Origin of the sequence: Nocardia sp. NPDC058705 (assembly GCF_042749305.1) — a bacterium.
In the GTDB taxonomy this organism is placed as follows: domain Bacteria; phylum Actinomycetota; class Actinomycetes; order Mycobacteriales; family Mycobacteriaceae; genus Nocardia.
Genome location: NZ_JBHYRN010000024.1, coordinates 1 through 55,814 on the forward strand (window position 1 = coordinate 1; position 55,814 = coordinate 55,814).

Annotated in this window: 53 protein-coding genes, 1 tRNA gene and 3 pseudogenes (1 of these 57 running past the window's edge); 27 read left to right on the forward strand and 30 right to left on the reverse strand. The window is 67.0% G+C overall.

Annotated features, from left to right (window positions below; genetic code table 11):
- Positions 1 to 232: 232 nt before the first annotated feature.
- Positions 233 to 694 carry a gamma-glutamylcyclotransferase gene (locus ACFW6D_RS23895; RefSeq protein WP_379331552.1) on the reverse strand — a complete coding sequence of 154 codons (462 nt, stop codon included), beginning with the start codon at positions 692 to 694 and terminating at the stop codon, positions 233 to 235.
- A 223-nt stretch (positions 695 to 917) separates the two neighbouring features.
- Here ACFW6D_RS23895 and ACFW6D_RS23900 point away from each other — a divergent pair, with 223 nt between their 5' ends.
- From ACFW6D_RS23900 to ACFW6D_RS23915, 4 genes are all read left to right on the forward strand, one after another.
- A complete protein-coding gene (locus ACFW6D_RS23900; RefSeq protein ID WP_379331554.1) occupies positions 918 to 2,318 on the forward strand; it encodes an NAD(P)H-quinone dehydrogenase in 1,401 nt (466 codons plus the stop codon).
- 288 nt (positions 2,319 to 2,606) lie between these two features.
- Positions 2,607 to 3,620, forward strand: coding sequence for a hypothetical protein (locus ACFW6D_RS23905; protein ID WP_379331556.1), 1,014 nt, complete (start codon positions 2,607 to 2,609; stop codon positions 3,618 to 3,620).
- Positions 3,621 to 3,690: 70 nt separating this feature from the next.
- Positions 3,691 to 5,088, forward strand: coding sequence for a hypothetical protein (locus ACFW6D_RS23910; protein WP_379331558.1), 1,398 nt, complete (start codon positions 3,691 to 3,693; stop codon positions 5,086 to 5,088).
- 91 nt (positions 5,089 to 5,179) lie between these two features.
- A complete protein-coding gene (locus ACFW6D_RS23915; RefSeq protein WP_379331560.1) occupies positions 5,180 to 6,355 on the forward strand; it encodes a PLP-dependent aminotransferase family protein in 1,176 nt (391 codons plus the stop codon).
- Here ACFW6D_RS23915 and ACFW6D_RS23920 read toward each other — a convergent pair.
- From ACFW6D_RS23920 to ACFW6D_RS23940, 5 genes and pseudogenes are all read right to left on the reverse strand, one after another.
- Positions 6,345 to 7,073, reverse strand: coding sequence for a tetratricopeptide repeat protein (locus ACFW6D_RS23920; protein ID WP_379331562.1), 729 nt, complete (start codon positions 7,071 to 7,073; stop codon positions 6,345 to 6,347). The two genes, ACFW6D_RS23915 and ACFW6D_RS23920, sit on opposite strands and share 11 nt — an antisense overlap.
- A 582-nt stretch (positions 7,074 to 7,655) precedes the next feature.
- A pseudogene (locus ACFW6D_RS23925) lies at positions 7,656 to 8,030 on the reverse strand (hypothetical protein); the annotation flags it as partial.
- Positions 7,943 to 8,401 (reverse strand): hypothetical protein, encoded by a 459-nt coding sequence (locus ACFW6D_RS23930; protein ID WP_379331564.1) that lies wholly within the window; start codon positions 8,399 to 8,401, stop codon positions 7,943 to 7,945. The pseudogene ACFW6D_RS23925 and the gene ACFW6D_RS23930, both read right to left, overlap by 88 nt.
- An 82-nt stretch (positions 8,402 to 8,483) precedes the next feature.
- The gene (locus tag ACFW6D_RS23935) at positions 8,484 to 8,957 is read right to left on the reverse strand and encodes an NUDIX domain-containing protein (protein ID WP_379331566.1); all 474 of its coding nucleotides are present in this window, start codon (positions 8,955 to 8,957) and stop codon (positions 8,484 to 8,486) included.
- Positions 8,941 to 9,702: an XRE family transcriptional regulator gene (locus tag ACFW6D_RS23940; protein WP_379331568.1), complete on the reverse strand. Its 762-nt coding sequence runs from the start codon at positions 9,700 to 9,702 to the stop codon at positions 8,941 to 8,943. The genes ACFW6D_RS23935 and ACFW6D_RS23940 overlap by 17 nt, the downstream gene beginning before the upstream one ends.
- Positions 9,703 to 9,899: 197 nt before the next feature.
- Here ACFW6D_RS23940 and ACFW6D_RS23945 point away from each other — a divergent pair, with 197 nt between their 5' ends.
- Positions 9,900 to 10,157 carry a hypothetical protein gene (locus ACFW6D_RS23945; protein WP_379331570.1) on the forward strand — a complete coding sequence of 86 codons (258 nt, stop codon included), beginning with the start codon at positions 9,900 to 9,902 and terminating at the stop codon, positions 10,155 to 10,157.
- Positions 10,154 to 10,756: a hypothetical protein gene (locus ACFW6D_RS23950; protein ID WP_379331572.1), complete on the forward strand. Its 603-nt coding sequence runs from the start codon at positions 10,154 to 10,156 to the stop codon at positions 10,754 to 10,756. Before ACFW6D_RS23945 ends, ACFW6D_RS23950 begins: the two co-directional genes overlap by 4 nt.
- 13 nt (positions 10,757 to 10,769) lie before the next feature.
- On the opposite strand, the gene glpK is transcribed toward ACFW6D_RS23950, so the two are convergent.
- Positions 10,770 to 12,266: a glycerol kinase GlpK gene (glpK, locus tag ACFW6D_RS23955; RefSeq protein ID WP_379331574.1), complete on the reverse strand. Its 1,497-nt coding sequence runs from the start codon at positions 12,264 to 12,266 to the stop codon at positions 10,770 to 10,772.
- A 311-nt stretch (positions 12,267 to 12,577) separates the two neighbouring features.
- Here glpK and glpD point away from each other — a divergent pair, with 311 nt between their 5' ends.
- Positions 12,578 to 14,368, forward strand: coding sequence for a glycerol-3-phosphate dehydrogenase (glpD, locus tag ACFW6D_RS23960; RefSeq protein ID WP_379331576.1), 1,791 nt, complete (start codon positions 12,578 to 12,580; stop codon positions 14,366 to 14,368).
- A 3-nt stretch (positions 14,369 to 14,371) separates the two neighbouring features.
- Here glpD and ACFW6D_RS23965 read toward each other — a convergent pair whose 3' ends face one another.
- From ACFW6D_RS23965 to ACFW6D_RS23975, 3 genes and pseudogenes are all read right to left on the reverse strand, one after another.
- Complete coding sequence (locus tag ACFW6D_RS23965; protein ID WP_379331578.1) at positions 14,372 to 14,752, reverse strand: VOC family protein; 381 nt, start codon at positions 14,750 to 14,752, stop codon at positions 14,372 to 14,374.
- Positions 14,753 to 14,870: 118 nt separating this feature from the next.
- Positions 14,871 to 15,644, reverse strand: coding sequence for a DNA-formamidopyrimidine glycosylase family protein (locus tag ACFW6D_RS23970; RefSeq protein WP_379331580.1), 774 nt, complete (start codon positions 15,642 to 15,644; stop codon positions 14,871 to 14,873).
- 4 nt (positions 15,645 to 15,648) lie between these two features.
- A pseudogene (locus tag ACFW6D_RS23975) lies at positions 15,649 to 20,934 on the reverse strand (DEAD/DEAH box helicase); the annotation flags it as partial.
- A gap of 145 nt (positions 20,935 to 21,079) precedes the next feature.
- On the opposite strand from ACFW6D_RS23975, the gene ACFW6D_RS23980 reads away from it, so the two are divergent.
- Positions 21,080 to 21,622 (forward strand): histidine phosphatase family protein, encoded by a 543-nt coding sequence (locus ACFW6D_RS23980; RefSeq protein ID WP_379331582.1) that lies wholly within the window; start codon positions 21,080 to 21,082, stop codon positions 21,620 to 21,622.
- A gap of 59 nt (positions 21,623 to 21,681) precedes the next feature.
- Here the strand turns inward: ACFW6D_RS23980 and ACFW6D_RS23985 are convergent.
- Both ACFW6D_RS23985 and ACFW6D_RS23990 read right to left on the reverse strand, forming a co-directional pair.
- Positions 21,682 to 21,755: transfer RNA gene (locus tag ACFW6D_RS23985), tRNA-Met, on the reverse strand.
- A gap of 52 nt (positions 21,756 to 21,807) precedes the next feature.
- Positions 21,808 to 23,325 carry an aldehyde dehydrogenase family protein gene (locus ACFW6D_RS23990; RefSeq protein ID WP_379331584.1) on the reverse strand — a complete coding sequence of 506 codons (1,518 nt, stop codon included), beginning with the start codon at positions 23,323 to 23,325 and terminating at the stop codon, positions 21,808 to 21,810.
- A 118-nt stretch (positions 23,326 to 23,443) separates the two neighbouring features.
- On the opposite strand from ACFW6D_RS23990, the gene ACFW6D_RS23995 reads away from it, so the two are divergent.
- From ACFW6D_RS23995 to ACFW6D_RS24005, 3 genes are all read left to right on the forward strand, one after another.
- The gene (locus ACFW6D_RS23995; RefSeq protein ID WP_056818059.1) at positions 23,444 to 23,896 is read left to right on the forward strand and encodes an Lrp/AsnC family transcriptional regulator; all 453 of its coding nucleotides are present in this window, start codon (positions 23,444 to 23,446) and stop codon (positions 23,894 to 23,896) included.
- 66 nt (positions 23,897 to 23,962) lie between these two features.
- Positions 23,963 to 25,303, forward strand: a complete 1,341-nt coding sequence (gene lat, locus ACFW6D_RS24000; protein ID WP_379331586.1) for an L-lysine 6-transaminase — start codon at positions 23,963 to 23,965, stop codon at positions 25,301 to 25,303.
- A gap of 263 nt (positions 25,304 to 25,566) precedes the next feature.
- The gene (locus ACFW6D_RS24005) at positions 25,567 to 26,679 is read left to right on the forward strand and encodes a hypothetical protein (protein WP_379331588.1); all 1,113 of its coding nucleotides are present in this window, start codon (positions 25,567 to 25,569) and stop codon (positions 26,677 to 26,679) included.
- 22 nt (positions 26,680 to 26,701) lie between these two features.
- On the opposite strand, the gene ACFW6D_RS24010 is transcribed toward ACFW6D_RS24005, so the two are convergent.
- From ACFW6D_RS24010 to ACFW6D_RS24030, 5 genes are all read right to left on the reverse strand, one after another.
- On the reverse strand, positions 26,702 to 27,046 hold the full coding sequence (locus ACFW6D_RS24010) for a hypothetical protein (RefSeq protein WP_379331590.1): 345 nt from the start codon (positions 27,044 to 27,046) through the stop codon (positions 26,702 to 26,704).
- 49 nt (positions 27,047 to 27,095) lie between these two features.
- Complete coding sequence (locus tag ACFW6D_RS24015) at positions 27,096 to 28,058, reverse strand: SMP-30/gluconolactonase/LRE family protein (protein ID WP_379331592.1); 963 nt, start codon at positions 28,056 to 28,058, stop codon at positions 27,096 to 27,098.
- Between the two features lie 111 nt (positions 28,059 to 28,169).
- Positions 28,170 to 29,141, reverse strand: coding sequence for a patatin family protein (locus ACFW6D_RS24020; RefSeq protein WP_379331594.1), 972 nt, complete (start codon positions 29,139 to 29,141; stop codon positions 28,170 to 28,172).
- Between the two features lie 275 nt (positions 29,142 to 29,416).
- On the reverse strand, positions 29,417 to 31,216 hold the full coding sequence (locus ACFW6D_RS24025) for an acetyl/propionyl/methylcrotonyl-CoA carboxylase subunit alpha (protein WP_379331596.1): 1,800 nt from the start codon (positions 31,214 to 31,216) through the stop codon (positions 29,417 to 29,419).
- 189 nt (positions 31,217 to 31,405) lie between these two features.
- Positions 31,406 to 32,284, reverse strand: coding sequence for a sulfurtransferase (locus tag ACFW6D_RS24030; RefSeq protein WP_379331719.1), 879 nt, complete (start codon positions 32,282 to 32,284; stop codon positions 31,406 to 31,408).
- A 148-nt stretch (positions 32,285 to 32,432) separates the two neighbouring features.
- Between ACFW6D_RS24030 and ACFW6D_RS24035 the strand changes: the two genes are divergently transcribed.
- On the forward strand, positions 32,433 to 33,197 hold the full coding sequence (locus ACFW6D_RS24035) for a helix-turn-helix transcriptional regulator (protein ID WP_379331598.1): 765 nt from the start codon (positions 32,433 to 32,435) through the stop codon (positions 33,195 to 33,197).
- On the opposite strand, the gene ACFW6D_RS24040 is transcribed toward ACFW6D_RS24035, so the two are convergent.
- From ACFW6D_RS24040 to ACFW6D_RS24050, 3 genes are all read right to left on the reverse strand, one after another.
- Positions 33,123 to 33,764 (reverse strand): Maf family protein, encoded by a 642-nt coding sequence (locus tag ACFW6D_RS24040; RefSeq protein WP_379331600.1) that lies wholly within the window; start codon positions 33,762 to 33,764, stop codon positions 33,123 to 33,125. The two genes, ACFW6D_RS24035 and ACFW6D_RS24040, sit on opposite strands and share 75 nt — an antisense overlap.
- Positions 33,761 to 34,090: an acyl-CoA carboxylase epsilon subunit gene (locus tag ACFW6D_RS24045; protein ID WP_379331602.1), complete on the reverse strand. Its 330-nt coding sequence runs from the start codon at positions 34,088 to 34,090 to the stop codon at positions 33,761 to 33,763. Before ACFW6D_RS24045 ends, ACFW6D_RS24040 begins: the two co-directional genes overlap by 4 nt.
- Before the next feature lie 129 nt (positions 34,091 to 34,219).
- The gene (locus ACFW6D_RS24050; RefSeq protein ID WP_379331604.1) at positions 34,220 to 35,860 is read right to left on the reverse strand and encodes an acyl-CoA carboxylase subunit beta; all 1,641 of its coding nucleotides are present in this window, start codon (positions 35,858 to 35,860) and stop codon (positions 34,220 to 34,222) included.
- Positions 35,861 to 35,983: 123 nt separating this feature from the next.
- Between ACFW6D_RS24050 and ACFW6D_RS24055 the strand changes: the two genes are divergently transcribed.
- A complete protein-coding gene (locus tag ACFW6D_RS24055) occupies positions 35,984 to 36,772 on the forward strand; it encodes a biotin--[acetyl-CoA-carboxylase] ligase (RefSeq protein ID WP_379331606.1) in 789 nt (262 codons plus the stop codon).
- A 35-nt stretch (positions 36,773 to 36,807) separates the two neighbouring features.
- Here ACFW6D_RS24055 and ACFW6D_RS24060 read toward each other — a convergent pair whose 3' ends face one another.
- Positions 36,808 to 37,776, reverse strand: a complete 969-nt coding sequence (locus ACFW6D_RS24060) for an acyl-ACP desaturase (protein WP_379331608.1) — start codon at positions 37,774 to 37,776, stop codon at positions 36,808 to 36,810.
- A gap of 128 nt (positions 37,777 to 37,904) precedes the next feature.
- Between ACFW6D_RS24060 and ACFW6D_RS24065 the strand changes: the two genes are divergently transcribed.
- From ACFW6D_RS24065 to ACFW6D_RS24075, 3 genes are all read left to right on the forward strand, one after another.
- Entirely contained in the window at positions 37,905 to 38,438 is a 534-nt protein-coding gene (locus tag ACFW6D_RS24065) for a PH domain-containing protein (protein ID WP_379331610.1), read from the forward strand.
- A 159-nt stretch (positions 38,439 to 38,597) separates the two neighbouring features.
- A complete protein-coding gene (locus ACFW6D_RS24070) occupies positions 38,598 to 39,296 on the forward strand; it encodes a response regulator transcription factor (RefSeq protein WP_056818039.1) in 699 nt (232 codons plus the stop codon).
- Positions 39,297 to 39,299: 3 nt separating this feature from the next.
- On the forward strand, positions 39,300 to 40,607 hold the full coding sequence (locus tag ACFW6D_RS24075) for a sensor histidine kinase (protein ID WP_379331612.1): 1,308 nt from the start codon (positions 39,300 to 39,302) through the stop codon (positions 40,605 to 40,607).
- 9 nt (positions 40,608 to 40,616) lie between these two features.
- Here ACFW6D_RS24075 and ACFW6D_RS24080 read toward each other — a convergent pair whose 3' ends face one another.
- Positions 40,617 to 41,153, reverse strand: coding sequence for a GtrA family protein (locus tag ACFW6D_RS24080; RefSeq protein WP_379331614.1), 537 nt, complete (start codon positions 41,151 to 41,153; stop codon positions 40,617 to 40,619).
- A gap of 39 nt (positions 41,154 to 41,192) precedes the next feature.
- On the opposite strand from ACFW6D_RS24080, the gene ACFW6D_RS24085 reads away from it, so the two are divergent.
- The 3 genes from ACFW6D_RS24085 to ACFW6D_RS24095 all read left to right on the forward strand — a co-directional run bounded on the left by ACFW6D_RS24085 (position 41,193) and on the right by ACFW6D_RS24095 (position 43,995).
- A complete protein-coding gene (locus tag ACFW6D_RS24085) occupies positions 41,193 to 42,416 on the forward strand; it encodes a 5-(carboxyamino)imidazole ribonucleotide synthase (protein ID WP_379331616.1) in 1,224 nt (407 codons plus the stop codon).
- A 103-nt stretch (positions 42,417 to 42,519) separates the two neighbouring features.
- A complete protein-coding gene (gene purE / locus ACFW6D_RS24090) occupies positions 42,520 to 43,026 on the forward strand; it encodes a 5-(carboxyamino)imidazole ribonucleotide mutase (RefSeq protein WP_379331618.1) in 507 nt (168 codons plus the stop codon).
- Between the two features lie 99 nt (positions 43,027 to 43,125).
- Positions 43,126 to 43,995 (forward strand): hypothetical protein, encoded by an 870-nt coding sequence (locus ACFW6D_RS24095; RefSeq protein WP_379331620.1) that lies wholly within the window; start codon positions 43,126 to 43,128, stop codon positions 43,993 to 43,995.
- 109 nt (positions 43,996 to 44,104) lie between these two features.
- Here ACFW6D_RS24095 and ACFW6D_RS24100 read toward each other — a convergent pair whose 3' ends face one another.
- A complete protein-coding gene (locus tag ACFW6D_RS24100; RefSeq protein ID WP_379331622.1) occupies positions 44,105 to 45,037 on the reverse strand; it encodes an alpha/beta fold hydrolase in 933 nt (310 codons plus the stop codon).
- Positions 45,038 to 45,122: 85 nt separating this feature from the next.
- On the opposite strand from ACFW6D_RS24100, the gene ACFW6D_RS24105 reads away from it, so the two are divergent.
- The 3 genes from ACFW6D_RS24105 to ACFW6D_RS24115 all read left to right on the forward strand — a co-directional run bounded on the left by ACFW6D_RS24105 (position 45,123) and on the right by ACFW6D_RS24115 (position 47,715).
- Positions 45,123 to 45,698 carry a TetR/AcrR family transcriptional regulator gene (locus ACFW6D_RS24105; RefSeq protein WP_379331624.1) on the forward strand — a complete coding sequence of 192 codons (576 nt, stop codon included), beginning with the start codon at positions 45,123 to 45,125 and terminating at the stop codon, positions 45,696 to 45,698.
- Between the two features lie 35 nt (positions 45,699 to 45,733).
- Positions 45,734 to 46,393, forward strand: coding sequence for a TetR family transcriptional regulator (locus ACFW6D_RS24110; RefSeq protein WP_379331626.1), 660 nt, complete (start codon positions 45,734 to 45,736; stop codon positions 46,391 to 46,393).
- Between the two features lie 164 nt (positions 46,394 to 46,557).
- Positions 46,558 to 47,715 carry an acyl-CoA dehydrogenase gene (locus ACFW6D_RS24115; RefSeq protein ID WP_379331628.1) on the forward strand — a complete coding sequence of 386 codons (1,158 nt, stop codon included), beginning with the start codon at positions 46,558 to 46,560 and terminating at the stop codon, positions 47,713 to 47,715.
- A 97-nt stretch (positions 47,716 to 47,812) separates the two neighbouring features.
- Here ACFW6D_RS24115 and ACFW6D_RS24120 read toward each other — a convergent pair.
- Positions 47,813 to 48,019, reverse strand: a pseudogene (locus tag ACFW6D_RS24120) (T6SS immunity protein Tdi1 domain-containing protein); the annotation flags it as partial.
- Positions 48,020 to 48,043: 24 nt separating this feature from the next.
- Positions 48,044 to 48,295, reverse strand: coding sequence for a hypothetical protein (locus ACFW6D_RS24125; RefSeq protein ID WP_379331630.1), 252 nt, complete (start codon positions 48,293 to 48,295; stop codon positions 48,044 to 48,046).
- A 56-nt stretch (positions 48,296 to 48,351) separates the two neighbouring features.
- Between ACFW6D_RS24125 and ACFW6D_RS24130 the strand changes: the two genes are divergently transcribed.
- Positions 48,352 to 48,678, forward strand: coding sequence for a hypothetical protein (locus tag ACFW6D_RS24130; protein ID WP_379331632.1), 327 nt, complete (start codon positions 48,352 to 48,354; stop codon positions 48,676 to 48,678).
- Positions 48,679 to 48,728: 50 nt separating this feature from the next.
- Complete coding sequence (locus ACFW6D_RS24135; RefSeq protein ID WP_379331634.1) at positions 48,729 to 49,412, forward strand: hypothetical protein; 684 nt, start codon at positions 48,729 to 48,731, stop codon at positions 49,410 to 49,412.
- 1 nt (position 49,413) lies between these two features.
- On the opposite strand, the gene ACFW6D_RS24140 is transcribed toward ACFW6D_RS24135, so the two are convergent.
- Together ACFW6D_RS24140 and ACFW6D_RS24145 are read right to left on the reverse strand one after the other, a co-directional pair.
- Complete coding sequence (locus ACFW6D_RS24140) at positions 49,414 to 49,698, reverse strand: GNAT family N-acetyltransferase (protein WP_379331636.1); 285 nt, start codon at positions 49,696 to 49,698, stop codon at positions 49,414 to 49,416.
- A 20-nt stretch (positions 49,699 to 49,718) separates the two neighbouring features.
- Complete coding sequence (locus tag ACFW6D_RS24145; RefSeq protein ID WP_379331638.1) at positions 49,719 to 51,092, reverse strand: FAD-binding oxidoreductase; 1,374 nt, start codon at positions 51,090 to 51,092, stop codon at positions 49,719 to 49,721.
- A gap of 351 nt (positions 51,093 to 51,443) precedes the next feature.
- On the opposite strand from ACFW6D_RS24145, the gene ACFW6D_RS24150 reads away from it, so the two are divergent.
- Both ACFW6D_RS24150 and ACFW6D_RS24155 read left to right on the forward strand, forming a co-directional pair.
- Entirely contained in the window at positions 51,444 to 51,755 is a 312-nt protein-coding gene (locus ACFW6D_RS24150; RefSeq protein ID WP_379331639.1) for a hypothetical protein, read from the forward strand.
- Positions 51,756 to 51,903: 148 nt separating this feature from the next.
- Entirely contained in the window at positions 51,904 to 52,398 is a 495-nt protein-coding gene (locus ACFW6D_RS24155; protein WP_379331641.1) for a GtrA family protein, read from the forward strand.
- Between the two features lie 35 nt (positions 52,399 to 52,433).
- Here ACFW6D_RS24155 and ACFW6D_RS24160 read toward each other — a convergent pair whose 3' ends face one another.
- From ACFW6D_RS24160 to ACFW6D_RS24170, 3 genes are read right to left on the reverse strand one after another with little or no spacing between them, the layout of a single operon-like run.
- Entirely contained in the window at positions 52,434 to 53,075 is a 642-nt protein-coding gene (locus tag ACFW6D_RS24160; protein WP_379331643.1) for a Type 1 glutamine amidotransferase-like domain-containing protein, read from the reverse strand.
- Complete coding sequence (locus ACFW6D_RS24165) at positions 53,075 to 53,914, reverse strand: maleylpyruvate isomerase family mycothiol-dependent enzyme (protein ID WP_379331645.1); 840 nt, start codon at positions 53,912 to 53,914, stop codon at positions 53,075 to 53,077. Before ACFW6D_RS24165 ends, ACFW6D_RS24160 begins: the two co-directional genes overlap by 1 nt.
- A complete protein-coding gene (locus tag ACFW6D_RS24170) occupies positions 53,911 to 54,363 on the reverse strand; it encodes an HIT family protein (RefSeq protein ID WP_379331647.1) in 453 nt (150 codons plus the stop codon). The genes ACFW6D_RS24165 and ACFW6D_RS24170 overlap by 4 nt, the downstream gene beginning before the upstream one ends.
- A 407-nt stretch (positions 54,364 to 54,770) precedes the next feature.
- On the opposite strand from ACFW6D_RS24170, the gene ACFW6D_RS24175 reads away from it, so the two are divergent.
- Positions 54,771 to 55,814: the 5' portion of a Re/Si-specific NAD(P)(+) transhydrogenase subunit alpha gene (locus tag ACFW6D_RS24175; protein WP_379331649.1), read on the forward strand. The gene runs 75 nt beyond the window's last position; 1,044 of the gene's 1,119 nt are visible here — the first part of the coding sequence; the start codon lies at positions 54,771 to 54,773; its stop codon lies beyond the right edge, outside the window.

Here is a 55,814-nt window from a genome sequence, read left to right on the forward strand (position 1 = left end):
CCGTTGCTGGAGGCTTCGCCTCGGACGCAACGGCGGCTAACTCGCGGCCGGGCCGCTACGCCGCTGCGCGGCGGACCCTCCCTAGGGGTCGGGTGTGCGGGGCTGGGAGTGCGGTCATGGCGGAACCGGGGTGTGCGGCGCGCGGTGTGGTTGGGTGTGCGGGCATGGCGGAACTGGGGTGTGGGGCGCGCGGTGTGGTTGGGTGTGCGGGCATGGCGGAACAGGGGTTCGGCTATGCGCCGGGGCCTACGTTTTTGCTGTTGCGGGTGCGTAGGGCGTGGACGTAGTCCTCTGGGGCGCCTGCTTTTTCGGCTGCGTCGGCGATGACGCCGATGTAGCGGGCCGAGGGGAGGCCGCCTTCGTAGGCGTCCAGGACGTACAGCCAGGCGAGGCGGGACTCGCCTTGGGTGCCGGTGACTCGGATTCGGATCTTCTTGTGGATGCCGAAGTCGGAGCCCTCCCAGCGGTCGAGGAGGTCCTCGTCCTCGGGGGAGACGTCGTAGAGCACGACGAACACCCGGGAGCCGGGATCCTCTACGACGGTGGCGAGCGGCCCTTCCCAGCCGATGTCGTCACCGGCGAAGGTCAGGCGCCAACCCTCCAGCCACCCGGTCCCGGACATGGGCGAATGCGGGCAGCGTTCCAGCATCTGCGTCGAGTCCATGTTGGACCCGTAGGCGGCATAGATCGGCACCATGGAACTGTAGCCAATAACCCCGGCGGTTTTCCTGTCTCCCACCCAGATCGGCTGTCCGTCACACTCCCCGGCGCCAGATGACGTGGCACAGAACACGCGCACTGTTGTTCACCGAGCCGACCCGGCAACGTCACAGCGCACCTGAAATGATGGCCTCGACAAGCACGGACGCGCCCTCACAAGGGGCAGTTCGATCAGGCGAGCACAAGGAGCGTGACTGGTGGCACGGATTGCGATCATCGGCGGTGGACCGGCCGGATACGAGGCGGCACTGGTAGCCGCCCAGCACGGGGCCACGGTGACCCTGGTGGACGCGGACGGCATCGGCGGTGCCTGTGTGCTGTGGGATTGCGTGCCGTCGAAAACCTTCATCGCCTCGACGGGCCTGCGCACCGATCTGCGCCGCGCCCGCGACCTCGGCATCAACATCGATGCCGATCAGGCCAAGGTGCATCTGCCCGAGGTGAACGCGCGTGTCAAGGCGCTCGCGCTGGCGCAGTCCTCCGATATCCGCACCAAGCTGCAGGCCGCGGGCGTGCAACTCCTGCCGGGCTATGGCGAATTGGTCGGGCCCGCACCGGGTTTGGCGCATCGTGTGCGCGCGAACCTGGTCGACGGCAGTTCCGAGGAGTTCGAAGCCGAGGTCGTGCTGATCGCGACCGGCGCGAGCCCGCGCGTGCTCCCCGGCGCCGAGCCCGACGGTGAGCGCATCCTGAACTGGCGTCAGCTCTACGACCTCGAGGAGCTGCCCGAGACGCTGGTCGTGGTCGGATCCGGTGTCACCGGTGCCGAATTCGTGTCCGCCTACACCGAGATGGGCGTGCGGGTGAAGCTCGTCTCGAGCCGTGATCGCGTGCTGCCAGGCGAAGACGCCGACGCGGCCCTCGTGCTCGAGGAAGCGCTGGCCGAACGCGGCGTCGAACTGGTCAAGCACGCGCGCGCCGACGCCGTGGAGCGCACCGCCGACGGCATCGTGGTGAAGCTGTCCGACGGCCGCACCGTCACCGGAACGCATGCGCTGATGACCGTCGGTTCCACCCCGAACACCCAGAATCTCGGCCTCGACCGGGTCGGTATCGAACTCGATCGCGGCGGATACCTTCGCGTGGACCGGGTTTCGCGCACCTCGGTGCCCGGCATCTACGCCGCGGGCGACTGCACCGGCCTGTTGCCGCTGGCCTCGGTGGCCGCCATGCAGGGCCGGATCGCGATGTACCACGCGCTCGGTGAGGGCGTGAGCCCGATTCGGTTGAAGACGGTGGCCTCCGCGGTGTTCACCCGTCCGGAGATCGCGACGGTCGGGGTCAGCCAGAACGCCATCGACGACGGTGAGGTCCCCGCGCGCACAGTCATGTTGCCGCTCAACACCAATCCGCGCGCGAAGATGTCGGGGCTGCGGCGCGGCTTCGTCAAGATCTTCTGCCGTCCGGCGACCGGTGTGGTGATCGGCGGGGTGGTGGTCGCCCCGATCGCCTCGGAGCTGATCCTGCCGATCGCGCTGGCGGTGCAGAACAATCTGACGGTCACCGACCTCGCGCAGACCTTCTCGGTGTATCCCTCGCTCACCGGTTCGCTCACCGAAGCCGGGCGTTTGCTGATGCGCCACGACGATCTGGACTGAGTCGCGACACGCCAGATGTGAAACGAATCACAGGGCTTACGGGTTTCGAATTGTGTTGGTCGACAACGTCGCTCGTCGATTTCCGGCGACCGTCACGCCAGGTGTTTGCGCAGGCGGGACCAAGGGAACACGAAAGCTACTGCTGCGTTGCCTGTCCCGCGCTCATGTGGTTGACTCACCGCCGAGGCGTGATCGAATGCGATCACGTGGTGGAGCAGTGGGGGATTCCCTCCGGGAAAGGGATTACGAAAAGTGAAGCATCGTAAGCCGAGTCGGGCGCAGCGAGCGATGGCAAGCACGTCGTTGCCGTTGGCTGCCGCAGCAGCAGTCGCGACCCTCCTAGCGGCACCGGCAGGCGCGGTCCCCAGCGACCAGCCGACCACGCCCGCTACTCCGGCTCCTGCGCAGCCGGGTCAGCCTTCGGGTGAAGTGGAAACCCCGGAAACCCCGGAGAGCGTCAAGCCGGGCGAGACCAAGCCGACGCCGGCCCAGCCGGGTGTCACCAGCCCCGCGCCGGGTCAGCCGGAGCAGGCCACCCCCGCCAAGCCGACGCCGAGCCAGCCGGGCGTCACCAAGCCCCGTACCGCGCCGCTGCCGGTGCCGGGCCAGGCCCAGCCCGCGGTTGCGCCGGAGCGCGAGGGCGTCACGTCGGACCAGCCGGGCACCACCAAGCCCGAGACGGGCACGACGCCGAGCCAGCCCGGCACGACGCCGAGCCAGCCGGGCAGCACACCGGGCCAGCAGCAGACGCAGCCCAGCGTGCCGTCCGGTCAGGGCGCCGGTACCGATACCGAGGTCGAGTCCCCGGACACCCTCATCCAGGAGCCGAAGGAACCGGCCTGGCAGGCCCCTCGCCTGGAGAACGCGCCTGCCGCGCCCGTCGTCGAGATGGAAGGCCCGCACCAGGAAGTCGGCGCCACCATCGACGGTGCGGGCATCCTGGCCAACACCCATCACTACAACAACGCGTCGGGCTACGTCGGCACCGTCGGCTACCGGACGCCCGGTGGCGGTTTCGGTGACGCCGGTGTGTCGGTCGAGTACATCGGCGCGAACGAGGTCAAGGTCACCACCTTCACCGGTGGCGACGGCCGTGCCGACAACACCACGGTGACCGTGCTCGACACCACGCAGGCCAACCTGGCCAAGGCCGCGGTGGAGAACTGGATCAAGGCGCAGCCGGGTGGCACCGCCGCGCTCGAGCAGGCCGCGAAGGCTACACTGCCCGTGCCGGGGGAGCTGCTTCAGACGGTGAACGTCATGGGTGTGAACACCCAGTGGGGTGGCTCGCTCCAGTACTGACACGCAGTACGTCGTGTGGGGCGGTCGCCTTCGACCGCCCCACACGTGTGTCCTGGGGAAAGGATTGGACTTGGGCACCGAGGGCGACGACAACGAACGCGGCGAGCGACGACCTGCCGCGGGATTCGGTCCTCCCGTAAGCGATTTCGGGCCGCCGATCGACGACGCCGGTTTCGGTGGGCCCGTTCCCGCCACGCCGCCGCCCCCGCCGTCCGGGGTTCCCGAACGAGGTTGGCGACCGGCTGGTCCGCCTGCCCCCGCGCCGGGTCCGTTCGGTCCGCCTGCCGGTGCGCCCGGTCCTTTCGGTGCGCCCGTTGCCGGACAGCCGCCTGTTGCTCCGCCCCCTGGCGGTCCGTTCGGCGGATCGGTGCCGTCGGGTCCCGCTGTCGGGCCTTCGACTCCTCCTCTGGTGCCTGGTCAAGCGCCGCCTCGGCTGCCCGATGGGCGTCGTTCCGCACCCACCTCCGTTTTCGGCGACGCCGTGGCGACGCCGCCGCCCGTGGTGCCCGGTCCGCGTGACGCCGCCCCGTTCGGTGGCCCCACCCCCGGTGGTCCGCCTGCTGCCGACCCGACCGTGCGTTTCGGTGCCGAGCCGCCGCGCAGCGAGGGCTCGGTCTTCGGCGATTCCGTGCCGGTCACGTCGGGCCGCGAGCTCACCGAGGTGATCCGGCGCGGTCGTCCCGGTTCGAAAGACCCTGCGCCGCAGGCGAAGTCGCCCGATGTCAAGCCCGCGCCGGAGGTGGAACGTCCGCCCGAAGGTTCCCGCACTCCGCTTCGACCCGAGCCGCCGAGGTCCGTGGGGGAAAAGTGGTGGGACGTCTCCGACGACGACGAGATCCCGAAGCCGCCCGCCGAGCCCGGCCTGTCCTGGGCCGACGATCCGATCGCACGCCGCCTCGCGCCGAAGAATCCGGTCACCCCCGCGCCGGCGGAGAAGGAACCCGACAACAAACGCCTGCGCTGGATCATCGGCGGTGTGGCCGCGGCGGTCCTGCTCGTGGTGGCACTGGTCGTGACGATCGGCCTGGTCAAGCGTGGCGGCGGTGCCGACCCCGGCGTGACCGCCGCACCCGTCCCCTCGGTCGCCGTCGGCACCGAATGCCAGTCTGTCGCAGAACAGTCCGTCACCGTCGGCAAGGGCCCCGGCGACACCACCACCGGCGCCAGAGCCATCCTCGGCTTCCAGTACGCCTTCTATACCGAGCGATCCGGTGCGAAGGTGCGCACGTTCGTCGCGCCCGACGCCGACAGCAACATCTCGCCTGCCGAGGAGATCCAGCAGGCGATCGACGGCCAGATCCCCGCCGGCACCACCCACTGCGTGAAAATGCGCGAAACCACGGTGGGCCGCTATGACGTGGAACTGCGAGAAATGCACCCCGACGGCTCTGAGGTGGTCTACAAGCAGGAAATCATCACCACCAACACCGACGGAAAGTGGCAGGTCAAGTCGATCACCGCTCGGTAGTATCTCATTGTATGAGACCACAATTTCACATTCTGGCGGACGCTGTGCAATCGTAGGATGATTGCTTCCCTTGGCGTCCCCGGAGGTTCCCATGTCGCTGACCACCCCCGCACTGGCGGCCAAGCTCGCAGGCCTACAGAGCTCAGCGATCAGGGACCTGCTCAAACTCACCGCCCGCCCCGACATCATCAGCCTGGCAGGCGGCCTCCCCGACGCCACCCTGATGCCGCGCGACCGCATCGCCCGAGCCGCCGAAACCGCCCTGCGCGACCCCGCCGTCCTGCAGTACACGGAGTCGTCCGGCTGGCCCGCCCTGCGCGAGGTGATCGCCGCCCGCGAATCCGCCAAGATCGGCCGCCCCGTGCAGGTCGCGGAAGTCTTCATCACCCACGGCTCCCAACAAGCACTGTCGCTACTGGCCGAAGTCCTCCTCGACCCCGGCGCCCTCGTCATCGTCGAAGACCCCGCGTATGTCGGTGCCCTACAAGTCTTCCGAGCCGCAGGCGCCCGAATCATCGCCGTCCCCTTGGACTCCGACGGCATGCGCCTCGACATCCTCGAAGACCTCCTGGCCGCAGGCGAACGCCCCGCGCTTGTCCACACCGTCTCGAACTTCCACAACCCCGGCGGCGTCACCCTCGCCCCGGAACGCCGCGCCCACCTCGCGAAACTAGCTGAGGCCCACGGCTTCTGGATCATCGAAGACGACCCCTACGGCGAACTCTGGTTCGACCAGCCCTCCCCAGCACCGGTCGCCTCGTACTCACCCCAGGTGATCCGCCTCTCGAGCGTCTCCAAAATCCTGTCCCCTTCTCTCCGTGTCGGCTGGATGATCGCCCCCGAAAGGGTGTGCCGCGCAGTAGAACTCCTCAAACAAGGCGCGGACCTCTGCGGCTCAGCCCTCACCCAGCAGATCACCACCGACCTCCTGTCGGACGCTGATTGGCTCGCAGCCCACATCAATACGATCCGAACCACCTACGGCACCCGAGCCCGAGCCCTCGTCGCCGCTGTCCACACCACCTTCGGCGACCGAATCCACTGCACAGCCCCCACCGGCGGCATGTTCATCTGGGCCAACTTCACCGACAACACCAACACCACTACCCTCCTCCCCAAAGCCCTGGAATCCGGCGTCGCCTACGTCCCCGGCGTCGCCTTCGCGGTCTCCAACACATCGGATAACTCTTTGCGCCTGTGCTTCACCACTTCCGATGAATCAACTCTCGAAAAGGCCGTCCACAGGCTGGCGAAAGCTACTCGCTAACTGCGCGGAGCGCGATCTGAAGGTTCTCGGAGATGACCCGAGTGATCGGATGGTCGGGGCCGAGGACACGTTCGCATTCGGTGCGGGTGTCTTCGAGGAGGGGGATGGCTTTGTCGAGTTGTCCGGCGGATCGGTAGGCACTGGCGAGGTTGTTGCGGCTGGTGAGGGTGTTGGGGTGGTCGGGGCCGAGGACACGTTCGCAGTCAGCGACCGTGGTCGAAGACATGTCAATCAGTTCGCGGAGGTTGCGGCCGAGTGTGGTGAGGTCCCAGATTCCGCGGGACCGCCAGCTGAGGACCAATGCGGTCGTTTCGGAGTCAATTGTGGTGTTGCAGGCCTCCGTGCTCAGCGCTTCGAGGTGACCTACCGCAGCGCGAACCGTTCGCTGATGCTCGCTGGTGATTGTGTCGACAGACAGGTCGGGATGAACGATGTCGAACGCGACTCGGACGATATGCGCTCCACTTTGTGGATCGGCTGCGTACTGCTCACGGATGACTCGGCCGGTCAACCGGTGAACGGTGAGGACCTCTCCATCGATGGAGCAGTTGAGGAGACAAGCGCGCGTTGCTTCGTCGGTGGCAGCGTCCACGATGGCCGGTCCAGCGTCGAGTCGATGCAGTATCGAGCGCTCTACACCATCCCTGGACAGGACAGATACCACGCGCAGGATGGTCGCGAGGTGGCCGGTCGCATCCCCGGCGATCAAGGCATCCACCGCGAGCCCGATCGCTTCGAAAACCGCTGCCGGGTGGGGATTTGTCGACGAGCGTTCGAGCGATGCCGCCAGCGGTTCCGTTGACAGCCTGCCCAGGTACTTCTGGAAGTTTCGGCAGCTCGGTTGCTGAATGATGTAGGCGGCCGCAGCCAGTGCGAGGGGGTGGTCGCCGAGGTGGTCGGCAACCGCGTCCGCGCCGGCGGGATCGTCGAGCTCGGTTCGCTCGAGCAGGAATTCGACTGATTCGCTGCGTTGGTAGTGGTCGACGTCCACAGATCTGCCGAGCTGGGTGAAGCGGCGATCAGTGCTGGTGATGATCACGTCGACATTCGGCGGTGGCAGGAAGCGTTGGATCCGGTCAGGATCTGTCGCGTTGTCGAACACCATCAAGTGCTTGCCGGGGTGGGCAGCGAGGCGTTCGCGAACATTGCGCCATGTCACCTCGAAATCGCCTGCGGGGTCGAGAGCTCCCAGCCGCGCCGCGAGACGGTCGATGCCTACCGTGAAGCCGACGTCGGTGTCCGCATCGATCCATACCGCCACGCCAGCCTCGCCCTGTCGCACTCGATCGCGGAAGATCGCGGCGGCGAGTTGCGTCTTGCCGATCCCACGCATCCCCGTCAGCGAGCAGACGGTGACCTGACCGGACTCCCGCAGCGCTGCTTCGACCCGCTGAACGGTCTCGCGCTCGAAGTACCCGACTGGCGCTCGCGGAGCGTCACCGATCTCGATAAAAGCAGCCGGCGAGAGCTCGGTCTGCAGATAGTTGTGGTGGTTGACGATGGTGAGATCGCGACCAGCCGAGGAGCTCTCGACTGTTGTGGTTGAACTGATCCCTGGTCGCGCGACGCCGTGTCCGGCTGCCGCGCTCAGTGAGAAGGGTCGGCTCCGCCCACCTCGACATCCTCGATGTCGATGCGCCCCGTCACCTTGACACCCTTCAGCCGTGCACCAGATCCAGTGGACCGTAGCCCCTTGATCCGAATAGCCTCGGCCTCAACATTCTCGAGATCAACCCCGATCAGGCCACCGACGCCCGGCGCATGTGCCCGAGCCTCCTGGATCACCAACTCCGCAGCCGCCAGCAGATCCCCATCGGACTCCGCCCCTGCCGCCGCGAGTTCCCGCGCCAATGCCTCGCGGGCGATCCTCGAGTCAGGATGCTGCGCGACCGGAGCCACATCCACCGTGCCGTAGTTCCGGCGCAGGCGTGCTTGCAAACCCACATAGGCATCCGTGATCGCTTGCTCGCCAGCCTTCGTGATCCCGGTCAGCGCACCCGCCTGCGCCGCCGCCACGGCCGTCGCGATGATCTCCAGCTCGTTCATCCGCCCTCAATTCCCCATCGACTGAGACCGATAGTACTGAGCTGATCACCTTGCTGCGCAGAATCTTTCAAGCCCCGAGTGCTTAGCCGAGGTACGGTTCCGGCCGTTGTTCTGCGAAGTGCGCGAGCCGCAGGCGGACGGTGGGATGCATCGGTAGGTCCGCCAGCTCGTCCATGCCGAGAAACCGAACTTCGGTCGACTCACTGCTGACAGCGAGCTCTCCACCCAGCACCCGACCGAGATAGGTGACGGCGAATTCCTGCCGCACTTCGCCGTCGGAGTACTCGATGACATGTGCCGGGTCGGTATAGATCCCCAACAATCCGGTGATCTCGGTGTCGAGCCCGGTCTCCTCTTTTGTCTCGCGTACCGCGCACTCCTCGAGCGTTTCGCCGATCTCCATGACACCACCCGGAAGCGACCAATTCCCGGAATCGCCCCTGCGCTGCATCAGGATTCGTCCTCCGTCATCTACAACGAGCATGGACCCACCGGGCACCAGGCTGTTGGCCTTCGGCGCGCGAGGGTCGCGGTAGTAGTCACGCCGAGAGCTCACGGGACAGTCCTTGTGGGTAGGGGGTCGCCGAACCCCAGATCTGTTCGAACTGCTCGGCGAACGAGGTGAATATTCCGTGTGGGGAAAGCTTGCGCAGGTGAAGGGCCGGGTGCTGATAACCACGCGCCCGAATGAGATAGGGAGTCACGATCATCTGGTCGTCGAAGCGGAACACCGAGTTGTAGAGATGGTTGGTGTGTAGTCCGATGGCGCAACCGGGGGTATCGGTCAGCTCGCCCAACATGTTCAGCGCGTTGCGGATGCGGCCGGGAAGGGTTCCGTTCATCTGCTCCAGCGCATCGCGTTCGGCGACATGGAGACAGTCCGGATCGGCGAATGCCATTCGAATGCGAGTCCCGTTGCGGCACTTGGCCGCGAGAACATCGGCGGCATTCGGCAGCAGTTCCAGCACAAACGGGTAGGCATATCCGGCGATGTCGATCCGTTCCTCGGCGCGGAGGAGTAGCGAAGTCCACAGGTCATTGGGAATCTCGGCCCGGTGCGCATAGGCGGATTGGACTTCGGCGGTGGCAGACGCGCCGGGTGTGAGGTCCGGTCGTGTCTGCGGCCACAGCAGGTCCTCGGATTCGTTGAGAACCTGCGCGACCGCCGCGCGTGTCCGTCGATGCGGCACTCGACCCGACAGCCACCGGTTGACGGTCTTCGCGTCGACGTTGACAGCCTGGGCCAGCGCGGCCGAATCCAGCCGCGCGCGCAGCATCGCCGACTGCAAACGCTGGGTCATTCCTGAACCATACGGCGCCTTTTCGGGATGTGCAGGGCCTTTGAAATGTCTTTCAAAACGTCCCGCGCGTAGTTCGGGTGCCCGTCGCATTCCCATAACTTCAGTTCCAGTGTGGAACCAATTCGAGGGGAGGCAACGTGATTTACGAGTCGACATGTATCGGCCGGTCGCGGAACCGTTTCGGACAGGAGTCGTAGATGACCACGTTGTTCGATCAAGCGCTCGTCCTGCGCATCCTGCAACCAGGCGGACAACTCACTGACCGCCAGATCGCCGCTGAGATTGCGCGCTCCCTCCGCCGGACGCGGCGGGCTTTACGAATATTGCACCGCGACGGCCTGCTCCGACAGGCTCCGAGCCAGGCCTGGGAGCTGTCGCCTTGTGGACGCGCCTACGCAACGACCCCCGCGGGCCGGGCCATGCTCGACGTTCCCCGATCGGCGCTCGCAAAATGAAAGCCATCGCGATCGGATTCCTTCGTTCCGACATCTCTGGCCATACGCAGAGCTGGGACGAGATTCGAATTCGCTCACAAGCCAAGCGATACGGCTACGACCTCGCGAAGACGATCGTGTTCAACGCAGGGACGCCGGACCCGATCGCCCAACTGATCGACATCGTCAGGCGGTCCAACGCCGAGGCAGTCTTCACTCCCCACCGCGATCACCTCGGTCCTGAGATTCCAGAGCGGCTGGTTCAAGTCTGCGACGTCATTACCGTTGCCGATCAGAGCACGTTCGCAAGGTGCTATTTCGACGGCGAGGTCCTCGGCCCGGTGTCCAACGCGGTTCTGAGCGCGAAAGCGTGGTTCGCCTGGTTCGATTCAGATGACCGTGCGGAGGCGATGGCTGAGATTCAAGACGCCGCAGAACTTGCTGTTCACACCGGGGATTCGGCTCCACTCACCGAAGTGCTGCAAGCATGGGCCACTACCGCTGCGGTCATGCGTGACCCAGCACGACGCGCGGTGCACACCGGGTCGGGTGCCGAATCGGAGTTCGTTGAGGTGGACCCGCCCGCCAGCCCTTCGCCACCGGGGAACACCGCCCACTGAGCGATGAGGATTCTCAGACCCAGTTGTAGGTGCGTTCTACGGCCTTGTTCCAGTCTGCGTAGCGGCGGGTTCGTTCCGCTTCGGACATGTCCGGTGTCCAGGTTTGGTCGGCTATCCAATTGGCTCGGAGGTCTTCGAGGTCGGACCAGTAGCCGACTGCGAGGCCTGCTGCGTAGGCGGCGCCGAGGGCGGTGGTTTCGCGGACGACCGGGCGGACTACGGGGACGTCGAGGATGTCGGCTTGGAATTGCATGAGGAGGTTGTTGCCGGTCATGCCGCCGTCGACTTTGAGGGTGGTGAGTTCCAGGTCGAGGTGTTGGGCGGCGGCGTCGGCTCGCATGGCGTCGACTACCTCGCGAGTTTGGAAGGCGGTGGATTCCAGTGCGGCTCTTGCCAAGTGGGCTTTGGTGACGAAGCGGGTGAGGCCCGCGATGACGCCGCGGGCGTCGGGGCGCCAGCGGGGGGCGAACAGGCCGGAGAAGGCGGGGACGAAGTGGGCGCCGCCGTTGTCTTCGACGGAGCGGGCAAGGGGCTCAACCTCTTCGGCGGAGGAGATGATGCCGAGGTTGTCGCGTAGCCATTGGACCAGGGAGCCGGTGACGGCGATGGAACCTTCGAGGGCGTAGACCGCTGGGGTGTCGCCCAGTTGGTAGCAGGCGGTGGTGAGCAGGCCGTGCTTGCTGAACACGGGCGTGGTGCCGGTGTTGAGGAGCATGAAATTGCCTGTGCCGTAAGTGTTCTTGGCTTCGCCGGGAGACAGGCACGCTTGGCCGAAAGTTGCCGCTTGCTGGTCGCCGAGGATGCCGGCGACGGGGATGCCTTCGAACGGGCCGGAGGTGATGTCGGCGTAGACCTCCGATGAGCTGCGGATCTGCGGCAGTAGCGACATCGGGATGTCGAAATCGGCGCAGATCTGCGAATCCCATTGCAGGGTACGGAGATCCATCAGCATGGTGCGGGAGGCGTTGGTGACGTCGGTGAGGTGCTGGCCAGTCAGTTTCCACAGCACCCAGCTGTCCATGGTGCCGAAACACAGGTCACCTGCTTCGGCGCGCTCGCGGACGCCGTCGACATTGTCGAGAATCCAGCGCAGTTTCGGACCGGCGAAATAGGTCGACAGCGGCAGCCCGGTGCGGTCCGCATAGCGTTGCGGCCCTTGGTCTCCCGCGAGTTCGGTGCACAGCTGATCGGTGCGGGTGTCCTGCCAGACGATGGCGTTGTACACGGGTTCGCCGGTCGCCCGGTCCCACACGACGGTGGTCTCGCGCTGATTGGTGATGCCGACCGCCGCCAGATCCCCCGCCGAACACCGGCTGGTGCCCAGAGCCGCACCGAGCACCGCCTCGGTATTGCGCCACACCTCCGCCGGATCGTGCTCCACCCAGCCGGGCTTCGGGAAGATCTGCCGGTGCTCCCGCTGCGCGGTCCCGACGATCCGACCCTGCCGATCGAAGATGATGCACCGACTCGAAGTCGTCCCCTGATCGATGGCAGCCACATAGCGACGCATTGATGCAGGTTACCGAAACCGGAGCCCGCCACCGCAAGCTTTGGCGTCGGCGATGAGCGCTGTGGCGGGTCGCCCGTGCTCGCGACAGACCCCGAGGCGACGCCGACCGCGGCGGTAGGTGCCTGAACCAGCGCATCGGCGGGCCGGTTCGGCGTCAGCACCGAATTTCCGCGCACACGCCCCGCCGGACACGTCCCGAGCGCGCAGCGGCCGCTAGGTTTAGCGTGTACGCAGCGGCGCCCGGAACGCGGCGTTTGCCCCCAACTGTCGACTGGGACCGGCCGGAATCGGCCGGCGGCGAGGAGTCGAGCATGTCGCAGACACCGGAGTTTCCGTTCCTGCATCCGGGTGAGTTGGTCGCGGGCGGGAAGCGGGACCGGCTCGGGCCGGGTGACCTGGGGCCCGAACATCGGCGGACCGCCTGGGAGCGGCTGGGTAAGGATCAGTTCGATGTCCTGGTCGTCGGCGGTGGAGTCGTCGGGGCGGGCATCGCGCTCGATGCCGCGACGCGCGGGCTGTCGGTCGCGCTGGTCGAGGCCCGCGATCTCGCGTCGGGCACCTCGAGTCGGTCGTCGAAGATGTTCCACGGCGGCCTGCGCTATCTCGAGCAGCTCGAGTTCGGCCTGGTCAGGGAGGCGCTGAAGGAGCGTGAGCTGGCGCTGTCGACGCTCGCGCCGCATCTGGTGAAGCCGCTGCGTTTCCTCTACCCGCTGACCCATCGCGTGTGGGAGCGGCCCTATGTCGCCGCGGGCCTCACCCTGTACGACTCCATGGGTGGCGCGAAATCCGTTCCGGGACAGCATCATCTGACCCGCCACGGCGCGCTGCGCCTGGCCCCCGGCCTGCGCCGCGATTCGATGATCGGCGGCGTCACCTACTACGACACCGTCGTCGACGACGCCCGCCACACCATGACCGTCGCCCGGACCGCCGCCCACTACGGCGCCGTGATCCGCACCTCCACCCAGGTCGTCGGATTCCTGCGCGAAGCCGACCGGGTCGTCGGGGTGAAACTGCGCGACACCGAGGACGGGCGCACCGGCGAGGCGCGCGCGAGCGTGGTGATCAACGCGACCGGCGTGTGGACCGACGAGGTGCAGAGCCTGTCACGTCAACGGGGCCGATTCCATGTGCGAGCGTCCAAGGGCGTGCACATCGTGGTGCCGCGTGATCGCATCGTCAGCGATGCCGCGATCATCCTGCGCACCTCCACCTCGGTGCTGTTCATCATCCCGTGGGGCGCGCACTGGATCGTCGGCACCACCGACACCGACTGGAATCTCGACCTCGCCCACCCCGCGGCGACCAAGGCCGATATCGACTACCTGCTCGACCGGGTCAACGAGGTGCTGGTCACCCCGCTCACCCACGCCGACATCGACGGTGTCTACGCGGGCCTGCGTCCTCTGCTGGCAGGTGAGAACGACGAGACGTCGAAGCTCTCGCGCGAACACGCCGTGGCCAGGGTCGCGCCCGGATTGGTGAGCATCGCGGGCGGCAAGTACACCACCTATCGGGTGATGGCGGCCGACGCGATGGACGAAGCGGCACAAGACATTCCGGCCCGAGTCTCGCCGTCGATCACCGAGAAGGTGGCGCTGCTCGGCGCCGACGGCTACTTCGCGTTGGTGAATCAGACCGTGCAGCTCGCCGAGCACTACGGCATCCACCCGTACCGGATGACCCACCTGCTCGACCGCTACGGATCCCTTGTCGACGAGGTGCTCGCCATGGCGGCGGGCAAACCCGAACTGCTGCAACCCATTACCGACGCCCCGGCCTACCTGCAGGTGGAAGCGGTGTACGCGGCTGCCGCCGAGGGCGCGCTGCACCTCGACGACATCCTGGCCCGGCGCACTCGCATTTCGATCGAATACCCCGATCGCGGCGCGAACAGTGCCGAGCAGGTGGCCCACCTCATCGCGCCTGTACTCGGTTGGGACGCAGACGATATCGACCGCGAGGTGTCCACGTATCAGGCGCGCGTGCGGGCCGAAATCGAATCGCAGACCCAGCCCGACGACAAGTCGGCCGACGCGTTGCGGGCGGCCGCGCCCGAGCCGCGCCCGCAGTTGCTGGAACCGGTGCCGCAGGACCGCTGAGACTCAGACGGGGTCGATGCGAGCCTTCAGCAGGCAGAACTCGTTGCCCTCGGGATCGGCGAGGACATGCCAGTTCTCCTCGCCGGTCTGGCCGATGTCGGCCGGGCGCGCCCCGATTTTCAGCAGGCGTTCGAGCTCGGCGTCCTGATCGCGGTCGGTGGCGTTGACGTCGATGTGCAGGCGGGATTTCCCGTGCTCGGGCTCTTCCCTGCTGCTGAGAATGATCGTCGCCTGCGGACCGCCGAACCCTTCGCGAGGGCCGATCTCGACGGTGCCGTCGTCCTCGCGATCGAGAACGACGAAGTCGAGGACCTCGCACCAGAACTGGGCAAGGGCCTCGGGGTCGCGGCAACCGAGCACGAGCTCACTGATCCGACATGCCATCACGAAACCTGCTTTCTACCTGGGGATATGTCAGGACACCGCGGGGGCCGGGTGGGCCGTTAGCGGTGAAAACAATTTCGCGATCGTATCGGAGGACGTAGGGCGCCGCAGGGCGAATTCAGGGTGGCGGTTGGCAGCGCGGGCAGAAGTAGATGCCGCGTTCGCGCTGGGTGATGCGGTCGGCGGGGTCGTCCTCGCCGAGGAGCTGGGAGGCGATGGTGGCGCCGCAACGGGGGCAGGGTCGGCGGGTGCGGCCGTAAACCATGGGGCGCCACGGAGGTTGGTGTGCGGCCTTGCCGAGGACACGGTGAGCTTCGTCGACGAGCGCAGGGAGATCGGGAATCTCGCCGACGGGAGTGGTGGGGTGGACGCGGCGGAGGAAGCAGATCTCGCTGCGGTAGATGTTGCCGATGCCTGCCAGATTGCGCTGGTCGAGGAGGGCGAGACCGATGGCGCGGCGGGGGTATTCGGTGAGTCTGGGCAGGGCCTCGAGCGGGTCCCAGTTGGGTCCGAGGAGGTCGGGGCCGAGGTGGTCGATGACGGTGTGTTCGTCGGCGCGCGGCAGCACTTGCACCTTGCCGAGCGAGAATCCGACGGCCTCGACCTCGTCGTTGCCGAGCACCAGTCGTGCGGTGACGCGCGGTTTGGTCCAGCGCTGGCCGCAGTGGAACACCCGCCACTCGCCTTCCATTTTCAGGTGGGTGTGGATGCTCACGCGGTCGGTGCGGATGAACAGGTGTTTGCCGTAGCTGGCGACCTCCTCGACGAGATCGCCGACCAGATCGACCGTGGCATAGCGCGGGACCCGGAAGTCGCTGCGGGTCAGGGTCTTACCGGCCAATGCCGTGCGGAGGCGTTCGGCGGTGCGGAAGACGGTGTCGCCCTCGGGCATTCGGCTACACCTGCCTGCGCAGTCGCAGACCGCTCGGCGTCATCGAGAAACCGGCTTCGGTGAGGATTTCGGCGAAAAGGTTGCCGTGCACGGTGTCTCCATTGATCTTGTCGATCACCAAACTGTCGACCCTGCGGTCGCGCACCAGACCGGCCAGCGCGATCGCCGCCGCCCGGCGCAGGCCGATGTCCTCGGTGAAACTGAGCAGGGTTTTGCCGCCGCGCTCGGAGTAGAGCACGAGTTCGCCGCCGACCAGCACCACCAGGGCGCCCGCTTTGCGACCTGGTCGATGACCGCCTTCGGCGTCGCCCTTCGGCCAGGGCAGTGCGGCACCGTAGGGGTTGGCCGGGTCGCAGGCCGCCAGGGCTACCGCGACGCCCGCTCGGGTGTTGTCACGGTCGGTGTCGAACGAGCGGAGGCGGTCGACGGTGTCGGTAGTGGAGAACTGGGCGCCGCCGAGCGTGTCGACGAAGTAGCCGCGCCTGCATCGGCCGCGATCCTCGAACTCGGTGAGCACCCGGTACATCAGCTGGAATCCGCCGGAGATCCCTTCGTTCTGCACCGAACCGCGAGTGAGCACGCCGTAGCGTTCGATGAGTTGATCGGCGGTGGCGTGGGCGCGAACGGTGTTGTCCTGCACGCGTTCGGGCAGGATCGACCAGCGGCCGGCCAGGGTCGGTGGGCCCGAGCGGGTGGGCATCGAGGGTCGCGGGAGGTAGGCACGTCCTCGGGGAGCGCGGCGTGGGGTGCGGTGCGCGGTGGTGGATTTGGCGGTGCCGGAGAGCAGGGCTCGCACCGGGGCGAAGGTGTCGCCGGAGACGTATCCGGCCCAGACCAACTGCCACAGTGCGTCACCGGCCGCCTTGTCGTCGAGCAGCCCGGCGGCATCGGAGAGCTGGCGGAAGAAGTAGGCGCCGCCGCCGCTCAACGTGGCAGGCAATCGCGTGGTGCCACCGGAATCGGCGGGCGTGGTGTGTTCTGGACCCGTTCGTCGGTCGGTGGCGGGGGTTGGTTGGGCAGGCTCGGCGTCGAGGTCCACGACCTTGTCGGCGGCCGCCTTTCCTCGGGCGACCTTCGGGCGCGCAATGGGTGCGTCCGAGGCGATCGGCGAGGGCACGGGCTCCAGCGTCGCGCCGAGGGCGACCAGCAGGCTGAGCTGGATGTCGGTGGCGTCGATCTCGTCGGCGGGCGGCAGGGTGAAGGGGGCCTGTTCGGCCAGGTGCAAGGCGATCCAACCGTCGCGGGCGGTGATGGCGCCGTGGCCTGACCACACCACCTCACCGGTCGCCATCAGCTCGTCCAGCATGGCGGGGGAGTAGTCGCGCACTCGCGTGGGCAGGATCAGCGATTCCCAGGCCGATGCTGGAATCGGCACGCCTGCAAGCTGTTCCACCACCGTTGCCACGCCGTCGACGCCGCGCAGCTCGCCAGATCCGACGTGTTGCCAGGACGGTAGGAACCGAGCGAACGCGGCGGTGGACACCGGCTCGACTTCGTGCCGGGCGGCCGCCAGCGAACGTCGGCGCAAGCGGCGAAGAACCTGGGCGTCGCACCACTCACCACCGGCGGTATCCGGTGTGAATTCACCTTCCACCACGCGCTTTTCGGCGAGCAGGCGGTGCAGCGAGGTCGCGGCAACGGCCGTTCCCAGGCCGAAGCGTTCGGCTACCGCGGCGGTAGTGAACGGGGCGTGGGTGCGCGCGTAGCGGCCGAGGAGGTCGCCGAGCGGATCGGGTACCGGTTCGATGAACGCCGCAGGCACGCCGATAGGTAGCGGCACCCCGAGCGCGTCCCGCAGCCGAGCGGCGTCCTCCACTGCGACCCACCACGTGCGCCCCGCGAACGAAACCTCCAGCGCCCGTCGCGAATCCCGCAGTTGCGCGAACCACATCGGTGCATCGGAATCGGCTAGCGGATCACCGTGGGGACCGGGCCCCTTACCGCTGCGGTCGGACGCAACGTCTTGCGAGCCGGTTCCGTAGTCCGCGAACATGGCGGCGTTGTCGTTGGCGGCGGCACGATCAGCGAGTGCGGCGTCGTCGATAGGTGCCCCACCGCCCGACGGCTCAGCTCCGAGTACGTCTCCCGCGGCGAGTTCGCCGGACTCCGAGGCGCGCTTGTGGGTGCGGCGTTCGTCGGGAGCGGGGCTTTCCCTGTCCGCGGTGTGACGAGCGGCTGATGGCGTGCCGGGGCGGGGGACACAGCGGGCTGCGGCTTCGGCGGGGGTGAGTGGGCCGAGCAGGCGGAGGAGGTCGGCGAGGCCTTCGGGGTCGCGGGCCCACCGTTCGGGGGTGAGGCGTTGGAGTTCTTGTTCGGTGAGGGTGATGACGGCGGGGTCGAGGAGTTCGCGCAGTTCCACGCGGCCGAGGAGTTCGGCGAGCAGGCTGGAATCCAACGCCAGTGCGGCGGCTCGGCGTTCGGCCAGCGGGCTGTCGCCGTCGTAGAGGAATTGGCCGATGTAGGAGAACAGCAGGGCGCCTGCGAAGGGCGACGGGCTCGCGGTTTCGACTTCGACCAGGCGGATCTCGCGGCGGGCGACCTTGGTGAGCAGGTCGCGCAGGGCGGGCAGGTCGTAGACGTCGCGCAGGCATTCGCGCACGGTTTCCAGCAGGATCGGGAACTGTGGGAATTTGCGTGCCACGTCCAGCAGTTGAGCCGAGCGCTGCCGTTGCTGCCACAGCGGTGCGCGCTTGCCGGGGTCGCGACGGGGCAGCAGCAGTGCCCTGGCGGCGCATTCGCGGAAGCGGGAGGCGAAAAGGGCTGAGCCACCGACCTGTTCGGTGACGATGTCATCGATCTCGTCGGGCTCGAAGGCGAACAGTTCGGCACCGGGTGGTTGGTCGGTGGTATCGGGCAGGCGCACCACGATGCCGTCGTCGGAGGCGGTCGGGGCGGCGTCGATGCCGAACTGTTCCTGCAGCCGCGCACCCACCGCCAGCGCCCACGGCGCGTGCACCGGGGTGCCGTAGGGCGAGTGCAGCACCAGCCGCCAGTCGCCGAGTTCGTCACGGAAGCGCTCCACGACCAGCGTGCGATCGGTCGGCAATTGCCCGGTGGCGCTGCGCTGTTCCTCGAGCAAGCTCACCAGATTCGCTGTCGCGTTCTGGTCCAGCCCGGCGGTCCGCACCAACTGTTCGAGCCGTGCCGCTGACTTGCTCTGTTCGGCTGCCGAGGGCTTGGCCGCCACCGACTTCGCGCGCGCGGTGGGCTCGTCGGCGGACCGCTTCGCACGTCCTGTCTTCGTCGAGCCGCTGGTTGCTTTCGTGGTTCGAGCAGCGGTCGCGCCACCAGCGGTCTCGATTCGCCCGGACTTCGCGTCATCGACCGGATCCACCACCGCTGTCGGTAAACCGGTGGCCTCCGCCATGACCTCGGCCAATGATCGCGGATCCGAAACCTCTGGTGCCGCACCAGACATCCCGGCGTCGACACCCATGTTCGACACAATCCGCGTCAATTCGTCGGCTGACACCTGCCCTGCTGTACGCACGAATTCACCCAGCGCAGCCCCTAATTCGGCGGGGCGCCCCAGCCCGTCACCGTGCCAGAACGGCAACCGCCCCGGCATCCCGAACGCCGGCGACACCAGCACTCGATCGAAGGTGATCTCCTCGATCCGCCAACTCGTCGCACCCAGCGCGAACACATCACCCACGCGGGATTCGTAAACCATCTCCTCATCGAGTTCGCCCACCCGAGAAGCCTTTTCACCCACCATGAACACCGCGAACATGCCACGGTCGGGGATGGCCCCACCGGAGGTCACTGCAAGACGCTGGGCACCGGGGCGGCCGGTGATGGTGCCCGCGTCGCGGTCCCACACCACGCGTGGACGCAGTTCGGCGAACTCGTCGGAGGGATAACGGCCGGCCAGCAGGTCGAGTACCGATTCGTAGGCCGAGCGGGGCAGGTTCGCGTAGCTACCGGTGGAGCGGACGATGTCGAACCAGGCGTCCACGTCGATCGGCTCGAGCGCGCAGGCGGCGACGGTCTGCTGCGCGAGGATGTCGAGTGGATGCGCGGGGATCTGCAGTTTTTCGATCTCGCCCGCGAGCATGCGCTGGGCGGCGACGGTGCAGTGGATGACATCGGTGCGATGTTTGGGGAACAGCACGCCGCGCGAGATCTCACCGACCTGATGCCCGGCGCGACCGACTCGCTGCAACCCACTGGCCACCGATGGTGGCGCCTCCACCTGCACCACCAGGTCCACCGCGCCCATGTCGATGCCGAGTTCGAGACTGCTGGTGGCCACCACGCACCGCAGGCGACCGGTCTTGAGGTCGTCCTCGATGATGGCCCGCTGTTCCTTGCTGACCGATCCGTGATGGGCGCGGGCAAGGAGGTGTTCGGCCCCGTGGATCACCTCGGTGGACGGCCCGAGTTGGGCGGGGGGTTTGTGCTCGGTCTCCACCGGCTCGCCGAGGCGGGCGGCGTAGGTCTCGTTGAGCCGCGCGGTCAACCGCTCGGAGAGCCGGCGCGAGTTGGCGAACACGATCGAGGACCGATGCTCGAGGACCAGGTCGACGATGGCCTGGTCGACGTGCGGCCAGATCGACCCAGGCTGATCGGAGTCGCCCCCGGGATCGGTCATATCGGCCACGGGCACCCGCACCGACAGGTCGAAGGTCTTCGGCGCGGGCGGGCGCACGATGGTGATCGGCGCGTTCCCGACCAAGAACCGCCCGACTTCCTCGGGTGGGCGCACCGTCGCCGACAACCCGATCCGTTGCGCGGGCTTGTCGGTGAGCTGATCCAGTCGTGCCAGCGACAACGCCAGATGCGCGCCGCGCTTCGACCCGGCGATGGCATGCACTTCGTCGACGATCACCGTGTTGACCTGGGCGAGCGTCTCGCGAGCGGCCGAGGTCAGCAGCAGGAACAGCGACTCGGGAGTGGTGATGAGAATGTCGGGCGGCGTGCGCAACATCGCCCGACGCTGGGCAGGCGGGGTGTCACCGGAGCGCACGCCCACCGAGATGTCCGGCGGGTCGAGCCCCAACCGTTTGGCAGTCTGCGTCACGCCAACCAGTGGCGCCCGCAGATTGCGCTCCACGTCCACAGCCAGGGCCTTCAACGGCGACACGTAGAGCACGGAAGTGCTGCGGACTTTGTCTGATGATGGCTCCCGCTGAGCCAACTGGTCGATGGCCCACAGGAACGCCGACAAGGTCTTGCCAGACCCCGTGGGCGCGATGACGAGGGTGTTCTCCCCGGCGGCGATCGCGTCCCACGCGCCGAGCTGGGCCGACGTCGCGCCGGGGAAGGCGCCGTCGAACCACTGGGCTGTCGCGGGGGAGAACCGATCCATAGCACCAAGTGTGCACCGACCCACCGACAACTTCGCTGACCGCACGCACCCCGACCTGCGCCGATCGGCCGCTGACCGGCCCGGGGTGTGGCGTGGGTCGCACTCGTGGCTACCCTCGACTCTCGTGCAAACGGTGCTGAGAGTCGACCTTGTCGGCCATGGCCTTACCGAGGCGGTACGTAAGGCGCGTTTTCCTGTCGATGAACCCCTTGACGAGTCGGGGCGGGCCGCAGTGCGGGCCTGTGTGCCGCTCGCGGACGCGCTGGTGCGCACGGGCCCGGAGCGGCGGGCTCGGGAGACTGCGGAGGAATTGGGCCTCGTCGGCGAACAGGATGTGCGATTACGGGATCTGGACGCGGGGTCGTGGCGGGGCGTCGAGATGGGCAAGCTCGCCCAGGATCAGCTGTTCGCCTGGCTCACCGATCCCGAATTCCGTGCGCACGGTGGGGAATCGGTCACCGATCTGGTGGATCGGGTGCGGTTCTGGTTGGCCGAGATCGCGTCGTCGGGACGTGACACCGTGGCGGTGACGCATCCGGCCGTGGTGCGGGCGGCGCTGCTGGTGGTGCTCGACGCACCCGCGAAGTCGTTCTGGCGCATGGACGTTCCGCCCGCGAGTATTACGCGCCTGCACTACCGGGGGAACTGGACGCTGAGACTCGGGTAAGGAACGGCTCGGATAGCAAAGAAGGCCCCGGAATCGAAATTCCGGGGCCTTCTTTGTAGTAGCGGGAGCAGGATTTGAACCTACGACCTCTGGGTTATGAGCCCAGCGAGCTACCGAGCTGCTCCATCCCGCGTTGCAAAGACAACTTTACACGGGGTGGGCCCAAAGGTGAAATCGCCCCCTGATCAGCCGAAATGGATGCCCTGGGCCAGGGGGAGCTCGGTGGAGTAGTTGACGGTGTTGGTGGCCCGCCGCATGTAGGCCTTCCACGAGTCCGAGCCCGACTCCCGGCCACCGCCGGTGTGCTTCTCCCCGCCGAACGCGCCGCCGATCTCGGCACCCGATGTCCCGATGTTGACATTGGCGATGCCGCAGTCGGACCCGGCGAGGAACTGTTCGGCCTCCCGCTGGTCGAGGGTGAAGATCGACGACGAAAGACCCTGCGTCACACCGTTGTTGAGGGCGATGGCCTCGTCGAGTTCGTCGTAGGTCAGCACGTACAGAATCGGCGCGAAGGTCTCTTCGCGCACGAGTTCGGTCTGGGCGGGCATGCGGACGAGAGCGGGTCGCACGTAGTAGGCGTCAGGACCGAGGATCTCGACTCGCTCACCGCCGCAGATGATGTCGCCCCCCTCGGCCACCGCACCGACCAGCGCCTCCTGCATCGCGGTGAAGGCGCGCTCGTTGATCAGCGGCCCCACCAGCACCCCGTCGTCGAGCGGATTGCCCACGGGCAGTTGGCTGTACGCCGCGGCGAGCCGCTCCACCAGCTGATCGGCGATCGAACGGTGCACGATCAACCGTCGCAGACTCGTGCACCGCTGGCCCGCCGTCCCCGCCGCCGAGAAGACGATGCCGCGCACCGCCAGTTCCAGATCCGCACTCGGGGCGACGATCGCGGCGTTGTTCCCGCCCAGCTCGAGCAGGCACCGCCCGAACCTCCCAGCGACCCGCGGGGCGACGGTGGCGCCCATCCGCACCGAACCGGTCGCACTCACCAAAGCGACCCGGGCATCGTCGACCAAAGCCGAGCCGACGGCCGCATCACCTTGAACCAGCTGGTGCACTTCGGGATCCGCGCCCACGTCGACCGCCGCGCGACGCAGCAGGGTGTGGCACGCCAAAGCCGTCAACGGCGTGGTCTCCGACGGCTTCCACACCACGGTATCCCCGCACACCAACGCGATCGCGGTGTTCCAAGCCCACACCGCCACAGGGAAATTGAACGCCGAGATCACCCCGACCACGCCGAGCGGATGCCACGTCTCCATGAGTCGATGGCCGGGGCGCTCGGAAGGCATTGTGGCGCCGTAGAGTTGGCGCGACAGCCCGATCGCGAACTCGCAGACGTCGATCATCTCCTGTACTTCGCCCAGCGCTTCGGGCCCGATCTTGCCCGCCTCCAGGGTCACCAGCTCGGCCAGCTCGTCCTGATGGGTCACCAGCAACTGGGACAGCCTGCGCACCAACGCCGCCCGCACCGGCGCCGGCACGGTGCGCCACGCCTGGAAGGCCGTTGCGGCGCGGCCGATCGCGGCGTCGACGTCGGCAGGGGAGTCGATAGTCAGCGGCAACAGAACACCCCCGGAAATCGGCGTGCGCGCGAGCAGCGGGCCGGGCTCGGGCACCTCGGCACCGAGGGTGTGCAGCAGCGCCCTGGCGCGCAGGGAAAGCTGCTCGGAGAAGTTCACGGTCTGCGTCATCGGTACTCTGCTCACCTTCTGCTGTTTGGTACGAATCACGGAAAAGTTCGGGAGAATTCAGAGGGGAACGGAAAGAAGTTTTCCCCGCGCGAGACCCGCGCTGAGTTAGCCTTCGCTGATGGCGGATACACCGGCTCGACCCCAGCTCGACGACATCGATCGACTACTGATCAAAGAACTGATGGCCGACGGTCGCGCCACACTGTCGAACCTGGCCGAGAAGGCCAGCCTCTCGGTCTCCGCGGTGCAATCGCGGGTGCGCAGGCTCGAAGCGCGCGGCGTGATCCGCGGATACGCGGCGCAGGTGGACCCCGAAGCGCTCGGGCACTTGTTGTCGGCGTTCGTCGCGATCACTCCTCTCGACCCGTCCCAGCCCGATGACGCGCCAGCATTGTTGCAGCACATCCCCGGCATCGAGGGCTGCCACTCGGTGGCGGGCGAGGAGAGCTACGTGCTGCTGGTGCGGGTGGCCTCGCCCCGGCATCTGGAACATCTGCTGCAGGAGATCAGAGCCACGGCCAACGTGCACACCCGCAGCACGATCATCCTGCAGACATTCTATGACAGGTAGCGATCGTTCGTAATTTGATTCGCGAATCCGTAGAACTTCCGTAAATATTTGCGTATCGTCGGTTTCGTGACCATCGAACTGGAGCGCCCCGGCGCGGCGGTCATCCCCGCCAACCGGGTCAACGAAATCCTGTCCTCGCACATCCTCGCGGACGGCTTCGACCTTGTGCTCGACCTGCGCAAGTCGCACGGCCGCACGCTCGTCGACGAACGCGACGGCACCAGCTATCTCGACATGTTCGGCTTCTTCGCCTCCAACGCGCTCGGGATGAACCATCCCGCGCTGGCAGGCGACGAGGATTTTCTCGCCGAACTGGCCACCGCCGCCGTGAACAAGCCGAGCAACTCCGACATCTACACCGTCGAGATGGCCCGCTTCGTAGACACCTTCGCCCGCGTGCTCGGCGACCCCCACCTACCGCACCTGTTCTTCGTCGACGGAGGTGCGCTCGCGGTGGAGAACGCGCTGAAAGTCGCCTTCGACTGGAAGAGTCGGCACAACGAATCACACGGCCGCGCACCGGAACTCGGCACCAAGGTGCTGCACCTGACCGGCGCCTTCCACGGGCGCAGCGGTTACACGATGTCGCTCACCAATACCGACCCGGTCAAGACAGCGCGATTCCCGAAATTCGACTGGCCGCGCATCGACACCCCGCACACCTTCGCCGGGCCCGATATCGCCGCTCTCGAGGCGCGCGCGCTGGCCCAGGCCGAACAGGCCTTCGCCGACAACCCACACGACATCGCCTGCTTCATCGCCGAACCGATCCAGGGCGAAGGCGGCGACCGTCACCTGCGCCCGGAATTCCTCGAGGCCGTGCAGCGGCTGTGTCACGCCAATGACGCGCTGTTCATTCTCGACGAGGTGCAGACCGGCGTCGGCCTGACCGGAACCACCTGGGCCTTCCAGCAATTGGGCGTGCAGCCCGACGTGATCGCCTTCGGCAAGAAGACCCAGGTCTGCGGGATCATGGCGGGCGGGCGCGTCGACGAGGTGCCCGACAATGTGTTCAACGTCAGCTCACGGCTCAACTCCACCTGGGGCGGCAACCTCACCGACATGGTCCGAACCCGGCGCATTCTCGAAGTGCTGGAACAGGATCGGCTGATCGAAGGGGTCGCACCGCTCGGCGCGTTCCTGCTCGACCGGCTCGGCAAGCTCGCCGCCGCACACCCGGATCAGGTGAGTGAAGCGCGGGGGCGTGGACTGATGTGCGCGATCACCCTGGCCACCCCCGAGCTGCGCGACCGTGTGGTGACGGAACTGCGCGAACGAGAGCATGTGCTGCTGCTCGGCACGGGCGAACGCAGCATCCGGTTCCGTCCGGCATTGACGGTCACCGAAGACGAGCTGAGCCAGGCTGTCGACGCTCTCGACGCAGTCATCACGCGAGAACATGGGTAACTCGCCGGGTACGGGCTGACCCGACATCCTTATTGCCGTCGGCCGCCTGCTTCCTTGCCGCGATGGCGAGTCTGGCTGAAAGACGCGGGGAGGCGGGCTTGCTGCTTTTAGCCAATCTGGGTTCTAGGCTTCCGAAGCATGTCATTCGGACGTCACCCGGGGGTGGAACTGTGCTGCGAGTGAGCCAATCTAAGCCGCGCATCGGAAAAATTGCTGCTGCCTTGCTGATTGCGGTTACCGCGGGCTGCGCGAACGGCGAAGCAGTGACAGTCGAGACCACCGCAGCTCCGCCGACGACCTCGCCGACCGTGATGCCGCCACACATGACCGACCTGCTACCCGGCATGCCCCCGCCACTCTCGCCCACCGACATCTACGCCGCCAACCGGGAACTCAGCCCCTCGGTCGCCGATCACCGGCCGCTGGTCTACGTGCCCAACAGCAAGTCCAACACGGTGACGGTGATCGATCAGAACACCTTCCAGGTCGTCGACACGTTCTCCTCCGGCGGTTCCGAACCCCAACATGTAGTGCCGTCCTACGACATGCAGATGCTCTACGCCACCAACGACCTGCCGATCGGCGGCGGCAGCCTGCTGCCGATCGACCCGCGCACGGGAGCGCCTGCGGGACCGGCCTTTCCGGTCCGCGACCCCTATAACATGTACTACACACCCGACGGGAAATTCGCGCTCGTCGTCGCCGAGGCGGACAAGTCCCTGGACTTCTACGATCCGGTGACCTGGCAGAAATTGCACGCGCTCGCGGTCCCGGAGTGCGCAGGCGTCGACCACATGGACTTCACCGCTGACGGACGCTTCGCCCTGGCCAGTTGCGAATTCATCGGGCGCATGGCGGTTTTCGATGTCGCGCAACGCACGCTGATCAAGATGATCGACCTGCCGGGCGGGCGCGGTGGGATGCCGCAGGACGTGAAACTCTCCCCCGACGGTCACGTGTTCTTCGTCGCCGACATGATGGCCGACGGTATCTACACCTTCGACGCGCACACCTTCGCCAACACCGGCTTCATCCCCACCGGCAAAGGCGCACACGGGCTTTACATCACCCGCGACTCCGAGCAGATGATCATCACCAACCGGCACGAAGGCAGCATCTCGGTCTGGGATTTCGCCGCGAACGGGTTGGTGCACAAGTGGTTCATCCCCGGCGGCGGCAGCCCCGACATGGGCAACATCACCGCCGACGGCAAGGTGTTCTGGGTGTCGGGGCGGCACAACAACGAGGTGTACGCGGTCGACATCGTCAACTGGAATCTGTTGGCGCGCATCCCCGTTGACCACGGCCCGCACGGATTGACAGTGTGGCCTCAACCCGGCCGATACTCCACCGGGCACACCGGGGTGATGCGGTAGGGAGCGCGTCGAAACGGGCGGCTCAGGCCGGGACCGGCGTCAATCCCAGTGCGCCTGCGACGAATCGGTGAACCGAAGCCAGTCCGGCGGCCAACGCCTCGTCCTCGCCGGGACGAGCCCACCCCGTAACGGTCGCGGTGTTGTCGGCACCCGGCGTCACACCGATCTCGGCGACCATCTCGGCCGTCGTCGGAACACAGACCGCCCACGAGAAATGCGACTCATCCGCCCACTGCGCCGACCGCGTGGCCACGTACTCGGGATCGGTGATGCCACCATCAGCCAGCGCGGGACGATCGTCGATGCGCTCGTCGGCACGCAGCGCGCGCAGATACCAGGACCCTGCGTTGATCTCGATCGGTTCCACGCCAGCAGCCTAGTGTCCGGATCGTCGCGGCCGACCGCGCACAGCGCTGTCAGGCCGGAGTCAGATCGACGCCGCTCGGTGGACGCAGACGATACAGCGAACCGGTCGACGCGGTGACATACAGTGCGAGCCGGTCGCCGTCGGGAGCGATGCGCACCGAAGTCGGGCCGGGCGGGATGTTCACCGTGTACATGCCGGTGCTGAGGTCACAGGTCTTCCCCGAGGCCGGGTCGTACCGCGAAACCTTCCCGGAGAAATTGACGGCCACGTAGATCTGGTCGCCTGCGGTGGCTTGGAGGTCGTCGGGGGCCTCGATGAGCGCACCGAAGCCGCCGGGCAGCGTCGTGTATTCAGCGGGGGCGTCGAGGGGGACGCGGTAGAAACCACCGGTCGTCGAGTTGCCCACGTACACGGCGGTGCGGTCCGGGGTGAGTGCGAGGCCGTTGGAGCTGGGGACGGGCGCCCAGTTCGGCGTATAGGTCCCGGTCGCTGGACTGTATCGGGAAACGCCGGTGCCGGGGCCGACGACGACAGCCCAGCTGAACAGCAGGTCACCGTCGGGGAGCAGGAGCAGACCGTTGGGGGCGGTGAGGCCGTCGACCAGCACCTCGACCGTGCCGGTGGTGAGGTCGAGCCGGTTGAGCGCGCCGGTCGGCAGATTCAGCAGGTTGGCTTCTGGACTGTCGCCGGAGATGAAGTACAGGGTGTCGCCGACGAGTCGCATGCCCGCAGGCGAGTCGATCCCGGACGCGACGGTGGTCACCCTGCGCTCGGCGTCGACGTGGTAGATCACGCCGCGCTCGAGGCCTGCCAGATAGAACCCACCCGCACCATCGGGTTCGAGGTTCTCCAGGACGCCGAGCCCGGAGACAACCTCCGACGACTCCCACCCGTCGCCGCAGGCGGTAGGCGGCTGGGCCGAGACCGGCGCGAGGGTGATCAGGGGTAGCGCCGCGAGGGCGACAACCCAGATCGGCCGCACTGACAAGTTCCCGCGAACCCGCTTGTTCATGAATGAAACGCTATGCCGCGCAACATGTATCGCACAATGCTCAGATGGCACACACAGAAGCGCAGGTGCCGCGTCGGCGTCCCAGTTCGTGAACTCCGGGTAAGGAACCGTTCAGGCCGTGCGGAGAGTGCCGCCACCGAGGACCGAGTGGACCGCTGTGCGGCCGATGTCAAGGGCGCGGGTGAGCAGGTCGGTGTCGCGGGCCGCGCTGTCGATGGCGGGGGAACCGGCGGGCGGGTGAACCTGCAGAACCTGATCGCCGAGACCGGCCAGGTAGCTGTCTTCCATCGCCTGCTGACCCGGCCGCTTGGTCCAGGCACGGAAGGCGCCGGGCGCGATGGCCCGCATGTAGCCGCCGCCGACCACGCGGTGCAATAGCGAAGCGGGCGGACGGAATTCGTCGGTGCGGCGGGTGCGCAGGACCAGCGCGTGGGTGATACCCGCGGTCACGGCGGTGCGGATCGGGACGGTTTCGGTGAGGCCGCCGTCGAAGTAACTGCCGCCGCCGAGGGTGACCGGCGGTCCTGCGAGCAGGGGAAGGCCCGCCGAGGCCCGCAGCGCCGTCATCAGGGTCTGTTTGTCGGTGATGTAGGGCCCGAGGTCCACCGACTCGCCGGTGCGGATGTCGGTCGCGATCGGGTGGAAAGTGGTGGGGTTGGCCAGGATCGCGGGAAAATCCATCGGCTCGATGCCGTCGTACACGCGATTCACGAGATAGTGCAGATCGAAAACCGGTCGGCCGCGCAGGATGCGCACCGGGTCGACCACGCGGCGCATGATCGCCGGATCGGTCCACGAGCGCATCCCCGTCGCCGCGCGCCCGCACAGCAACCAGGCGCCGTTGATCGCCCCGGCCGACGTCCCGTACACGGCGTCGAACACCTTCGCCAGGCCCAATTCCTCGAGCGCCTGCACCATGCCGCTGGAGTAGACACCGCGGCTGCCACCACCCTCGATCACGAGCGCGAGGCGATTGCCGTCAGCGCGATGACCGGCGTCCCGACGGCCCTGGATCACCTCGGCCACCGTCGCCGAACCCGGCGTCGAGAGCGGAGCCGGATCGGTGTGCGCAGTGGTGGTCACCCGAACCACGATACGACAGAGATCCGCCGCTCGGCCCGGGCAGATGCGTGATCTTCGCTGTCAGTCCGCCTCCCCGCAACCTTCGCCGGTGGTGCGGAGGCGGCCGCGTGCGTGTCGGCACGTTGTCACCGTTCGGGCGTACCCGGCGATGCGAGATCAGTTGTTGCGGAGCGCACTGCCAGGACCGTGCCCTGGGTGACGGCCGCGACCGGCAGCCCGGTGACGACAACGGGCGCCGGTCCGTGAAGACCGACGCCCGTTGGAACAGGTATTAGCTACTTGATCTCCGCCAGGACGGTGCCCTGGGTGATCGCCGCACCCGCCGCGACCGACAGCCCGGTGACGACACCGGCCTTGTGCGCGTTGACCGGGTTCTCCATCTTCATGGCCTCGAGCACCACGATCAGATCGCCCGCCTCGACGCTCTGGCCCTCTTCGACCGCGACCTTCACGACAGTGCCCTGCATCGGCGCGGTGACCGCGTCACCCGACGCCGCACCGGCACCGGCGCCACCACGCTTGCGCGCCTTCGGCTTCTTGCGGATCACACCGTTACCGGCCGAACCGGCCGCACCGCCACCGAGGGTGAACTGACCGGGCAGCGACACCTCGACGCGACGCCCACCGACCTCGACGACAACCTTCTGCCGGGGCAGATCGTCGTCATCGTCGTCGGCAGCGCCCGCAGCCGTGTACGGCTCGACGGTGTTGTTCCACTCGTTCTCGATCCACTTGGTGTAGACATCGAACTTCTCGCCGTCACCGATGAACGCCGGGTCCTCGATGACCGCGCGGTGGAACGGGATGACCGTGGCCAGGCCCTCGACGTCGAACTCGGCCAGCGCGCGGCGCGCACGCTGCAGCGCCTGCTCACGGTTCTCGCCGGTGACGATCAGCTTGGCCAGCATCGAGTCGAACTGACCGCCGATGACACTGCCCTGCACCACACCGGAGTCGACGCGCACACCGGGACCCGAGGGCTCGCGGTACACGGTGACCGGGCCGGGCGCGGGCAGGAAGCCGCGACCGGCGTCCTCACCGTTGATCCGGAACTCGAACGAGTGCCCACGCGGGGTGGGGTCTTCCTTGATGGTGAGCTCGTCGCCGTTGGCGATCGCGAACTGCTGACGCACCAGGTCGATACCCGCGGTCTCCTCGGTGACCGGGTGCTCCACCTGCAGGCGGGTGTTCACCTCGAGGAACGACACGGTCTCGCCCTGCACCAGGTACTCCACGGTGCCCGCACCGTAGTAACCGGCCTCGCGGCAGATGCGCTTGGCCGACTCGTGAATCGCGGCACGGACGCTGTCGGACAGGAACGGCGCGGGCGCCTCCTCGACGAGCTTCTGGAAGCGACGCTGCAGCGAGCAGTCGCGGGTACCGGCGACAACGACGTTGCCGTGCTGGTCGGCGATGACCTGGGCCTCGACGTGGCGGGCCTTGTCCAGGTACTGCTCGACGAAGCACTCGCCGCGACCGAAGGCGGCGATGGCCTCACGGGTCGCCGACTCGAACAGTTCGGGGATCTCCTCGATGGTGTGGGCGACCTTCATGCCGCGGCCACCGCCACCGAAAGCGGCCTTGATGGCCACGGGAACGCCGTACTCCTTGGCGAACGCGACGACCTCGTCGGCGTTCTTGACCGGGTCCTTGGTGCCGGCGGCCATCGGCGCCTTCGCCTTCTCGGCGATGTGGCGCGCGGTGACCTTGTCACCCAGGTCGCGGATGGACTGCGGCGACGGGCCGATCCAGATCAGCCCGGCGTCGATCACGGCCTGGGCGAAGTCGGCGTTCTCGGAGAGAAATCCGTAACCGGGGTGGATCGCGTCGGCGCCGGACTTGGCCGCGGCGTCGAGGATCTTGTCGAACACGAGGTACGACTCGGCAGAGGTCTGACCGCCGAGGGCGAACGCCTCGTCGGCGAGCTTCACGAAGGGAGCGTCGGCATCGGGCTCTGCGTACACCGCGACGCTGGTGATTCCCGCGTCCTTGGCAGCCCGGATCACGCGAACCGCGATCTCGCCGCGGTTAGCTACGAGTACCTTCGTGATCCGTGCGCTGGCATGGCTGGGCACTGAGCCTCCTGTTGTGCAATCTTTGGTCGCGTCGGGGAACGGGTCGCCGGTTAGGCCCCGTGCCCGGTATCGACAACTTTCGTCTCGGGCGAGTGTAGGCAGTGTGCCAACCCTGCTCGAACTCGGCTAGCCCTACTGTGGAGTAGGTCGCAGGTCACACTACGCGGCGTCGGGTGATGTGAACATGTTTCAAATGATCTGATTCGCGGCACCGGGTTCGGTGCCGGAGACGATCGGCACGCGCACCGAGTTGCCCCATTCGATCCACGAACCGTCGTAATTACGCACCGACCTGCGGCCGAGCAGGAAGGTCAGGACGAACCAGGTGTGGCTGGAGCGCTCGCCCACCCGGCTGTACACGACCAAGTCCTCGGCGGGCAGCGCGCCGTAGACCTCGTCCAGATCGGCGCGCGAGCGGAACCGGCCGTCGTTCGTGGCGGCCGCGTTCCACGGAATGTTCACCGCGGTGGGCACGTGGCCGCCGCGCAGGGCCGCGTACTCCTGAGCGAGTTCCTCACCCGAGTACTCCTGCGCCGAACGCACGTCGACCAGTGGCTTGCCGAGCCTGCCGAGCACCTCCTCGCGGAACGCGCGCGCGGTCGAGTCGTCGCGCACGACCTCGGGATAGTCACTGGGCGTGGGGACGGGCTGGTCGAAAGTGGTATCGCGTTCCTCGGAGATCCAGGCGTCGCGGCCGCCGTCGAGCAGGCGCACGTCCTCGTGCCCGAACAGCGTGAAGATCCAGGCGGTGTGCGCGGCTTGGGCATTGCCGCGATCGCCATAGATCACCACGGTGTCGTCGCGCTCGATACCCTTGGCGCGCATCAGTTCGGTGAAGCGCTTGCCGTCGACATAATCGCGGGTCACCGGATCGCTCAGATCGCCACGCCAGTCGATCTTGACCGCGCCCGGGACATGGCCGATGTCGTAGAGCAGGATGTCATCGTTGGACTCGATGATTCGTAAACCACGCACGCCGATGTTTGCGGACAGCCATTCTGTGGTTACCAATCGTTGCGGGACTGCGTAGGAACCGAAGGCGGGGTGCGGATCCAGGGCGACGGGCACGGTGTGGTCCTTCACGCGAGTTGGGTGGGTGCGAACACTGTGTGGTCGCTCCCGATGGTAAGTGTGTGGTGGCACATCACGAATCGACACAATGGGCGAATAAAGCGCACGGATGTCCGATAAAGTCTCTGGAGAGGAGGGGTGAGCTATGTCCGATTCTTGGCCGCGACGGCGACTGCTCGCGATCCTACGTGGCGCCACCGAGCCCCTCGATGCCCAGGAACTGGCCCGCATCACCGGACAGCACGTCACCACTGTCCGATTCCACCTCGATGTCCTCACCCGCGAATCGCTCGTTCGCCAGTTCCAGCAACCGCCGCGCGGCCGCGGACGCCCACGCATCGGCTATCGCGCGGTGCAGCGCTCGGTGGGGTACCAGGAACTCGCGCAGGTGCTCGCCGACCATCTCGGCCCCGATCCGATCGCCCGATCCGCCGCCGCCATGGCCGCGGGTCGCGCGTGGGGCGCGCGGATGGACATCGGCGCCCAGCCGGTGGAAACCCTCGCCGACGCGAGGGACATCACCATGTCGCTGATGTCGGAACTCGGGTTCGCGCCAGAGAAGGAGCCCTCCGGTGAGACGCCGGAACACGTCCAGATCAACCTCACCGCCTGCCCGCTGCGCGAACTGGCCCGCTCACACGCCGAGGTGGTGTGTGGGGTGCACATGGGCATGATGCGGGAAGTGCTCGAACGCAACGGCGCCCGCGGCCGGGTGGACGTGCAGCTGCATCCGTTCGTCGAGCCAGAACTGTGCACGGCCCGCCTCGACCTGACGATGAACGCGCCCGATCGGACCCCGGCCAAGGAGCCGGGGGAGCAGCACGTGATCGCGCCGTCAGTCCCTCGGGTCCCGCCACAGCTGCGTGACGCCGACGCCGACGTCTTCGAGCAGTCGGCGCAACAGCGGTAGACCGATCCCGATGACGCTGGACGGGTCACCCTCGATCCGGTCGACGAACCAGCCGCCCAGCCCGTCCAAGGTGAACGCGCCCGCGACCTTCAGCGGCTCGCCCGAGGCGATATAGGTATCCAGCTCGTCCGGCGTCGGCTTCGCGAAATGCACGGTGGTACTGCTGCATTCGGCCGATTCGGCGACGATCGCACCGTCGCGTAACCGCAGCACGCAGTGCCCGGTGATCAGATCCGCGCTGCGGCCCGCCATCGTGGCCCAGCGCTCGCGCGCCACCTCGGGGGTGTGCGGTTTGCCTTGCAACTGCCCGTCGACGAGCAGCATCGAATCACACCCGACGACGACGCAGTCATCGCTCAGTTCGGGAATCGACGCGGCGACGTCGGCCGCCTTGGCGCGAGCCAGGGCGACCACGACGTCGTGCGAGGAGGTGCCTGCGGGCAGTGCCGCCGACACCGCGTCCTCGTCCACGCCCGAGACCCGCACCACGGGATCGATGCCCGCGGTGCGCAGAATCCCGAGTCGTGCGGGTGACGCCGATGCCAGAACGAGTCTGGTCGAGGTCAACGCAGGTGCGACAGCATCGGGTACACGTACGGCGAGAACGGGTTCGTGCCCCGATGCATCAACGTCTGTGCGCCCCAGGCGTCGGCCGGTCCGTTGGAGCCACCGGCGGGCGCGCTGGCGGCCGCCGCGCTCAGGACGGCGACCAGTGCCGCGATGTCCTGATCGGTGGGCGAACCCTTGAGAATGCGGAACAGCGGCTCGCCCGCGGCGTCGACGGGGGCCTCGACCACCGCGTCCACCGTCAGTTGCGCCTCTTCGACGAGTGGTTCGACGACGAGCTCGAGCTCGGCGACTGTCAACACGTCTTCTTCTGCCACAGTTGTCACAGTGCCAGATCCTTCCTGCACTTACGTCGCTTCACAGCGCGGTTGCCGCGATCATTCCCGGTACAACCGCGCCGATCAATAGTTGCTTCCCACAATCAGTGTGCGCGGGTCTTCGGGAATATCGCGTTTTCAGAGCGGAATGTTGCCGTGTTTCTTCGGCGGCAAGGTCACCATCTTCCGCTCGAGCAGCCGCAGCGCCGACACGATCTGGCCACGCGTGTGCGAGGGCGGGATGACCGCGTCGACGTAGCCGCGCTCGGCGGCGACGTAGGGGTTCACCAGAGTGTCCTCGTACTCGTTCTGCAGCTCGAGGCGCAGGGCATCGACATCGTCACCGTTGCGGGCGGCCTCGGCCAGCTGCTTGCGGTAGACGAATCCGACGGCGCCCGAGGCGCCCATCACGGCGATCTGCGCGGTCGGCCACGCCAGGTTCACATCGGCGCCCATGTGCTTGGAACCCATGACGTCGTAGGCACCGCCATAAGCCTTGCGAGTGATGATGGTGATCTTTCCCACAGTGGCCTCACCGTAGGCGTAGAGCAGCTTCGCGCCACGGCGGATGATGCCGTTGTATTCCTGGCCGGTGCCGGGCAGGAAGCCGGGCACGTCGACCAGGGTGATGATCGGGACGTTGAAGGCGTCGCAGGTGCGCACGAAGCGCGCGGCCTTCTCCGAGGCGTCGATGTCGAGGCAGCCGGCGAACTGGGTCGGCTGGTTGGCGACGATGCCGACGCTGCGGCCGTCGACGCGACCGAAGCCACAGATGATGTTCATCGCGCGCTCGGCCTGGACCTCGAGGAACTCGTCGTCGTCGAGCAGACGGCGGATGACCTCGTGCATGTCATAGGGCTGGTTCGGCGAGTCCGGGATGATCGTGTCGAGCTCGATGTCCTCGGCGGTGAGGGCGTCTTCGATCGCACCGTCGATCGGGTCGGTGGGCGCGTGGCGCGGCGACTCGGCGCGGTTGTTGCTCGGCAGGTAGCTGAGCAGGTCCTTGACGTAGTCGAGGGCGTCCTGCTCGCCGGAGGCCACGTAGTGGGCCACGCCGGACTTCACCATGTGGGTGTGCGCGCCGCCGAGGTCCTCCATCGAGACCTCTTCACCGGTGACGGTCTTGATCACGTCGGGCCCGGTGACGAACATCTGCGAGGTCTGATCGACCATCACCACGAAGTCGGTGAGCGCGGGGGAGTACACGTGCCCACCCGCAGCGGCGCCCATGATCAGCGAGATCTGCGGGATCACGCCGGAGGCCTGCACGTTGCGGTGGAAGATCTCGCCGTAGAGCCCGAGGGAGACGACACCCTCCTGGATCCGCGCGCCCGCGCCTTCGTTGATGCCGACCAGCGGACGGCCGGTCTTGATCGCCAGGTCCATGACCTTGACGATCTTCTCGCCGTAGACCTCGCCGAGGGAGCCACCGAACACGGTGACGTCCTGCGAGAAGATGCACACGTCGCGGCCGTCGATGGTGCCGTAGCCGGTGACGACACCGTCGCCGAGCGGTCGGTTGCTCTCCAGGCCGAAGTTCACGCTGCGGTGCTTGGCGAGGGCATCGAGTTCGACGAAGGAGCCTTCGTCGACCAGGGCCAGGATGCGCTCACGCGCGGTCATCTTGCCCTTGGCGTGCACCTTGTCGACCGCGGTCTCACCCATCGGGTGTTGCGCTTCTTCCAGCCGATTCCGCAGATCAGCCAGCTTCCCGGCGGTGGTGTGGATATCGGGGGTGCCCGCCGATTCCGATGCGGGCTGCTGCTGGACACTCGTCATGGGTTGCGAGTGTAACGAGTGACACCGTTACGCACTACGGCAGTCTCGCTTACCGGTCAGTAGAGAAACCCCAGCTAGGTATGGTCGTGACCATTAACAGAACACTCCAGTAACCTCCCGAGAATGAACCGGGCACCCTTGGATGTTCAGCGTCTGCGCAGCTCGACGGGAGTGTCGTTCTTCGACCGGATAGATGTGGTCGAGTCGACCGGATCTACCAACGCCGATCTCGTCGCCCGCGCTGCCGACCCCGCTGTCGACCGTCAAGCCCTGCTCGCCGAGGAACAGGTGAGCGGTCGCGGCCGACATGCCCGCGCGTGGGTGAGTCCGCCCCGCGCGCAGATCTCGCTGTCGATTCTGGTGCGCCTGCCCGGCATCGATCCCACCGCGCTCGGTTGGTTGCCGTTGCTCACCGGCATCGCCGTGGTCGACGCGCTGCGCGGTGCGGCCGGGGTTTCGCCGGAACTGAAGTGGCCCAACGATGTGCTGCTCGACGGCCGCAAGCTCGCGGGCATTCTGGCCGAGGTCGCTCAAACCGGGATCGCTCCCGCGGTGGTGGTCGGCATCGGCATGAACGTCGACCTCGACGAGTCGGAACTGCCTGTCGCCCACGCGACTTCGCTGTCGCTGGCCGGAGCTTCCGACATCGACCGCACCGCCCTGGTCGCGGCGATCCTGGCCGAATTCGCGCGCCGCTTCACCGCGTGGGAACGGTCGGGCTGGGACACCACCGAGCTGGTGGCCGAATACCGCGAGCGGTGCGCCACCATCGGGATCGAGGTGCGCGCCGAACTGCCCGGCGGGACGGTGCTCACCGGGGTGGCGTCCGGCGTCGACGACACCGGACGGCTGCTCATCGGCGAGCGGGCGGTGTCCGCGGGCGACGTCTCCCACCTGCGCGGACAGTACTGAGGACGGGTCCTCGACGGACCCGTCCCAGGCACGGATCAGCGTGCGGCCGCACCCGCGGTCGCACGCTCGGCCACCTCGCGCTCGCGCGCGAGCAGCCGGTCGCGCTGCTCTTCGAAGCGCAGCACGTCCTTCTCCAGCTTGTCGATGAACAGGGCGAGTTCATCGCGTGCCGCTTCACCGCGTGCGCCGAAGTCGTTGCGCTCGAAGACGTTCCACTGCTTGAGCACCGGGCGCACCACTTCGTCGAGGTGCTGGCGCAGGTCGTAGATGCCGTGCTTGGCCATCAGTACGCCGTTGCGCCGCCAGTTGGGCATGCCCGCGCCCGGCATCTGGAAGTTGGTGAGCACCTTGGTGATCGCGGGCATCGCCTGGTCGGGGGCGAGGTCGAGGGCCGCCGCGCACAGGTTGCGGTAGAAGATCATGTGCAGGTTCTCGTCGGTGGCCACGCGCGCCAGCATCTTGTCGGCGACGGCGTCGTCACACACGCGTCCGGTGTTGCGGTGGCTCACCCGGGTGGCCAACTCCTGGAACGTCACATACGCGACGTTGACCAGGAATCCACCCCAGTTCGCCGGCGCGTGCGCACCCTGGGTCATGTGGACCATCCGCGCTTCTTCGAGGGCCACCGGGTCGACGCCACGGGTGACCACGAGGTAGTCGCGGATCACGATGCCGTGGCGGTTCTCCTCGGCGGTCCAGCGGCCGACCCAGGTTCCCCACGCGCCGTCGAGGGAGAAGTTCTCGGCGATCTCACGGTGATAGGACGGCAGATTGTCCTCGGTGAGCAGATTGGTGATCATCGCGGCCTTGGCGACGTCGGTGAGCCTGGATTGCGAAGGCTCCCAGTCGGTTCCGCCCATCGCGGCGAAATTGCGGCCTTCCTCCCACGGCACGTAATCGTGCGGATTCCAGTCCTTGGCGATGGAAAGGTGCCGGTTGAGGTTCTGTTCGGCCACAGGTTCGAGGGCCGTGAGGATTTCGAGCTGAGTCAGATCTTTGGTCACGCGTGCCTCCACTGTCGGTGTCGAGCAAGCAGATATGGGCAAAACCTGGCATCTAGCGTGTAATCCACAGTATCGCCTCGGTCGTGGCATCGAGAAATGCGGTGTGCCATCGCGGTACTGTTCGGGGCATGGGTTACCCGGAGGATGTCCTCGCGCCCGACGAGCAGTTGATCCTGCACCGCCACCCGCATTGGAAAATGCTGGTGTGGCCCATCGTCTTTCTCATCGCGGTCACCGCGCTCGCCGGTTTCCTCGGTGGGCTCGCCTACCGCAACACCACCGGCCACGTGCGCACGGTGCTGCTGATCCTGATCGGGCTGATCTGGATCGGGCTGATCGCGTGGCGGGTCGTCGCGCGGGTGATCGCTTGGAAGTCCACGCATTTCATCGTCACCGGGCGACGGGTGCTCGTGCGCCAGGGCGTGCTCACCCACACCGGCATCGACATCCCGCTCAGCCGCATCTCCAGTGTGCAGTTCCGCCACGGGCTCTGGGACCGCGTACTCGGCACCGGCACGCTGATCATCGGGTCCTCGTCGGAGGAGCCGCTCGAATACGACGACGTACCCCAGGTGCAGCAGGTCCACTCGCTGCTCTACCACCAGGTGTTCGAGGCGGGCCGTTCCGCCAACGAACAGCACTGGGGCGGCGGCTACCGGTGACCCTGCTCGGAAACCTCGATCCGGCGCCGACGCGCAGCGTTCCTCAGCCGCGCATGGCCGGAGCGCAGGCGGAGGTTTCGCAGATCAGGCGCCGACGCGTAGCGTTCCTCAGCCGCGCATGGCCGGAGCGCAGGCGGAGGTTTCGCCTAACCTGTGCAGATGACCGCAGTACTGCTGGCTGAAGACGACGAGGCGATTGCCGCACCCCTCTCGCGTGCGCTGGGGCGTGAGGGCTACACCGTCACCGTCGAACGCTTCGGCCCCGCGGTGTTGCGCCGGGCCCTCGAGGGCAACCACGACCTGCTCATCCTCGACCTCGGCCTGCCCGGCATGGACGGCCTGGAAGTCTGTCGGCAGGTGCGCGCGAGCGGCGCCGATCTGGCGGTACTCATGCTCACCGCCCGCACCGACGAGGTCGACTTCGTCGTCGGTCTGGACGCGGGCGCCGACGACTACGTCGGCAAACCGTTCCGGCTGGCCGAACTCCTCGCCCGCGTGCGAGCCCTGTTGCGGCGCAGCGGAATCGGTGACGACGCGGTGGAGGTCGGCGCGATCCGGCTCGAACCCGCGGCGCGCCGCGTGCTGGTCAATGGCGCCGAGGTGAACCTGGCCAACAAGGAGTACGAGCTGCTCAAGGTGCTCATCGACCGGGCCGGTCAGGTGGTGGCGCGCGAGACCATCCTGCGTGAGGTCTGGGGCGACGCGGATCTGCGCGGTTCCAAGACCCTCGACATGCACATGTCCTGGTTGCGTCGCAAGATCGGCGACGAGGGCCCGATGGCGGAGCGCCGGATCGTCACCGTGCGCGGTGTCGGGTTCCGGCTCAACACCGACGGACCCACCTCGCACCGAGGCTGACGGGTGCGCCGCCGCATCCTGCGTTCGATCCTCACCGTGTTGACCATCACCACGGTGGTGCTCGGCGTGCCGCTGATCTACACCGCCTGGCTGTGGGTCGAGGACATCACCCGCAACGACCTACAGAGTCGCCTCGAACGGATCTCGACCGAGGTGATCGCCCAGGAAGGTGACGACGGAACCGTCCCCAACGGTCTCGACGTGCGGGCCATGAGCGCGCTGGTCCCCGAGGGCGGCAAGCTCACGATCGTCTATCCGGCCCCGCACGACAATGCCGCGCGCACCGATATCGGCGCCGAGGAAGTCACCGATCCGCTGGTCGAATCGCTGTCGATGGGCACCTCCGGTTCGCTGCGGCTCGAGGTGCCCGCCGGGCCGATGCATTCGCGCCAGGAGCAGGCGGTGGCCGCGGTGGCGTTGGCCGTGCTCGCCTCGCTCGGTGCGGCGTTCTCGGTCGCCGTGGTGACCGCGCGCCGCGTCGCCGACCCCCTGCGCGATGTGGCCGCCAGGGCCGCCCGGCTGGCGATGGGCGACTTCCGACCCGATCCGCGCCGCCACGGCATCGCCGAACTCGACCGGGTCTCCGACGTCCTCGATTCGGCGACGGTGGAGATCGCGGGCCGCCTGCAACGCGAGCACGCGCTGGTAGCCGACGTTTCCCACCAGCTACGCAGCCGCCTGACCGCCGTTCGGCTGCGCCTGGACGAGTTGTCCACCCACGCCGATCCCGAGGTGGTGCACGAGGCCGAGGAGGCGATGGCGCAGGTCGACCGACTCACCGAGGCCATCGACGACCTGGTCCGCGCCTCCCGCGACGAAGACGCCACCGACCGCGATCCGGTCCCGGTGATGGCGGAACTGCGCGGGGTGGTCACCGAGTGGACCCACCCGTTCCACGAGGCCGGACGCGAACTCCTCCTGCTCGGCGACGAATCCCTACAGGCCCCGATCAGCGGTTCCCGGCTGCGCGAGGCGGTCGCGGTGCTGGTCGACAATGCTCTGATGCACGGCGGCGGCACCTGCACGGTCTCGGTCCGCACCGTCCCGACGATGAGTTCGCGCGATCCGCTGATCTGCGTGGAGGTGTCCGACGAAGGGGAGGGGGTGCGCGATGAGCTGGCACCGCACATCTTCGATCGTGGGTTCTCGGCGGGCGGGTCGACCGGCGTCGGTCTCGCGCTCGCCCGCGCGCTGGTCGAGGCTGACGGTGGTCGGCTCGAGCTGCAACGTCGACGCCCTGCCCTGTTCGCGGTGTTCCTCGGCTCCAAGCCCAACCGTCCGCAGAACGCGACGCTTACCGAGCCGCGCTGAGTCAGCGGCTCAGCTGTGGTGGCCCTCTTCGACCAGGTCCTCGAACTCCTCGACGATCTCGTCCATCTCGTCGGGGAACACCCAGCGCCGCATCGCCCAGAACCGGAACGCCATCTGCAGCAGGTTGCCGATGATGAACGCGCTGAAGAAGTCGGCCAGGTTCTCGACCAGGAAGCTCACATGCGGCTGCCGCAGATCGAGCACATAGATCGAGATCCACAGCGGGATATTGGCCAGGACCACCCCGACCCCGCTCACCCCGAAGAACAGCAGCGCCTCGTGATGCTTTTCCCGCCCGCCCCGGTTCTTGAACGACCATTCCCGGTTGAGAACGTAGGACGCGATCACCGCGACCACGCCGGAGATGATCTTGGCGGTGATCGGCTTCTCCGAAAGGATCGTCCATTTCAGGAGGTAGAACAGGCCGCTGTCGATGACGAACGTGGTCGCTCCGACAATGGCGAACTTGATCAGCTCTTTATGCTTGATCGCAGTCGCACGCATGCGCGGGGGTAGGACGTTGACCACGTCGTCGACGATTGACACGAGTTCTGAGTGTACCGGTCGCAAACATTTGCTTTCGACATGACAACATTGTCCGACGTGAGTGCACGTTCATTCGATCCGTCAGCCATGCCCACCGTCACGATGGTCGGTGGGGGCCAGCTCGCGCGCATGACGCACCAGGCCGCGATCGCCCTCGGCCAGCGTCTACGGGTGCTCGCCGAGCGGCCCGACGACCCGGCCGCCCAGGTCACCCCCGACGTCGTGTTCGGCAGCCACGACGACCTGTCCGCGCTGCGCAAGGCCGCCCACGGCTCGCACGCGCTGACCTTCGACCACGAGCACGTGCCGACCGAGCACCTCGAGGTTCTTGTTGCCGAGGGTGTGAATGTCGCCCCGCCGCCGCAGGCACTGATCTTCGCCCAGGACAAGCTGGCCATGCGGTTGAAGCTGTCCGGGCTGGGTCTGCCGGTTCCGGCGTTCGTCGAGGTCACTGCTGTTTCCGACGCCGTCGCCTTCGGTGACGAGCACGGCTGGCCGTTCGTGTTGAAGGCCGTGCGCGGCGGTTACGACGGTCGTGGCGTGTGGATGCCCGCGGACACCGCCGAGGCCACTCAGCTCGTGACCGATCAGCTCGCGCACGGCGTGCAGCTGCTTGCTGAGTCGAAGGTCTCACTGAAGCGTGAGCTGTCGGCGATGGTCGCCCGCTCGCCCTTCGGACAGGCCGCGACCTGGCCCGTCGTGGAGACCGTGCAGCGCAACGGCCAGTGCGCCGTCGTGATCGCCCCCGCCCAGGACCTGGACGAGGACGTGGCCGCCCGCGCCGAGACCATGGCGCTGGAGCTGGCCGCGGGCCTCGGTGTGGTGGGTGTCATGGCCGTCGAGTTGTTCGAAACCAACGACGGCGAACTCCTGGTGAACGAGCTCGCGATGCGCCCGCACAACTCCGGCCACTGGGGCATGGACGGTGCCCGCACCGGCCAGTTCGAACAGCACCTGCGCGCGGTCCTGGACTACCCCCTCGGCGACACCAGCCCGCTCGCTCCGGTGACGGTGATGACGAACATCCTCGGTGCCGCCGAAGCTCCCGAGATGTCGATGGACGAACGCCTGCACCACCTGTTCGCCCGCCTGCCCGAAGCCAAGGTCCACCTCTACGGCAAGGGCGAGCGCCCCGACCGCAAGATCGGCCACATCAACATCCTCGGAGACGACGTCGTCACGGTCCGCGAAAAGGCCGAGCGTGCGGCCCACTGGATGTCGCACGCCGTCTGGACCGACGGCTGGGACCCGCACGGAGAGTGAGATCCCTTCGCCCGCAACAGGTTTCGAGCGGGCGCCCAGTAGAGCCCCTCGGGTGCGAAACTGCCGCGTCACCCGTCACACCCGACAACCCTAAGGAACTCACGTGAGCACCAACGGACCTCAGGTCGGCCTCATCATGGGCAGCGACTCCGACTGGCCGACCATGGAAGCCGCCGCAGAAGCCCTCGCCGAATTCGGCATCCGCTTCGAGGTCGGCGTCGTCTCCGCCCACCGCACCCCCCAGCGCATGCTCGACTACGCCCGCGAAGCAGCAGACCGCGGCCTCAAAGTCATCATCGCCGGCGCAGGCGGCGCCGCCCACCTCCCCGGCATGGTCGCCTCCGCCACCCCCCTCCCCGTCATCGGCGTCCCCGTCCCCCTCAAATACCTCGACGGCATGGACTCCCTCCTCTCCATCGTCCAAATGCCCGCAGGCGTCCCCGTAGCCACCGTCTCCATCGGCGGCGCCCGCAACGCAGGCCTGCTGGCCACCCGAATCCTCGCCACCACCGACGACGCCCTGCGCACTCGCATGGAACAGTTTCAGGCCGGCCTCGAACAAATGGTCCTCGCCAAAGACGAAGCCCTCCGCAACAAACTCCTGGGCTAGCCCGGCGGGGCGAAACCTCGCCACGGAGTCCGAATCGCCGAATTCCAAGGAATCGCCGCCCCTTTCGTACTGATGTTCGATCGGACGTACTGTCGCCACATGGTGACCTCATCGCACGAAGCGATGCATCGGATCTTCCAGCACGATGCGGCGGCGATAGCCCACGCCTTCGCCGTACTGAAGCTCCCCTTCTCCAAGCCGACTGCGGTAGAGCAAGTTTCGGTAGACCTCACGGAGACGGCTCCGGTCGAACGGCGCGCTGACACGATCTTGGACATCACGACTGTCGATGACAGATTCCTGATGGTGGTCGAGGCTCAGTCCGCGGCCGACACTTCACGACCTGAAGCGTGGTCGTATTACGTGACCTTTCTGCGGAACAAGTACAAGCTGCCGGTCATCCTCGTCGTCATCTGCCACGATCGCGCCACCGCGCAGTGGGCAACGGCTCCGATGAAACTGGGCCACACTTTCTGGACCACGATCACACTGCACCCGTTGGTGCTTGGTCCGCACAATGTGCCGGCGATCATCGACCCGGCGGCAGTTGTCCAGGATCTACCCCTGGCGGCGTTGTCGGCTGTCACCCACGCTCGCGAGCCGGAGATCGGTGCGATACTGGGAGCGATCGTCGCGGGCATTCGTCGGTTGGGCGGAAACGAGACGACCGAGTTCTACGTCGAGCTGATCGAACAGGGCATCTCCCATACTGACGCCGCCGAGACCTGGAGGAAGCACATGGCTACCGACCTCTCGTTCTTCCGTTCCGAATCCGCGCAGAAGCTCAGGGCTCAGGGACGCGTCGAAGGTCGCGCCGAGGATGTGCTGATGATCCTCCGACACCGAGGCGTTCTCGTCACCGAGGACGCGGCGGATCGCATTCGCAGCTGTCCCGACGAACTCCAGTTGGCAACATGGCTCCGTCGATCCCTGGACGTATCTTCCGTCGAAGAACTGCTGAGTGAGTGACGGGCCTACGCGGCCGGATCAGAGGAAACTTTGCAGGATAACGGCGACGGCTTCCGGTGCCTCGACATGGGGGAATGACCCGCGGTCTCGATGATCGCGGTGCGTCATTTCATGATTTCAGGAACTCGACGAGGGTGTCGATGACCGCGTCGGGCCGGTCGACCTGGACGAAATGGGAGGTGCGGTCGACGCGCACCATTCGCGCGGACGGCAGGCGCTCTGTGAGCGCGTCGGCCACCCGCGGCGACACGATCGGGTCGGGTTCGGTGCCGTAGACGGCGAGCAGCGGTACCGGGAAACTGTCCAGGTCGGCGAGCCTGCGTCCGAGGGCGGCGAGGTCGGCGGGGCGAAGACCGTCGCGCAGGTGTCGGACGAAGGCCCGCGAGCCTGCGGAGCTCGCCAGCGCCGATCCGTACTCGCCCGCCTCTTCCAGCGACTTCACCGTCTCGTCGAAATAATGCGTTCGATGGTGCGCCCATCGGTACGGCTGTCGTCGGATGTACGCCGCGAGTCCGGCTGCGACACCGGGCACCGCCAGCACGGCGGCGAGCGCGCGGTGCTTGACCTCCGGCAACAGTGGCGAATGCAGGACCACTACCTTCCGAAACGAGTCGGTGGCGTCCAGCGCGCGATGCATCACGGGCAAACCGCCGAGCGAATTTCCCACCACCGCACAGCCTTTGATACCCAGCGCATCCTGGAACTCGCCCAGCCAATCACCGATCTCGGCGCAACGATACGTCGCATCCGGGGGAGCTTCGCTGCCACCGCAACCGGGCAGGTCGACCGCCACGACCCGAAAGTGTTCGGCGAGTTCGGTTATCACGTATCGCCACGAGTAGGACGTGGTCATCAGCCCGTGGACGAGCAGCAAGGGCGGCCCGGTTCCGCTGGTGCGGTAGCGAATTCGAATCCGCCCATACCTGGCGGAGTCCATCGGCAGGTCCATCGCGGGTAGCTGGAAGAACGAATGTGAACGAGCGGGCCGGGCGGGCAGATCCCGAAAGCGCGCTTGGCGAAAGGGGGTGGGCTGGACGGCCATCGAAGGCTCCGATCCTCTGCTATCGTTCGTTCGAACGAACGAGACAACGATAGCGCGATTCGAGTCGCCGAGGGAAGCAAGACCCATGTCACAATCGGAGCCCACCCGGGACCGCATCATCCGAGCGGTCGTGCGAATCATGGGAACCAACGGCGCGGCAGCGGTCACCAATCGGCGGATCGCCACCGAGGCAGGCATCTCGCTGGGCACGCTCACCTATCATTTCGCCACCCAGCGTGACCTGGTCGAAGCCGGCATGGCAGCCTTCGTCGCCGACGAAACCGTCAAGTTCACCCAGCTCGCCGACCGTGCCGCCGCAGGTGAGCTCGACCTCGCCCAGGCGGGTGAAATTCTCGGCGGCATCGTCACCGACACAGGCTTCGGCGGCGACCACATCGCATGGTTCGAACTCTTCGTACAGGCCGCCAGACACCCGGCCCTACATTCCGCGACCGCCGAATTCTTCGACACCTACGACCGCCTCGCGGTGTCGATCCTGCGCGCCCTCGGTGTCGCCGATGCCGAATCGGCGGCCCCACTGGCAGTCGCCGCATTGGTCGGCCTCCAGCTCCGTCGTCTCGCGGGCGGTGGGTCACCCGACCAGGTCGTCGCGGGGATGGCAGAACTGGTCGCCGTGTTCACGGGGCGGCCGACTGCCTGATCCGCGCTGAAGACCGATGACTACGGTTACACCCCGTGGCACACGACGACGCGGCGCAGTTTCGGCTTACGGTGGTTGATCAGGCGTTGCGGTTGTTCGCCGAGCGGGGGTACGAGGCGACGACGGTGGATGAGATCGCGGTGGCGGCGGGGATTTCTCGGCGGACGTTCTTTCGGCAGTTCCGGTCGAAAGAGGATGTGATCTTCGCTGATCACGAGTTCCAGCTCGCTTCGGCGGAGGAGTTTCTCGAAGGGGTCGAGGGTGATCCGTGGGAGGCGATCTGTGAGGCCGTGATCGGGGTGTTCGAGCGGTTCACGCAGTGGCGCGATATCGCGGCGCGGCGGTATCAGGTGGTGCGGCGGGTGCCGGCGTTGCGCGAGCGCGAGATCGTCACGGTGTTCCGGTACGAGCGGCTGTTCACCGAGTTCCTGCGCGCCCGGTTGCCGGAGGTGCCCGATCTCGCGCGGGTGCAGTACACGGCGGCGGTGACCGCGACCCACAACTACCTGCTGCGGCGCATGGTGCGCGGCGAATCGGGTGCCACGGTGGCCGATCTGCGCACCGAGTTGGACATGATCCCGCGTGGCAGGCGGGCCCACGCCGAGCCCGAGGACATGGTGCTCGCGGTGTTCCCGCGCGACATGCCGCCGCGCAAGGTGGCCGATCTACTCACCGCTCGCCTCGGTAACCTGTGAGTGCCGCTCATGCTGCCGAGCGCGGTGACACTGAGTGCCACCCGCATATCCGCATGTAGCGCTAGAGTGCCGCGCGTATAATCATCACTAGATTGGCACTGCGTGCCGACGCACCACGCGCTGTGACCGCAGCGATCACGACCACGACCAGGAGTGTGCCCCCGATGGCCGGTAACCCCGATTTCGACCTGTTCAAGCTCGAGGACTTCCACGACGAGCTGCGCGGCGCGATCCGCGGCCTCGCCGAGAAGGAAATCGCTCCGTACGCCAAGGACGTCGACGGCAACTCCCGCTTCCCGGAGGAGGCGCTCACCGCGCTCAACGCCGCGGGCTTCAACGCCGTGCACGTGCCGGAGGCCTATGGCGGCCAGGGTGCCGACTCGGTCGCCACTTGTATCGTGATCGAGGAAGTCGCCCGCGTCTGTGGCTCCTCCTCGCTGATCCCCGCCGTGAACAAGCTCGGCACCATGGGCCTGATCCTCAACGGCTCCGAAGAGCTCAAGACCAAGGTCCTGGCAGACATCGTCAACGGCGAGATGGCCTCCTACGCGCTGTCCGAGCGTGAGGCCGGTTCCGACGCCGCCGCCATGCGCACCCGTGCCAAGGCCGACGGCGACGACTGGGTCCTCAACGGCTCCAAGTGCTGGATCACCAACGGCGGCAAGTCTTCCTGGTACACCGTGATGGCGGTGACCGACGCCGACAAGGGTGCCAACGGCATCTCCTCGTTCATGGTCCACAAGGACGACGAGGGCTTCGTGGTCGGCCCGCTCGAGCACAAGCTGGGCATCAAGGGTTCGCCCACCGCCGAGCTCTACTTCGAGAACTGCCGCATCCCCGGCGACCGCATCGTCGGCGAGCCCGGCACCGGTTTCAAGACCGCCCTGCAGACCCTGGACCACACCCGCCCGACCATCGGCGCGCAGGCCGTCGGCCTGGCCCAGGGTGCGCTGGACGCCGCGATCGCCTACACCAAGGATCGCAAGCAGTTCGGCAAGACCATCGCCAGCTTCCAGAACACCGAGTTCATGCTGGCCGACATGGCCATGAAGATCGAGGCCGCCCGCCTGATGGTCTACACCTCCGCGGCCCGCGCCGAGCGCGGCGAGAAGAACCTCGGCTTCATCTCCGCCGCCGCCAAGTGCTTCGCCTCCGACGTGGCCATGGAGGTCACCACCAACGCCGTCCAGCTCTTCGGCGGCGCCGGCTACACCACCGACTTCCCGGTCGAGCGCATGATGCGCGACGCGAAGATCACCCAGATCTACGAAGGCACCAACCAGATCCAGCGACTGGTCATGGCCCGCAACATCCTGCGCTGACCCGCACCTGAGCGCGCGTTTCGCGGCCCCTCGAATTTCTTTCGGGGGGCCGCGCCCGTTATCGGGTCAGCGTCGAAACCACCGCCGCCCAATCAGATCAGCCGCGCCCGAACAGCCGCCGCAGGCCACGTCGCGGTGTCGGCTCCGGGGCGCCGACACCGTGGAACTGGGCCACCAGGTCAAGGATGGTCCAGACCTCGCCGGTGGTGTAGGTCGAGGGCTCCATCGAGCCGCCGAGGAACGGATAGGGCTCGGGGATGTAGACCTGGTCCTCGCCGAGCGGGCCGAGGAGGGCGCGGACCTCGGCGACGTGGTCGGGGAGTAGGACTTAGGCGGCGAAATCGGGGTCGCGCAGCACGGAGTCGGCGAAGTCTTCGATGCTGGGAAATCGGCCGTAGCTCTTGGCCGCGGCTTTGAACGGATGCAGTACCGCGAATTCCCCGCTGGATTCGGCGAGAAAGACGTGGCCGAGATCGGAATACCCGACCACGGCCTCGAAAGTTGGAAATTGTTCGGACCACCCCGGCGCCGCCTCGATCAGGCGCAGAGGTTGGATCAGCCGAAAGGCTTCGGAATTCATCCGTATATCAAAGCAGCACAAAAGCTTTCGATCCAGGCCAGGCTACGGTGATTGTCATGGCGCGCAAGAATCGGTGGGGCACTCCCCGCTCGATCTACCTGTACCGAACCCTTGGCGGTTGGCGGCACTCGATGTTTCTCCTAAACGGCGGCATGATCTGTGGTGCGCTGGGGAAGGGATCGGTTTCCACGTCTGTCGAGGTCGCGCAAGCGGAGTTGCAAGGCATCGTCGAGTTCCTTCTCGACGGCGAAGGTTCAGCACATCTGCAGTGGGGGCCGAGTGCGAACGGTGCGGGCTGGATTGCTGACGTAGATATTCGGGGATCTTTGGTAGATGACATAGCTCGGCGCGAGGGGCCGGACCTCGAGGTCGGCGACCACTAGCGTGATCGGCCGAGTGGCCCGGAGATACCGGGCCGTGAGGTGGTTCGAGGATGACGTTGGTCTCTGCGGTGCGGCGTAGTCGGTGGGGTGTGGTGGTGCTGGCTGCGGTGGCGCTCGTTGCGGCGGGGTGTGCGCAGGAGCGGCCTGCGATTGTCGCGTTGAAATCGTTGCCACGGCTGGTGGAGTATCCGGCGGGGTATGAGATGCCGAGTAAACCGGAGAGTATCTCCGCGGATCAGCCGGGTACGGCGGTGCCGCTCACGTTCACCGACGAGAGTTGTCGGTCGCTGATCGAGAACCCGGTGGGGGCCGGGGCGAAGGAATCGGTTACCTCCGGTACCAACCCGGCCGTGTTCCTCGTGCAGATCGTCGAGTCCGATCTGGCGGTGGCCGATTTGACCGCGCTCGCGCAGCGGTGCGCCGACGTCGAGGCGCGCACCGGGACCGGCAACACGTTGCGCATGAAGGTGACTGCGATCGATCCGCCGAAAACCGTTGCCGCGGAGAGTGTTGCGATCCGAACCGCCGGAACCCAGGAGACGCGTATCGGCGACGCACCGCCGAAGCAGACCCAGATCGGCCAGCAACGCTACGTCGCCCGCGTCGGCAAATACGTCGTCTCGGCGCTGGCGATCCTGCCCCCGATGCCCGAGGAGGGCTTGGCCGCCGAGATCGGTGTGCTGGGCAACGTCTTCCAAATCGCGGTCGACCGACTGACGCAGGAAACCCGCTGAATTACGGGACGAGTCCGGCGTATTCGGGGTGTTCGGCGATGTACTTCTCGACGTACCAGCAGGTGGGGATGACCTGGTAGCCGTGGTCGCGGGAGTCGTCGAGGCCGTATTTCACGACCTCGGCCGCCACGCCGCGGCCCCGGAATTCGGGGAAGGTCATGGTGTGGTGGAAGTCGCGGACCTTGGGGTCTTCGCGTTCGGCGTAGTCGGCGTATCCCGCGAGGACATCGTCGTGGTAGATCTCGTAGCGGGTGTCGTCGACGTTGTGCTCGAGCCTGGTGGTCATATCCACCGATGCTAGTCGGGCTACAGGACCGCGCCCGGATTGAGGATGCCTTCGGGGTCGAGGGCGTCTTTGATGCGGCGGGTCAGGGCCATGACGTCGGGGCCGACCTGGTCGGGCAGCCAGGCCTTTTTCAACCGGCCGACGCCGTGTTCGCCGGTGATGGTGCCGCCGAGGGCGATGGCCAGGTCCATGATCTCGCCGAAGGCGCGGTGGGCGCGGGCGGTGTTGTCGGGGTCGGTGGGGTCGTGCACGATCAGCGGGTGGGTGTTGCCGTCGCCCGCGTGCGCGATCACCGAGACGAGCACCTCGTTGCGTTCCCCGATCGCGGCGACGCCGGCGATCAGGTCGCCGAGGCGGGGCAGCGGCACGCCGACGTCTTCGAGCAGCAGTGGCCCGATCTTCTCCACGGCGGGAATCGCGAATCGTCTTGCGGCGGTGAAAGCTTCACCTTCTGTTGCGTCGGCTGTGTGGAAAACCTCTGTGGCCCCGGCCTTCTCGCACAGTCCCACCATCACTTGTGCTTCGTGCCCGGCGAATTCGCCGGGCGCATCGGAGCGGGCGACGAGCAGGGCCGCAGCGGTGCGGTCCAGCCCCATGCGCATCTCGTCCTCGACCGCGTTGATCGCGACGGTGTCCATGAATTCGAGCATGGCGGGGCGCAGGGTCGAGGTGATCGCCAGGATCGCGTCGGTCGCGGCGGTGAGCGAGCCGAAACTCGCGACGACGGTCGACTGCGGCGGCTGCGCGGGCAGCAACCGCAGGGTGAGTTCGGTGATCACCCCGAGCGTGCCCTCGCTCCCGACGAACAGTTTCGTCAACGACAACCCGGCCGAATCCTTGAGTCGCGGTCCACCGAGTCGCACCACGGTCCCGTCGGCCAGCACCACTTCCATGCCGAGCACGTAGTCGGTGGTCACGCCGTACTTCACGCAGCACAGCCCGCCCGCGTTGGTCGCCGCGTTGCCGCCGATCGAGCAGATCTCGAACGACGACGGGTCCGGCGGGTACCACAGCCCCTCCGCCGCGACGGCCCGCTTCACCTCGGCATTGAGCAGCCCGGGCTGCACCACCGCGATCCGGGTCACGGTGTCGACGCTGATCTCGCGCATCAACTCGGTGCTGAGCACGATCCCGCCGTCGACTGCGGTCGCCCCACCGGACAACCCGGACCCGGCGCCACGCGGCACCACCGGCACCCGATGCGCGTGCGCCCAGCGCACGGTCGCCGCCACATCGGCGGTACTGCGCGCCCGCACCACCGCCAGCGGCGTCCCCGCATCCGGATCACGCGCCCAATCCTGCCGATATCCCGCCAGCAGATCGGGGTCGATGACGACCGCCCCGTCCGACACCGCCGAAATCAACGAATCGAGGTCACCGCTGCGCTCGTCCACCTGTCCACGCTAACCCGCGCACCCCGTCCACCGCGGGCACTTCGTCCTGGTCAATTGATCACCACGCACTCACGCAAGCATCGCCCGAGAGCGATCCTGCACAGGAACATGGTGATCACTTGACCAGATCTGATGTGTTTCCGAACAAGTGAATTTCCGCATGACTGTGATCTGGCGCGTCCGGTTGGTGTATACGCCGTCCAATCGGCGACAATGCCTGTACCGGGTGTGTTCGATGGCTGAATTGCCACGCGGCCCAGCGTGTTTCGAGTTCTGCTCCACGGTGCGTTTGTCGCGCATCGATCACGCGACGCTGTTGCGCCGCACCGTTTTTCGCAGGGAGGACTGGCGATGATGCAGGAACCGCAGAACCGCGCTGAGATGGTCGGTGCGCTGTTGGCCGCCGAGTTCGCCGACTCGGGCGTCGACACCGACGTGGTGCATCGCGTCTACGTCGGCGCACACGACGAATGGGTGCGGGCGCTGGAGGCGACCGGCGTGTTCGGTGTCCGCGCGCTGTCCGAGATCGCCCAACACTGGGCCGCGGATCCCTGCCTGCTCCGCGATGCCCTCCTCGCCGAGTCCGACGAGCTCACCCGTCGCCGCTGCCTGGCCGCTTGGACCTCGTTCGACACCAGGCCGATCGCCGCAGTCGGTCGCTGACGATCCGTCGGTCACCACGGTCGGTCGCTGACGATCCCGGCCGGTCCGCGGTCGCTGACGCCCCCAGCAGGTCGCCGCGCCGAGGGCCCGGCCCACCCGTTTGCCCTTTGCTCACCCTGACTTCACCTGCCGCTGGCAGGCTGGCGGCGTGGAGCATCAGGCGAGTGTCACCGAGTCGGTGGCCGACCGATTCACCCGTTGGTGCGAGGCGGTCGTCGCGCGCCTGCCGTGGGGGCTGGACCGGTATGTGCCCGCGACGTTTCTCGGCTTCGCGCTGATCAACAGCTTCACCTTCGGTGTCGACCTGCTGTTGCTCACGTTCCTGCGCAGCGGTCTCGGCCTGGCGGTCTGGTTGTCGATCACCCTCGCCTACATCGTCGCGTTCGGGCTCGCCTTCGTGCTCAACCGCACCTTCAACTTCCACTCGCACGCCCCGATGGGCAAGCAGGCCGCGGTGTACGCGGTCGTGGTGCTGGTGAACTATCTCGCGTTCATCCTCGGCGTCGGCTCGGGCCTGGCCGCTCTTGGCCTGCAGTATCACGTGGCCAGGTTGGTTGCGGGGGCGTGCGAGGCGGTGTACATGTACAGCGCGATGCGCTGGATCGTCTTCCGACGCAAGCCTGCCGTCGTCACCGCGGCGTGACGTCAGGACCGCAGCATTTCAGGACCACAGTATTTTCAGGACCGCAGCACCTCGGTGCGATCACCGTCGACCAGGACCACATCGTTGTCGGTCAGCGCCCAGTGCGGGACCCCTTCGGCCACGCAGTGCGTCAGCATCTCGGCGGCGTCACCGTCGGGGTCGGTGGGGGAGTCGAGGTGGACGACCAGTCGTCGATCGACCAATCCCAGTCCGTCCCACTGTGGTTCGATGCCGGTGGCGGGCAGCACCTCGGCGGGATCGTCCATGGTTTCCAGCCCGTGCAGATCGGGCCCGAGCAGGCAGGCTCCCGCGCTGTAGCCCGCATAGACGAGTGCGTCTTCGCGCAGCAGTGCGGGAAGCACGGAATCGGCACCGCTGCGGGCGAATTGGGCACGCAGGACAAAGGTGTTGCCGCCGCGCACCCAGACCATCGGAAACGCGCGTAGATGACGTTCCAGCCGGTCGGGTTGCCCGAGGTACTCACGTAGATCCAGCACTTCCGGTGAATAACCCTGTTGTTCAAGGGGTTTCACGTCGCTGGTCACCGCCGACGACCAGGCGTCCGGCCACGCGTCGCACGCGTTCGGAATCACCGCGACCCGCCCCGGCGCGCCGACGAGCCCGACGAGCCGATCGGCGAAACCCCCGAACCTGTACGACGCCAGGAAAAGTCGCATCAGATGGTGAACGACAGATTCCGCACGAGCCGCTCACCGAGCGCCGTGTCACCCTCGACGACAACCTCGTCGAGATGCCGGTCGATAGTCGTCCGGCCGCCCCGCAGTCGCGCGAAAAGCCCTGAGTCCACCCGGATCACCGCCGTCGGATCCTCCTCGGTCGAGTCGAGCACCGATCCGCGCCCACCGGCCACCGACAGATGAACCTGCCTGGTCACCGGCCCGGTCAGGTCGAGGGTGATCAGCGAACCGTCCGGCGCCTTCGCGCCCTTGACCACCGCACGGCCGAGGCCGAGGGTGAGTTCGGCGAATGCCGCCTCGGCACGCGCGCCACCCTCTGGCACGCTGCGTCCGATCCCGTCGGCGAGGTCGAGTTCGTGCATCCAGCAATCGAAGAGCCGGACCCGCATGAACCGCCCGTAGGGCACCTGCCCGACCGGTGAGACGGTCGGGGCCTGCCAGGCGTCGTCGTCCATGGCGGCCAGCGCGGCGCGGCGACGCTCGGTGGTCTCGTCGAACAGTGCGAGCAGTCGCTTGCCCGACAGCGGGCGCAACCGGTCGACCCAGATCTCGTTGAGCACAGCCACTTCGTTGCGTACGTGCCCCAGGGTGCGCACATCGGTCTTGGGGCGCAACGGATCATGCGGCGGCGGTGTCTCGCCGAGCAGCCACGATTCGGTGCCGATCACGTGGGCGACCACGTCGAACAGGGTCCAGCCGGGCAGCGGAGACGTTCGGCGCCAAGCCTTTTCGTCGAGGTCGGCGACCAGCAGCGCGATGGCCTCCCACTGCTCGGCGAGCAGATCGGTGAGTTGTTCGCGGCCGGGCGTCTCGATCATCCCTGTGCTCCTTCGGATTCGCTCTGGTCGAGAGCGGAAAGCCCCGCGCGGATCGCCGCGGCGGTCGAATTCGGTTCGTGCGGACGACGCAAGAGGAAGCCCTTGGCGAAGGTGAGTTTGTCACCGTGTTTGCGCGGGACCACGTGCAGATGGACGTGGCCGACGGTCTGGAAGGCGGCGGTGCCGTCGTTGAGAATGAGATTGGCGCCGTCACTGGCGAGTCCGCTCACCCGAAGGGCGCGGGCGAGCCGGTGGCCGGTGCGAAAGATCCGGGCGCCGAGATCGGGATCGAGATCGTCGAGTTCGGTCGCGTGGACTTTGGGAACGATCAGGGTGTGGCCCCGGGTGATGGGACGAATGTCGAGGAACGCGCACACCGCGTCATCGGAGTAGACCATGGTCGCCGGTGCGGTACCCGCCACGATCTGACAAAAGACGCAGTCGTTCACAGGCTCGACCCTACGGTGTGAGCTGGGTCGCGCAACAGCCCGACGGTGCGGGGTAAATGAGCCGCGTCACGTATCGTCCGATTCGACGGAGCGCGACCAGGAGTCGGACGTCGAGGTAAGTAACCGACCATCATGTGCGGTCTTGTGCGCCCCTACCAGCGGCGACGATTCTGAGTGCGGGCGCCGATCGGCGCCGGCCGGGCCGAGAGCCCGTTGTCACGGCTGATCAGGGCTGAGGTGTCCGTTTTGTGGTCCTGCGTCCAGTTCTCGGTTGTGACGGGCATCTCGGCTAGGCTCACCGCGAGCCGAGTACAGTTGCCAGGATTTCAGTTGAACCTACTCACGGGTAACGTCGGCTGACCCGTTGTTCCCAGGCTCGAAGCCAGCACGAAAAGGAAGTCTGACTAGTGGAGACAACGCAAAACGTGGGCGAGGGATCGCCGCGCGGAGCGCGTGTCGGAGTCGTTCGCGAGTCCGGCCCGGGTGAGCGGCGAGTCGCCTTGGTGCCCAAGATCATCCCCACCCTGTCCAAGCAGGGTGTCGAGGTGATCGTGGAAGCCGGTGCGGGCCTCGGCGCGCTCATCCCCGACGCTGCCTATGTAGAAGCGGGCGCGACCATCGGTGACCCGTGGTCGGCCGAGGTCGTCGTCAAGGTTGCCCCGCCCAGCGATGCCGAGGTGGCCAAGCTGTCCTCCGGGCAGACCATGATCGGTTTCCTCGCACCGCGCAATGCCGACAACCAGATCGGCGCGCTGAAGGCCGCCGGTGTGCAGGCTTTCGCTGTCGAGGCGATTCCGCGTATCTCGCGCGCGCAGGTGATGGACGCGCTGTCCTCACAGGCGAACGTGGCCGGTTACAAGGCCGTACTGCTCGCCGCGTCGGAGTCGACCCGCTTCTTCCCGATGCTCACCACCGCCGCGGGCACCGTGAAGCCGGCCACCGTGCTGGTGCTCGGTGTCGGTGTCGCCGGTCTGCAGGCCCTCGCAACGGCCAAGCGTCTCGGTGGCCGCACCACCGGTTACGACGTGCGTCCCGAGGTCGCCGATCAGGTGCGCTCGGTCGGTGCGCAGTGGCTGGATCTGGGGATCGACGCCGCCGGTGAGGGTGGGTACGCCCGCGAACTCACCGACGAGGAGAAGGCCCAGCAGCAGAAGGCCCTGGAAGACGCCATCAAGGGCTTCGACGTCGTGATCACCACCGCGCTGGTGCCGGGTCGCCCCGCACCCCGCCTGGTCACCGCGGCCGCTGTCGAGGGTATGAAGCCCGGCAGCGTGATCGTCGACCTGGCCGGTGAGACCGGTGGTAACTGCGAACTCACCGAGCCCGGCGAGATCGTCGTCAAGCACGAGGTGACCATCGCCTCGCCGCTGAACCTGCCAGCCACGATGCCAGAGCACGCCTCCGAGCTGTACTCCAAGAACATCTCGGCGCTGCTGGAACTGATGCTGGTC

What these genes read in the sequence shown, in the direction of transcription:
- ACFW6D_RS23905 (WP_379331556.1), top strand. Translation starts at nt 2,607, where the DNA reads ATGGCAAGCACGTCGTTGCCGTTGGCTGCCGCAGCAGCAGTCGCGACC.
- ACFW6D_RS23915 (WP_379331560.1), top strand. Translation starts at nt 5,180, where the DNA reads ATGTCGCTGACCACCCCCGCACTGGCGGCCAAGCTCGCAGGCCTACAG.
- ACFW6D_RS23930 (WP_379331564.1), bottom strand. Translation starts at nt 8,401, where the DNA reads ATGAACGAGCTGGAGATCATCGCGACGGCCGTGGCGGCGGCGCAGGCG.
- ACFW6D_RS23940 (WP_379331568.1), bottom strand. Translation starts at nt 9,702, where the DNA reads ATGACCCAGCGTTTGCAGTCGGCGATGCTGCGCGCGCGGCTGGATTCG.
- ACFW6D_RS23945 (WP_379331570.1), top strand. Translation starts at nt 9,900, where the DNA reads ATGACCACGTTGTTCGATCAAGCGCTCGTCCTGCGCATCCTGCAACCA.
- ACFW6D_RS23950 (WP_379331572.1), top strand. Translation starts at nt 10,154, where the DNA reads ATGAAAGCCATCGCGATCGGATTCCTTCGTTCCGACATCTCTGGCCAT.
- glpK (WP_379331574.1), bottom strand. Translation starts at nt 12,266, where the DNA reads ATGCGTCGCTATGTGGCTGCCATCGATCAGGGGACGACTTCGAGTCGG.
- glpD (WP_379331576.1), top strand. Translation starts at nt 12,578, where the DNA reads ATGTCGCAGACACCGGAGTTTCCGTTCCTGCATCCGGGTGAGTTGGTC.
- ACFW6D_RS23965 (WP_379331578.1), bottom strand. Translation starts at nt 14,752, where the DNA reads ATGGCATGTCGGATCAGTGAGCTCGTGCTCGGTTGCCGCGACCCCGAG.
- ACFW6D_RS23970 (WP_379331580.1), bottom strand. Translation starts at nt 15,644, where the DNA reads ATGCCCGAGGGCGACACCGTCTTCCGCACCGCCGAACGCCTCCGCACG.
- ACFW6D_RS23990 (WP_379331584.1), bottom strand. Translation starts at nt 23,325, where the DNA reads ATGACGCAGACCGTGAACTTCTCCGAGCAGCTTTCCCTGCGCGCCAGG.
- ACFW6D_RS23995 (WP_056818059.1), top strand. Translation starts at nt 23,444, where the DNA reads ATGGCGGATACACCGGCTCGACCCCAGCTCGACGACATCGATCGACTA.
- ACFW6D_RS24015 (WP_379331592.1), bottom strand. Translation starts at nt 28,058, where the DNA reads ATGAACAAGCGGGTTCGCGGGAACTTGTCAGTGCGGCCGATCTGGGTT.
- ACFW6D_RS24035 (WP_379331598.1), top strand. Translation starts at nt 32,433, where the DNA reads ATGTCCGATTCTTGGCCGCGACGGCGACTGCTCGCGATCCTACGTGGC.
- ACFW6D_RS24050 (WP_379331604.1), bottom strand. Translation starts at nt 35,860, where the DNA reads ATGACGAGTGTCCAGCAGCAGCCCGCATCGGAATCGGCGGGCACCCCC.
- ACFW6D_RS24055 (WP_379331606.1), top strand. Translation starts at nt 35,984, where the DNA reads ATGAACCGGGCACCCTTGGATGTTCAGCGTCTGCGCAGCTCGACGGGA.
- ACFW6D_RS24065 (WP_379331610.1), top strand. Translation starts at nt 37,905, where the DNA reads ATGGGTTACCCGGAGGATGTCCTCGCGCCCGACGAGCAGTTGATCCTG.
- ACFW6D_RS24070 (WP_056818039.1), top strand. Translation starts at nt 38,598, where the DNA reads ATGACCGCAGTACTGCTGGCTGAAGACGACGAGGCGATTGCCGCACCC.
- ACFW6D_RS24085 (WP_379331616.1), top strand. Translation starts at nt 41,193, where the DNA reads ATGACAACATTGTCCGACGTGAGTGCACGTTCATTCGATCCGTCAGCC.
- ACFW6D_RS24095 (WP_379331620.1), top strand. Translation starts at nt 43,126, where the DNA reads ATGGTGACCTCATCGCACGAAGCGATGCATCGGATCTTCCAGCACGAT.
- ACFW6D_RS24100 (WP_379331622.1), bottom strand. Translation starts at nt 45,037, where the DNA reads ATGGCCGTCCAGCCCACCCCCTTTCGCCAAGCGCGCTTTCGGGATCTG.
- ACFW6D_RS24105 (WP_379331624.1), top strand. Translation starts at nt 45,123, where the DNA reads ATGTCACAATCGGAGCCCACCCGGGACCGCATCATCCGAGCGGTCGTG.
- ACFW6D_RS24115 (WP_379331628.1), top strand. Translation starts at nt 46,558, where the DNA reads ATGGCCGGTAACCCCGATTTCGACCTGTTCAAGCTCGAGGACTTCCAC.
- ACFW6D_RS24125 (WP_379331630.1), bottom strand. Translation starts at nt 48,295, where the DNA reads ATGAATTCCGAAGCCTTTCGGCTGATCCAACCTCTGCGCCTGATCGAG.
- ACFW6D_RS24130 (WP_379331632.1), top strand. Translation starts at nt 48,352, where the DNA reads ATGGCGCGCAAGAATCGGTGGGGCACTCCCCGCTCGATCTACCTGTAC.
- ACFW6D_RS24135 (WP_379331634.1), top strand. Translation starts at nt 48,729, where the DNA reads ATGACGTTGGTCTCTGCGGTGCGGCGTAGTCGGTGGGGTGTGGTGGTG.
- ACFW6D_RS24140 (WP_379331636.1), bottom strand. Translation starts at nt 49,698, where the DNA reads ATGACCACCAGGCTCGAGCACAACGTCGACGACACCCGCTACGAGATC.
- ACFW6D_RS24150 (WP_379331639.1), top strand. Translation starts at nt 51,444, where the DNA reads ATGATGCAGGAACCGCAGAACCGCGCTGAGATGGTCGGTGCGCTGTTG.
- ACFW6D_RS24160 (WP_379331643.1), bottom strand. Translation starts at nt 53,075, where the DNA reads ATGCGACTTTTCCTGGCGTCGTACAGGTTCGGGGGTTTCGCCGATCGG.
- ACFW6D_RS24165 (WP_379331645.1), bottom strand. Translation starts at nt 53,914, where the DNA reads ATGATCGAGACGCCCGGCCGCGAACAACTCACCGATCTGCTCGCCGAG.